Origin of the sequence: Agromyces aerolatus, assembly GCF_031432255.1 — a bacterium.
Lineage (GTDB): Bacteria > Actinomycetota > Actinomycetes > Actinomycetales > Microbacteriaceae > Agromyces.
The window spans coordinates 1-52423 of record NZ_JAVKGQ010000020.1 but is presented as its reverse complement, the minus strand read 5'-3'; the positions used below and the strand labels follow the sequence as shown (position 1 = coordinate 52423).

The following is a 52423-nucleotide window of genomic DNA, read 5'->3' as shown; positions in this document are numbered from 1 at the left end:
GTGCGGCGGCGTCGAGGTCACCGCCTCGGCCTGCTCCGCCAAGAACGCAGCGATCCGTGGATCGACCGTTCCGCTCGGCTGTCGGTTCGTCATGTTGGAGACCCTAGCCACCCCTTCGTAGCGATTTCTGCAATTTCAGAAACCTTGTTGCATAGAATTTACAAACACCGAACGCAGTTTCGCCACTTTCAGCGGAAAATTGGTACGCCGGTGAACGCCCGGTACCCACTACCGTTGGAGTACTTCGATGGAGGAGAGCTGTGCCGACACTTGACGACGTGGACCGCCGCATCATCACCGGACTGCAGTTCGAGGGCCGGCGCTCCTTCACCGCACTCGCCCAGGACCTCGGCATCAGCGTGAGCGCCGTGCGCTACCGGGTGCAGAAGCTCGAGCAGTCGGGCGTGCTGCAGGTCGTCGGCATCGCCGATCCGCTCAAGATCGGGTTCGACGTCATGGCGCTCATCGGCGCACGCATCCACGCTGGCCGAAGCGACGAGGTCGTGGAGGTGTTCACGAGCCTCCCCGAGACGAGCTACGTCGCCGAGACCGCCGGATCGTTCGACGCGTTCATCGAGGTCGTCTGCCGCGACACGGCCCACTTCCGCGACCTGCTCAAGCGCGTCAACCGCATCGACGGCGTCGCCTCGACCGACACGTTCTTCATCACCGAGATCCACAAGATGGCCTACGGCTGGGGCGTCGGCAACCGCGCCGACTTCCAGGCCGCTCCGTTGGCCGAAGAGGCCTAGCCGCGCCGACGAGGCCTATCGGCCCCGACGGCCCTCTCAGCGAGCCCGGTTCGGCTCCGACGCGGCCGATGCGGCTGGGCGCGGCTTGCGGTAGCCGAGCACGAGGGCGGATGCTCCGCCGAGGGCGAGCAGTGCGGCCCAGACGACGCCGGTCGGGTCCCACCCCGTCGACGGCAGGCGGCCCGAGCCGCCTCCCGCGGCCGGGGCCGGCGTGGTGAAGGTGGGCACGGCCGTGGTCGGCACGGGGGCGGTGGTCGTGGGCGGCGCGGTGGTCGGCTCGCTCGTCGTGGTCGTCGGCGGTGCCGAGGTGGTCGGCGGGGTCGTCGTCGGCTCCACGGTCGTGGTGGTCGGCCCGGGGCCGGGGCGTTCGATGCACGACAGCTCCGCGGCGAACGGGAATCCGTGCACCTCGCGGCGCTCCCACGGGGCCGGAAGCCGGCATGCCGTGGATGAACTCCGCGGCGATCACGTTGCCTTCGATGTTCTGCGTGATCTGCCAGTTCAGCAGTGCGTTCGGTGCGTACAGGGTGCCCTCGATCGAGTCGCCCCCCGTGACGGTCACCGTCGTCGCCTCCGGGAAGTTCCAGAGGACGTACGGCGCGTTCGCGCTCGAGAGGCCGGCGAGGTTCGGCGTCGTGCCGACGAACGTCTCACCCGTCACGTTGACCAGCAGGGGCGTGTCGGGTGAAGGCCCGCCCTCCGGGAACGAGATCTCGCCGAGTCGCGCGAGATCGTCGGCCGCGATCTCGAAGACGTTCGTCTGCCCGGGCACGAGCCGCAACGCACCCGAGCTCCCCTCGGGATAGGGCGGCGCGATGGGCTCGGCGGCCTGATCCGTGAGGTCGATCGTGGGCGTGCAGAGGGCCAGCTGCGCCGTCGTGTCGCGGTAGAGCCCGAACGCCCCGGAGATGTCGAGCAGCTCGGTGGGCACCGGCGTGGCGATCGACTCGGGGGTCTGCGGGATCGTGCCCTCGATGCGGGGCTGGCTCTCGTACGAGGCATCCGGCTCGAACACATGCCACGCGCCGGTCGCGCCGTTCTGGTCGACGGTCGCGGCGCCGTACGTGGTCGTGTCCGCGATCTTCGCGAAGCCGTTGTTCAGCACCCGCAGGATGAGCCCGTCGTCGTCGGGCCAGGTCACCCCTCCGCCGACGTACAGGTACACGGGCGACGTGTCGGGCGCCACCGTGATCGTCGCGGGCGGCACGGCGCCGGCCGCGATGTTGTAGGCGCTGTTGAAGGCGAGATCGCCGCCCAGCGCGATCGTGCCCTCGGCCTCGTCGGCGTTCAGCTGCACGTCGCCCTCGACGAACACCAGGAATCCGCTGTTCGCCGGATGCCCGTTCAGGTCCTGCGCGACCGGGTTGATCGGCCCGATCGGATCGCCGGGCGCCGCCAGCGCCTGGACCGACAGCAGCGCGCCCGCTCCCGTGAAGGCGAGCATGGCGACGCCCGTCGCCGTCCCCTTCCGGATGATGTCCCCCCGATTAGCCCCCATGCGGGCAAGCCTTACAGAACACGTCCGGCTTGCCAAGGGTTGCGGGTTGCGACGAGGCCGGCCGCGACGAGGCGCCGGCCGCGCGGGCCGGCGCCTCGCCGAGGCATCCGCTCAGCTCATTCCGCGCGGGGCGGAGTGATCCTGATCTGCGCCGTGGTGTTGTGCTTGCCCGCCTTCTTGACCTCGACCACGGTGCCGTAGCCCACGCCCGCATCGGCCGGGTTGCCAGTGCCGAGCGTCGTGAAGCCGAGGTCCGTCCCGTACAGGTCGGTCGCCGGCGTGCCGTCGGCGTTCACGATGCGCGTCGAATACGGCGCATTGCCGAGCGACGGGACCACGACCGAGCCGTCGACGTACCGGTAGAACAGGTCGCTGCCCGTCGCCTCGAGCAGGTCGGGGCGGTACTCGAAGCCCGGCACCCAGCCCTGATCGTCGGTGAACGTGCGCACCGGCTTCTGCGACTTCACCTTCGTGCAGAACTCGGTGTACGCGTCGTCGACGTAGCACTCGCGGAAGTCGTACGACTTCTGCAGACCGAAGGCCGCGTCCGACGACTGCGCCCGCGACGGCAGGTTCTTCAGCGCCGACGGATCGTTCGCCGCCGCGTCGCCCGTGCGGCGCAGCGGGTCGAAGTGGCTGTCGACGATGAGCAGGCCCCCCTTGGCGCCCGCGCTCGGCAGCGCGGTCAGGTTGTTGCGGACCATGTTCGCGTCGCCGTACGTCGTGTCCCGGTACCAGACGAGCGCGCCGGGCGCGTTATAGGCGATCTTGTCGACCTTCCACGCCGTGTCGCTGTACACCGTGTCGTAGGCGTACTTCAGGCCCTCGTCGAAGCCGTCGAAGTTGCGCCACTCGACCAGGTAGTACTGCGCCTTCGTCGACGTGCCGGTGTCGATGCGCCAGCCCGGGCCGGTCGTGTTCGCCCACGACGCGACCTCGTTGACCCAGCCGTTGTCGCCGCTCTCGACATCGTCGCTCCACGCCACGGTGCCGTCGCCGCCGATGAGCTCAAAGTCGTCCGCGAACCATCCGCGCTCCTGGAACGCCGCGTCGGTCGCGAGCCGCAGGCGAACGCCCACCGACTGCCCGGCGTACGCGGAAAGGTCGACGTACTGGTGCGCCCAGCCCTCGGTCGACCCGGTCAAGCCGTGCGTGCGCTGGAACCAGCCGCGCAGGTTGCCGTTCGGGTCGGGATAGTCCTCAGGTGTCGTCGCGGTCGAGCCGTCCTCGTTGAAGACCGGCACATCGGTCCAGGTCGTGCCGCCGTCGGTCGTGACCTCGACGAAGCCGAAGTCCCAGTCCTGCTCGATGACGTAGTCGTTCCACATCCAGAACTTGGCCCCCACTGGCACGGACTCGAGCGTGCGGCTCAGCCGGATGTCGCCGTAGTCCTGATCGGAGCCGGTGTACCACATGTTCTCGCCGCTGTGCGGCTCGGCGAGCGTGATCACCTTGTCGGGCAGATTGACGATGACGCCGTCCTCGGTGTCCTTCAGTGGCCGCGAGTTCTGGCTCACGGTCACGTCGAGCGGGGCGTCGCCGGGATTCACCTCGAGCGGATCGGCCCAGCCCAGCACCCACTTGTCCCAGAGGCCCATATGGGTCGGCATCGACTGGAAGATCGGCCCCGCGTGCGAGCCCGAGCTCATGAGATCCCAGAAGTCGATGTCGGAGTTCCCGGCCCCCGAGGTGTCGTACAGGTCGGGCAGGCCGAGGTCATGACCGTACTCGTGCGCGAACACGCCGACGCCCGAGTCCTCGGGCTGCACGATGTAGTTCGACAGCTTGAGGTCGGTGCCGGGGATGTCCGCACCGCCGGGGACGGCCGACGAGTGCGCCCAGATCGCGTACGTGCCCTGCGCGCCGCCGTTGCCGGACTTGTCCTCGCCCGCGTGCACGAGCACGACGTGATCGATCACGCCGTCGGGCTCGAAGAAGTCCCCGTCGCCGTCACGGTCGCCCTGGTCCTCGATGTCGTAGTCGGCCCAGGGGAAGTCGGGCTGCGCGGCCGCGAGCGCGGCCACCGCGTCGATCGGCAGCTGGCCGGGCCCGAGCGGGTTGTCGGGGTGGCCCTGCATGTCCTGCATGGGGCCCGCCTCGTAGACGCCCTCGTCGTTCAGGTGGCAGGTCGTGGCGCCGTAGTACGCCTCGGAGTGCGGCACCGTGATCCACGGCGTCGCCTCGCCGGTCACCGTGTAGGCGCCCTGCGACATCTCCTCGTACATGTTCTTCATGGTGTAGCCCGAGATGTCGATGCCCCGTCGGCCGTCGGGGCCGCGCAGGTCGGGCCGCACGCGCTCGGTGATGCCCTCCTCGGTGAAGAGCATCGTGTTGAAGTGCTCGGACGAGAAGTCCTCGACCCACATCGTGTTGTTGTCGGGACGCTCGGCCTCGGCGGGGTTCGGGATCTGATTGTGCAGCGGGCCGTTCTGCACATCGCCCGGCTTGCACTCGGTCGCGCCGAACTCGGTCGGCACGTACTCGCCCGTGAAGTCGTCGTTCGCCTCGGGGTTGAACTCGACGAGGATCGTGAGGAGCTTGGCCTCCTGGGTCTCGTCGGCCTGCTTGTATTCGGGCTTCTTCGGGCCCTTTCCGTGCCCGTGGCCGTGGCCGTGGCCGTGCCCGCGACCGCGTTCGCGCTTGAGCTCCTTCGGGCTCTTCCCGGTCTCGATCGACTGCGACTCGAGCTCGGCGAGGCCCTTCGCGGCGAGCGGATTTCCCTCGGCGTACTTCTGGTTGACCGCTTCAGCGGTCTCGAGTGCCGTCGCCTGGCGTGCGCTGCGCTGCGCATCCTCGGTGCCGACCGCGACATCGTCGACGAAGGCCTCTTGGGCCCGCGGCTCGACGTAGTTGATGTAGTACTCGTCGTCCGAGATCACTGGCGGCTGCGCCGGTGCAGCCGCCGCCGCGGTCACGCTGAAGGTCGTCAGACCTGCGGCCGCGAGTGCGATGATCGGGATCGACGCCAGCACGCGCCTGCCGGCGCGAGTGGGGTGTCCTGACATGGTTCTCCCTCCGAATCCGCCGGGTGGGCGGACATAGAGGGCATCCTGCTCCCTACCCCCCGTTCGGGGGAATACCCTTCTGGGGATTTCCTCGTCGAAACGGTGGATATGTGCGACGCTCGCAACGATCGTGCGTCTTCTGGTGGGGCGAACGGATGTCTCGGGCGTGCGCCCCGATACGCTGACCCCGACCCCGACCGTTCGAAAGGAATCCTCGATGCCGAGAACACTGCGCGCCGGAGCATCCGTCGCCGTCCTGATCGCCGCGGGCGCGCTCGCGCTCGCCGGATGCACGAGCTCGTCGGGCAGCCATGAGACCCACCCGGCCACCGCGAGCGCGGAGGTCGTCGCGCCGGTGATCGCGGATCTGAACGACATCGACGGAACGACCGTCGAGGTTGAGGTCGGCAACGTCATCGACCTCACGGGCGACGACGAGACCTACGCCGACTGGGGCGCGGAGATCGAGGACGAGAGCATCGTGTCGTTCACGCCCGGCCGCGACGACGGCAGCGCGCAGTTCAACCCGGGCCTCACCGCGCTCGCGGTGGGCGAGACCCAGGTCGCGCTCGACAACACGTCGACCGACCAGACCGTGACGTTCACGGTCAAGGTCGTCGACAACGGCTGATCCGACGCGGCGCGAGCGGGCCGGTCGAGCCCGCTCGCGCCGGCCCGTTCAGGGCCGGGTGAGCGCGTCACTGATGCGCGATCACACGCCTCGCGTGCGCCTCAGGGTCGAGGTAGCCGGCCCCGACCTGCACGTCCACCTTGCGGATGCCGCAACGTTCGAGCTCGCCCCACGGCGTCGCGTAGTCCTCCACGACGGGCGTGCCGAGGTCGATCCCGACGTCCATGGTCTCGTGACTTGAGAACAGGAAGGGCGTCGTGCGTTCGAGGGCCAGCTCGGCGACCTCGTCGCCGTCGACGAACATTCGCACGTGCGCGGCGCCTCCGAGCTCGGGACCGAGATACCTGGACTCGAACGACACGACGTGCGCGCCCGGGCGGAGTCGATCGGGGCCCATCGCGCGGCTCCGCTCGAGGTCGAATCGGTTGTAGCTGTACGCCGGACGCCCGTCGATCAGGTGGAACACCCAGCCACCGAAGCGCCCGCCCTGCGCGAGGAGCACGCCGTCCGGCCCATCCTCGAACACCTCGAGGTCGGCCCGCACCACGTGGTCGCGGTTCTTCACGTTCGGCGCGATCTCCTCGCCGAGTCGGCGGGTCGACGCGTGGAACGTGAACGCACTGCGGCCGCCGAGCAACTCCCGCCGCCCCGCGAGGTCGGGACTGTAGCGCTCGGTCGCTCGGTCGTCCATCGGGAACACCTTGTTGCGCACGGCCTCGGCGAAGAAGAGCTTCGTCAGGTACGCGACCTTCTCCGGATGCTCCGCGGCGATGTTCCTCGATTGGGTCCAGTCGTTCCGCAGGTCGTAGAGCTCCCACTCCTCCTCGTCGAACGGCACGAGTGTGGTGCCGACCTGCTCCCATGGCGTGCGGTGCTTGATCGACGCGATCCAGCCGTCGTCGTAGATGGCGCGGTTGCCGAGTGCCTCGAAGTACTGGGTCGTACGCCGCGACGGGGCATCCTGCGCACCGAAGGCGTATGCCATGCTGACGCCGTCCATCGCCTCCTGCTGGACGCCGTTCACCGACCTCGGCGCCGGCAGGCCGGCGAGCTCGAGGATCGTCGGAGCGATGTCGATGACGTGGTGCCACTGATCCCGAACCTCGCCTCGAGCCGCGATGCCCTTGGGCCAGTGGGCGATGAGCCCGTCGCGAGTGCCGCCGAAATGCGAGGCGATCTGCTTCGTCCACTGGTACGGCGTGCTCATCGCGACGGCCCAGCCACTCGGGTGCAGCGGGTAGGACAGCGGCCCGCCGAGCTCGTCGAGGTGCTCGGCGAGGAAGGACGGCGAGTCCTCGATGCCGCTGTAGGAGCGCTCGACGTTGAGGGTGCCGTGAAGGCCGCCCTCCGCGGACGCCCCGTTGTCACCGAGGAGGTAGAGCACGAGCGTGTCGTCCAGCCGCCCGAGCGCCTCGAGCGCATCGACGACCCGGCCGATCTGGGCGTCGACGTGCGCAGCGACGGCCGCGTACGTCTCCATGAACGCCGTGCTCGCGCGCTGCTCCTCCTCGGAGAGGGACTCCCACTCGACGATCCCCGGCGGCTTGGGTGCGAGCTCGGCGTCGTCCGGGATGACGCCGATGGCCTTCTGCCGTTCGAGCGTGATCTCGCGCTGGCGATCCCACCCGTGGTCGAACCGGCCGCGCTGCGCCTCCTGCCACTCGCGCCCGACGTGGAGCGGTCCGTGGCACGCCGCCATCGGGAGATACATGAAGAAGGGCTTCTCGGGCGTGAGCACGCTCAGATCGGTGAGCCAGTCGATCGCGCGATCGGCGAGGTCCTCGCTGAGGTGATACTCGCCCTCGGCGTGCCTCGCAGGTTCGACGGGGGTCGTCCCGTCGAAGAGGAGAGGATCCCAGTGGTTCATCTCGGGTCCGATGAAGCCGTAGAACCGCTCGAATCCTTCGCCGGTCGGCCAGCGGTCGAACGGCCCGGCGGTGCTGACCTCCCACTGGGGCGTCTGATGCATCTTGCCGAACGCGCCAGTGCTGTAGCCGTTCTCGACCAGGATCTGTGCGATCGTCGCGGCCGTCGTCGGGCGGATCGAGGTGTACCCCGGGGCCGAGGTGCCGAGCTCGGTCGTCGCGCCCATGCCGACGGCGTGGCTGTTCCTCCCGGTCAGCAACGACTGTCGTGTCGGCGAACAGATGGCGTTCACGTGGAAGCGAGAGAATCGCAGGCCGCCGTTCGCGAGCCGCTCGGCCGTCGGCATCTCGCACGGCCCACCGAACGCGCTCGAGCTGCCGAAGCCCATGTCGTCGAGAACCACGAGCACGATGTTGGGTGCTCCCTCGGGTGGTTCGACTGCGAGGGGGGTGGTGAACGGCCACTCGCCTTCGTTCGCGTCGAACAGGTGCCGCGGGTTGGCATCCACGCGATGGATCGGCAGGGCGTCCCGGTTCGGACCGGTCATCACTCGCACGCGCCTTCGTCGACCGCGATCGCGAAGCTCGGGTCGAAGAGGTTCTCCACGTCCTCGACGGTGGGCGCGTACGGGATGCGGTCCTGGCTGGCGAGCCAGTCGCCGATCGCGGCGATGTCGGCGGCGTACTTCGAGGGCGAAGTGCCGTCGCCGAGGTCGTCGGCGTTCGCCTGGCTCGGCTCGAGCACGCTCGCGGAGGGCATCGCCGCGGCGATGCCCTCTGCGGGCTGCCCGAGCTGCTCGCCGATGGCCTCGTACGCCGCGTCGGGGTCCTCGAGGAACCGCTCGGCGCTCGCGGCGACGCTGCACACGACGGCCTGCACGTTCTCGGGATACTGCTCGACGTAGTCTGCGCCGAACACCACGAGCCCGCGGTCGCTGTCCTCGGCGATCGACGTGCCGCCGCTCTCGACCATCTGCGAGCTGAACGGCTCCCACACGAAGGCACCGTCGATCTGGCCGGTCGACAGCGCCGCCGGCATCGAGGGCGGCGGGAGATCGACCTTCTTGACCGTCGCCGGGTCGACGCCGTGCTCTTCGAGGTACTTGTCGAGCACGTACTCGAGGATCGAGCCGGGCACGATGGCGATGTTCTTGCCGACGAGATCCTCGGCCGAGGTGATGTCGGGGGACACGACGAGGTCGTAGGTCGCGCCGCTCGTCATCCACACGATCTTGAGCGGGATCTCGCTCGTCTCGCCGACCATGAGCGGCGTCGCGCTGAGGTCGACGATGCCCGCCATATCGCCGCGCTTCACGAGCGGGAGGGCCGCGGGCCCCGAGTCGATGACGGTCATCTCCATCGGCAGGTCGTCGAAGAGTCCCCACGCGAGGCCGGCCTGCAAGACGGTCGGCGCCGTGAAGATCCCGAGGGTGGCGGTGCTCGGCTCGGGCTCCGCCGAGGAGCCGCCCTCCGCGGCTCCCGAGGCGCACGCGGTGAGCATGACCGCGCTCGCGAGACCGAGCGCGGCAAGAGGTGTGGCCTTTCGCATGGGTATTCCTTTCAGCTGGCGTTGATGATCGGAACTGCTGGGCGGCCGTGCGGCCGGTGCGCGGGAGGTGCTCAGTGGGCGTGGAAGAGCTCGCGCACGCGCTTGCGGAGCTCGACGAACTGTTCGCTCATGACGACGTCGTACGACCGCGGACGCGGTGCGTCGACCCCGACGACCTCGACGACCGAGGAGGGCGACCCGCCGAGCACGACGACGCGGTCGGCGAGGAGCAACCCCTCCTCGATGTCGTGCGTCACGAACATCACGGACGAGCGATGCAGCTCGCGGATGTTGAGCACGAGCTCCTGCATCTCGGCGCGGGTTTGCGCGTCGAGCGCCGCGAACGGCTCGTCCATGAGGAGCAGCCGTGGCTCGTTCACGAGCGTCCGTGCGAGGGCGACGCGGCTCTGCATGCCACCCGAGAGCTCGTACGGCTTGTGCTTCTCGTAGCCTTCGAGCCCGACCTCGGCGATCATCGCCCGGGCGCGCGACGCGAGGTCGCCGCGCACGTGCCGTGCCCGCAGCCCGAACGTCACGTTGTCGAGCACGTCGAGCCACGGATAGAGGGCGGGCCGCTGGAAGACGACGCCGCGGTCGGCGCCCGGCCGGGTCACGGGCCGGCCCATGCAATGCATGCTGCCCGAGCTCGGCGACGCGAACCCCGCCACGAGGTTCAGCAGCGTCGACTTGCCGCACCCCGATGGCCCCATGACCGCGACGAACTCGCCGTCAGCGATCTGCAGGTTGATGTCGCTCAAGATGTCGGGCGTGCCTTCGCGCTGCGTGTCGTAGCGGTAGTGCAGGTGCTCGACGTCGAGCGCGAGCGCCTGCGCTGCCGGGTCGGCGGGCGGCATCGCGGCAGCTCCGGTCGCGGTCGTCTCCACTACGCCTTCCCCTTCCACGGCACGAGCCGTCGTTGCAGCACCTGCAGGATCGCGTCGGTCGCGCTCGCGAGCACGCCGATGAGGAGGATCCCCACGAAGATCGTGCTCGTGTCGAGGTAGCGGCCGGCCTGCATGATCCGGTAGCCGATGCCCTCGGTCGACGCAATCAGCTCGGCAGCGACCAGGCAGCTCCAGGAGAGCCCCTGCGAGATGCGCATCGCGGTCAGCAGCTCAGGCAGGCTGCCCGGCAGGATGACTCGCCGCAAGAGGTACGCGGGGCTCGCGCCGAGCGTGAGCGCCGCCCGGCGTAGCGAGAGGTCGACGCCGCTGATGCCCGCCGCCGTGCCGATCGCGATGATGGGGAGGGTCGCGACGAAGATGAGGAACACCTTCGAGAGCTCGCCGATGCCGAGCCACACGATGAGGAGCGGGGTCCACGCGAGCGGCGGGATGGATCGCGCGCCCTGCATGATCGGGTCGATGGCGGAGTAGAGCGTCTTGCTCGAAGCCAGGGCGACGCCGAGCACCACGCCCGCGACGATGCCGAGAGACCAGCCGATCAGCACGCGTGCGAGGGACGCACCGATGTCGGGCCACATGTTGCCGCTGCCGGTTCCGAGCAGCTCGACCGCCCTCATCGCGACCTCTGGCGGTGAGGGCAGGACCACCGGGTCGTCGATGGCGACCGCGGCCAGCCACCACAGGCCGATCAGGATCGCGATCGCCACGAGGCTGATGCCGGCTCTCGGCATCCGTCGCGCTGGTGACGCCGCGCGCGTGCTCGGGGACTGCGTGCGTACGGGTGTGGTCGTGGTCATCGCATTCCTCGGCATGCTCAGGCGCCGGTGAGCGCGCGGGCCGGATTCTGGACCGTGATCCGGTCGATGTCGTCGTCGCTCACGCCGTGATCTCGCAGCGCGGGCAGGAAGGTGCTCGTCAGGTATCCGAACCCGCCGCCGCCGTAGACGGAGAGATGGTCGGTGACGCAGACATCGTGGGAGAGGAGCAAACGGTCGACGTGCCCGGCGTCCAGCATCCGGAGCACGTACTCGATGCGCTTGTCGAGCTCGAAGGGCTGACGCATGGCGATGCACAGCGTGTCGAACTGCACGAACGCGCCGCGGCGGGCGAGCTCGAGGTGGTAGTCGCTGCTCGGCACGGTGTCGGCGTGTCCGATGATGACCCTGCCTGGATCGACGCCGAGCGAGTCGAGCAGGTCGAGCTGGGGGAGACCGTTAGGCCACCTGGCTGCATGCGTGGAGATGGTGAGGCCCGTCGCGAGCTGCGCGAGCCCCGCCGCGCGGAACGTCCGCTCCTCCATGGCGGTCATGACCGGCCCGTCCTGTCCCACCTCGCCGATGATGCCGGGCCGGATACCGGTGCCATCCGCACCTTCGCGGATGTCGAGCTCGAGCCACTCCGCGATCGCGGACGCGTCCTTGCGGTTCACGAATCCGGGGTCGAGGTAGGGCTCGCGATAGAACCCGGTGCCCATGACGATATTGAGGCCCGTGCGCCGTGCGATCTCCGCGAGGCCCTGTGGATCCCGGCCGATGCCCATCGACGTGAGCTCGACGACGGTGCGGCCGCCGGCCGCTGCGAACGGTTCGAGCTCGGCGCTCATGAGCTGGATGTCTGCGAGGAGGCCGTTGAGCCGGTTCTCCTTCATCCAGTTCATGAGGAGGTGCTCGTGGGTCAGCGTCATCCCCAGCTCGGTGGCGGGGATGGTGCCCAGGACGGTTACGACCTCGTGGTCGTCGAGGCGTGCGGTGACGTGCTCATCAGGCATACGTGTCTCCCAGCTGCGGTGCCCGGAACGAATTGCGGCAATGGTACAAGACATGTACCTTTCGGGCAATAAATTCTCCGTGGGCTCTCGAACCGCGGAGGCGCCCGGGAACCGAGCACGCAGCAAGAACGGCTCCCGGCGAATCGCCGGGAGCCGTTTCGGAACGTCGATCGCTCAGCCGAGCAGCAGGTTCCGCAGCTGGTCGGCCGAGTGCACGACCGCGAAGGCGTCGCCGGCCTCGGCCGGCGAGCCGTAGCCCCACTCGACCATGATCGTCGGAACGCCGTTCGCGAGCGCACCCAGGGTGTCGTACCCTCGGTCGCCGACCATGACCGCCTCGGTCGTGTCGACGCCCTGCGCGTCGAGCCGGGCGAGCGCCTCGCGGACGACGTCGGCCTTGGTGCTGCGCTCCTCGTCTTCGCTCGCGCCCGCGATGACCGTGAAGTACTTCGCGAGGTCGTTGTGCTCGAGCACGTCGCGCGCCATGGACTCCGGCTTGCTCGTCGCGAGCGCGACCGGGACCCCAGCGGCGTGCAGGCGCTCGAGCACGCCGGCGACGCCCGGGAACACGGGCGAGTTCAGCAGGTGCACGTCGTAGTGGTCGCGATAGACGTTCAGGGCCTCCCACGCGTCGGCGTCGGTGAAGCCCGCGGTCATGCGCAGGCTGTCGAGCAGCGGCGGGCCGACGTAGGACCGCAGCGTCTCTGCGTCTGGCACGGGAACGCCCATCGAGGAGAACGTGTGGGCGAGGGAACGGGTGATCTCCGCCTCGGAGTCGACGATCGTGCCGTCGAGGTCGAACAGCACGGCCGACCAGGTGCGCGGGGGCGCAGCCACGGGGCGGGTGGGGAGGGTCGAGGTCACCCCGACATACTAGGGCGGGCAGATATGAGCTTCCCTCGACCACTCACAGCGAGCGGTCAGAAGAGTCGGGCATGCCCGCTCTCGATGCCCCGCATCGCATCGTAGTCGAGCACCACGCAGCGAATGCCGCGGTCTTCGGCGAGGGTGCGCGCCTGCGGCTTGATCTCCTGCGCCGCGAACACGCCCGAGACCGGCGCGAGCCGCGGGTCGCGGTTCATGAGCTCGAGGTAGCGCGTGAGCTGCTCGACGCCGTCGATGTCGCCGCGTCGCTTGAGCTCGACGGCCACGCTCGCACCCGCGTGATCCGTCGCGAGGATGTCGACCGGGCCGATCGCCGTCATGTACTCGCGGCGCACAAGGCGGTACCCGTCCCCGAGCAGCTCGATCTGCTCGGCGAGCAGCTGCTGCAGATGCGCCTCGACGCCGTCCTTCACGAGACCGGGGTCGACGCCGAGGTCGTGCGCCGAGTCGTGCAGTACCTCGTAGATCGAGACCACGAGCCGGTCGGCGGTCTTCTTGTGCGTCACCGTCCAGATCTCGGAGATGCCGGCCTCGGCCTGCTCGTCGTCGGGCTCGCTCGTCGCGAGCGTGCACGGCGGGCTCATCCAGTTGAGCGGCTTATAGCTGCCGCCGTCGGAGTGCACGAGCAGGCTGCCGTCGCCCTTGACCATGAGCAGGCGGGTCGCGAGCGGCAGATGCGCGGAGAGGCGGCCGGCGTAGTCGACTGAGCAACGGGCGATGACGAGACGCACCCCGAGAGTCTACGTCGCCAGCGTGCGCCGGTATCGCGCCGGTTCCTGCGGAGTGCGCCAGGGCCGACCGTCCTGCCTGGCGCACTCGGTCGCGGGTGGCGCGGATGGGGGTGGCGCGGGTGCGGGTGGCGCGGATGCGGGCGGGCGGGGGGTCACGCGCGGTCGGCCGGCCGCGCCTCGTGGTGCCGAAGGCCGACGGTGCGCTCGCGTTCCTTCATCTCGGCCTCGTAGAGGTGGCGGCGGCCGGCGACGAGCTCGTCGCGCCCGGCGCGGTCGGCATCCTTGAGCGCGGCGTAGTACCCGTCGTCGTACTCCTCGACGATCTGGAACGTCCAGCGGCCCTCGAGCACGTTGCGGCCCAGGATCTCGCGTTCGATGCGGTCGGCGATCTCGTCGTGCCCGGCCTTCCTGAACAGCTCGATCGCCTCGCCGACGGCGAGGTCGGCGGTGCCGGTGAGCCGGTGGAACCGGTAGAGCGATCCGCGCGCGTCCTCGATGACCTCGAGCGCCTCCGAGAGCTTGCCGAGCGCCTCGATGGTCGCGTCGTCGACGCCTTCGGGTCGGGTGTGCTCGGGCAGCGGGCGGTCGGCTTCGGTTGCGCTCATGCCCGCATTCTGGGGCGAAACGGATGCCTCGCGCCAGCCCTTGCCCGCGACCGGTCGTGTCGCGCACGACGAGGCGGGCGCGTCGTGCGAGCGGGTGCGGGATCTCGATACGCGTGCGACTTCGTCGTCCGCTACTCGGTCAACGGGTCAACGGGTACCCGCTATTCGACCGACGAAGATGCGCGCTGGGTCCGCTCACGCGCTGCAGGCGCGAGCAACCCCGCGAGGACGAAGAGGCCCATGAGCACGAGCAGCGCGTTCAGGAGCCCGAAGTGCTCGCCGAGGAATCCGAGCAGCGGCGGGCCCGCGAGGAACGCGCAGTACCCGATGATCGCGACAGCCGAGACGCGCGCGGCCGACTTCGTCGGGTGGTCGGCCGCGGCCGACATGCCGACCGGGAACCCGAGCGAGCAGCCGGCGGCCCAGAGCACGGTGCCGACGACGAGCATCCAGGGCTCGGTGCCGAAGATGAACAGCGCGAGGCCGACGACGCCCGTCGCGGAGAGCACGCGCAGCACGGCGACGCGCCCGAACCGGTCGAGCACGGGCCCGCCGAGCACGCGCGAGACGGTCATCGACACCGTGAACACGCCGAACACGAGGGCGCCGATGGTCGGGTCGAAGCCGTGGCCGTCGACGACCGCGAGCGCGATCCAGTCGTTCGCGCTGCCCTCGGCGAACGACATGCTGAGCATGATCACGCCGATCAAGAGGAGGCCGCCGTCGCGCCAGACGGAGAGGCTCGCGCTGAGCCGCGCGCGCCACGGCGCCCTGGCGGCACCGCGCGAACCCGCCTCGCCCGAGGCATCCGTGCCGCCCGAGGCATCCGTGCCGCCCGAGGCATCCGCCCCATCTGACGCTTCCGCCGAGTCGCGCGGCACGAATCGCACCGCGATGACCACCGCGACCGCGATGAGCACGGCGACTCCGCCGAGATGCCACATCACCGAGAGGTCGATGGCCGACGCGCCGGCCGCGAGCAGCGCGCCCGCGACGGTGCCGAAGCTGAAGAACGCGTGCATGAGCGGCATGAGCGTCTTGCCGATGTGCCGCTCGGCCATGGCTCCGTCGACGTTCATCATGACGTCGACCGCACCGTTGCCGAACCCGAACAGCACGAGCCCCGTGACCACGAGTGGCACCGACGGCACCGCCGAGCCGCCGACGCCCACGGCGATCAGGCCGACCGAGACGGTCACGAGCGACGCGACCTCGCCGCGCCGCGTGCCGAGGCGGGCGAGGATCAGGGGTGCGGCCACGAGGCCCGCGACCGATCCGGCCGAGGCGCCGAGGATGACGAGCCCGACGCCCTGCGTGGTGAGGTCGGTGGCGTCGCGAACCGCGGGGATCCGGGCGACCCAGCTGGCCATGCTGAGCCCGCTGAGGAAGAACACCGCGAAGACCGCGTTGCGCCACGCGCGCAGCCCGTGGGGTGCGATGGCGGTGCGGGCGCGGGTCACGTCGCCAACGCTATCGGCGGAGGTCTCGTGCGCCATGGTGAGGCTCCAGTCGGATGGGCGGGCGGGCCGCGATGCGGTGTAAGGTCGAATCGATTCGAGTCGAATCGATTCGATGCTAGGTTCCATCCGTAATTCCCACAAGTAGGATCAGGGCATGCCCAGTCACCCGACGCTCGCCGACGTGGCCGAGAAGGCCGGTGTGTCCGCGTCGACGGCGTCGATCGCGTTCAGCGGGTCGGGTCCCGTGTCGGATGCCACGAAGGAACGCGTGCTCGCCGCAGCAGCCGCACTCGGCTACGCCGGGCCCGATCCGCGAGCCCGGTCGCTCAGGCGCGGCCGCTCCGGCATCGTCGGCGTGGTGCTCGAGGAGCGCGTGCGCGCGGCCTTCCTCGACCCCGTGAAGATCCGCACGCTCGACGGCATCGCCGAGGGCATCGCGCCGCTCGGCGCTGGGCTGCTGCTGCTCACCGACACCGGCGACGACGCCCAGGTCTCGGTCGAGAGCGCGCCCGTCGATGCGGTCGTGCTCGTCGGCTGCAGCCCACGCCTCGCGGACACGGTCGCGGTGTTCCGCCGGCGCGGCATCCCGGCCGTCGCGATCGAGGGCGCGGCCGACGAGGACATCCTCGAGATCGTGATCGACAACCGCGCCGCGACCCGCCGCGGTGCCGAGTACCTGCAGAAGCTCGGGCACTCGCACGTCGCCGTCGTCACGCTGCCGGTCGACGCCCAGCGGACACGCGGCCCCATCACGCCCGAGCTCGAGGCACGCGCGACCAACTCGACCACTCGCGACCGGCTGCTCGGCGCGCGAGAGGTCTTCCCCGATGCACCGGCCTTCGCGACCGCGGCGAGCTCGGTCGAAGAGGGCCGGATCGCGGCGCTCGCACTGCTCGCCGACCCGGCCGGCACGGGTGGGGCGGATGGTGCCGGCGGGGCGGCGGCGGACGGTACGGATGGTGCGGGCGGTGCGACCGGCGCTGCCGTCGGGGGCGGTAGTGCCGGCGGGGGCGGGACCGCTGATGCCGTCGGCCGCCCGACGGCGATCATCGCGCAGAGCGATCTGCTCGCGGCGGGCGTCATCCGCGCCGCCGAAGAGCTCGGGCTGCGCGTGCCCGAAGACCTCAGCGTGCTCGGATTCGACGGCATCCGGGTCGATGGGCTGCAGCACGACCTGACCACGCTCGACCAGCCCTCGGTCGACAAGGGCCGCGCGGCGGGCGAGGCGATCGTGCGCCTGCTCGCGGGCGATCTGCCCGAGCCGGCCGCGTTCACGTGCACGCTGCACATCGGCGACACCACGGCTCCACCGCGCGGCTGACGCCGCGCCCGGCGCCCTGCCGTGGCGCACTTGGTGCGACGTGGCGCGGGTGGCCGCGGGGGACACGCTCGGGGGACACGCTCGGGGCGAGCGCCGGTGGGCAGTGGGCGGCTGTCTCAGCCCTCTGGGGCCGTTCCACCGCGACCAAGAGCTACCCGCGCCACGTGCGACCGTCTGCGCCACGTGCGACCGGCCTACCGGGCGCAGTGGGCCGCATGCGGCGCGGTCGGCGGAAAGGGGCCCGCCGCTCAGACGGTGCCCGTCACCATCCAGCGGGCGCCGCGGGCGCGGAGCGACAGCGTGACGGCGCGCGCCACGAGATATCCGATCGCGAACGCGGCGGTGACGAGCGCCAGCGCAACGGATGCCGGAAGCGTTCCCGACCACCACACCACGCCGAGCGCGAGTGGCACGTAGGCGGCGAGGTTCACGAGCCCGGTCCACGCGAGATAGCGGGCATCGCCCGCGCCGATCAGCACGCCGTCGAGCACGAACACCAGGCCGGCGAGCGGAGCCGAGATCCCGAGCGCGACGAGCGCGGGCGGCAGCAGCGCCGCGACCTCGGCCGACGACGTGAACACGCCGGGCAGCACCCACGCCGACGCGGCGATCGCGGCTCCGAGGACTGCGCCCGATCCGACGCCCCACAGCACGCACCGCTTCAGCACGGCGCGCACGGTCGCGACATCGCCGGCGCCGAGACTGCGCCCGACGAGCGCCTGCGCGGCGATCGCGAGCGCATCGAGGGCGAAGGCCAGCGTGAAGAACAGCGTGATCGCGACCTGGTAAGCGGCGAGTTCGTCGGGACCGAGGGCGGTGGCCGACCACGTCGCGAGCAGGAGCGCCGCGCGCAGACTGACCGTGCGCAGGAACAGCCAGCCGCCGGAGGCGGCCCCCCTCCGCAGACCGGCTCGATGCGGGCGCGGGTTCGCTCCGACCCGCGCGGCGTGCCGCGCGACGACGATGAGGTACACGAGCACCATCGCCCACTGCGCGATCACGGTGCCTGTGGCCGACCCCGCGAGGCCGAGCCCCACGACATAGATGAAGACGAAGTTGAGCACGATGTTCGCGCCGAACCCGAGCCCCGCGACCCAGAGCGGCGTGCGCGTGTCCTGCAGCCCGCGCAGCAGGCCGGTCGCCGCGAACACGATGAGCATGGCCGGGAGCCCGGCCATCGAGATCGACAGGTAGGCGGATGCCTCGGCGGTGACCTCTTCGGACGCGCCGAAGGCGCCCACGAGCCAGGGCGCCGCCCCCCACCCCGCGAGCGCGAGCACCGCACCGAGCCCGAGAGCGAGCCACAGCCCGTCGATGCCGGCCTCGACCGCGCCGCGCTCGTCGCCCGCGCCGAGCCGTCGCGCGACCGCGGGCGTCGTCGCGTACGCGAGGAACACCATGAGGCCGATGATCGTCTGCAGGATCGCGGAGGCGAGCCCCAGACCGGCGAGCGGCTCGGCCCCGAGATGACCGACCATGGCGGTGTCGGTGAGCAGGAACAACGGCTCGGCGATGAGCGCGCCGAGCGCGGGCACGGCGAGCCGCAGGATGTCGCGGTCGACCGTGCGCCTCGCGGTCGTGGAGGGAGGTGCGGGGGTGTCGATGTCCCGAGCCTACGTGCCTCGCCGGCCCCGCTGTCCCCGCTGGTCGAGTAGCGAAGCGTATCGAGACCCGGCGCCACGGTCTCGATACGCGTGAGGCTCCGATGGGAATTGCTTCGCTACTCGACCTGCGACGAGGTCGGCTTAGGCTTGAGCGCATGACCGACGTCACGCTCTCGTCCGGCATCACCCTCGACGAGCTGGATCCAGGGGTCCGGCCACAAGACGACCTCTTCCAGCACGTCAACGGCCGGTGGATCGATCGCACCGAGATCCCCGCCGACAAGGCCAGGTACGGCTCGTTCATCCTCCTGCACGAGGAGGCCGAGCAGGCGGTCCGCGAGATCATCGAGGAGTCGCAGCTCGCCGAGCCGGGCACCGAAGCACGCAAGGTCGGCGACCTCTACGCGAGCTTCCTCAACGAGGACAAGGCCGACATGCTCGGCACCACCCCGATCGCCGCGCAGCTGCTCGAGGCGTCGCTGATCCGCACGGTCGACGACCTGCTCGCGACCGTCGGACAGTTCGAACGTCAGGGCGTCTCGGGCTTCGTGCAGCTGTTCGTCGACAACGACCCCGGCGACCCCGAGCGGTACCTCGTGTTCGTCGAGCAGGGCGGCATCGGCCTCCCCGACGAGAGCTACTTCCGCGAGGAACGTTTCGCCGGGGTGCGCGACGCGTATCGCGCCCACCTCGAGCGGATGTTCCGGCTCGCCGGGCTGGACGCCGCCGACGAGCGCGCGGCGCGCGTCTACGACCTCGAGACCCGCATCGCGGCCGTGCACTGGTCGAACGTCGACTCACGTGACAGCGAGAAGACCTACAACCTGCGTGCATGGGCCGACGTCGTGGCATCCGCCCCCCTGCAGGTGTGGCGCGACGCGACCGGCGCGCCCGATGCGGCCTTCGACGAGCTCGTCGTGCGCCAGCCGTCGTTCCTCGAAGGGCTCGGCGCGCTGCTCACCGATGAGCGGCTGCCCGCCTGGAAGGACTGGCTCGCCTGGCAGGTCATCCGCTCGAGCGCCGCCTACCTGTCGAGCGAGTTCGTCGAGGCGAACTTCGACTTCTACGGCCGCACGCTGACCGGCACCCCGCAGATGCGCGAACGCTGGAAGCGCGGCGTCTCGCTCGTCGAGGGCGCCATGGGCGAGGCGGTCGGCCGCATCTACGTCGAACGGCACTTCCCGCCGGCCGCGAAGGAGGCGATGGACGACCTCGTCGCGAACCTCGTCGAGGCGTACCGCCGGTCGATCGCCGGGCTCGACTGGATGGGCGAGGAGACGCGCCGGCGTGCGCTCGACAAGCTCGAGAAGTTCACGCCCAAGATCGGATACCCCGTGAAATGGCGCGACTACTCGGCGCTCGAGATCGACGCCGGCGACCTCGTCGGCAACGTGCGCGCGACCGCCGAGTTCGAGTTCAACCGCGAGCTGGGCAAGATCGGCAGACCGATCGACCGCGACGAATGGTTCATGACGCCGCAGACCATCAACGCGTACTACAACCCCGGCTTCAACGAGATTGTGTTCCCCGCGGCCATCCTGCAGTTCCCGTTCTTCGACCCCGAGCGCGACGCCGCCGCGAACTACGGGGCGATCGGCGCCGTCATCGGCCACGAGATCGGGCACGGCTTCGACGACCAGGGCTCGAAGTACGACGGCGACGGCCGGCTCACCGACTGGTGGACCGCCGATGACCGCGCCGCGTTCGAGGATCGCACGAAGGCGCTCATCGCGCAGTACGACGCACTCGTGCCCGCCCAGCTCGCGGGCACCGACGAGGCCGCCGAGCAGCACGTGAACGGCGCACTCACGATCGGCGAGAACATCGGCGACCTCGGGGGGCTCGCGATCGCGTGGAAGGCGTACCTGATCTCGCTCGACGGCGCCGAGCCGCCCGTGCTCGACGGGCTGTCCGGCGCCGAGCGGTTCTTCCTCTCCTGGGCGCAGTCGTGGCAGCTGAAGGCCCGGGACGAGGAGGTCGTGCGGTTGCTCGCGATCGACCCGCACGCGCCGAACGAGTTCCGCTGCAACCAGATCGTTCGGAACATCGACGAGTTCTACGCGGGCTTCGGCGTGACCGCCGACGACGCGCTGTGGCTCGATCCCGGCGACCGGGTCACGATCTGGTAGACATGCCCGATCAGCAGTGCAGTCCAGCCATGAGAGCGCGCCGCGGTCAGCGGTGGGGGAGCGCCGAGTGAGAGAAGAGGAGCTCGCCACCGTGGTGACCCCGTCCCAGGGTTCCGAACGGCGTTCCCGTCACGCCGCGCTGCGGCATGGGCGTCATCTCTCCGAGGGCGCCTACGAGGACTTCAGCCGTGGCTTCAGCGCGCTCGGCGACCTCGCGCTCGCGGGCGTGCAGGTCTCGGCGCGGGCGACCGACCTCGCCACCGGCCGTGTGCTGTTCTCGGTCGATGACCATGTCGTCATGCCGACCGCCTCGATCGGCAAGGTGCTGTTGCTCGTCGAGGTCGCCGCGCGGCTCGACGGCGCGAGCACCGAGGCGCTGACCGTGCTCGACCGGTCGCCACGCGACGCCGTCGGCGACTCGGGCATCTGGCAGCACCTGCAGTCGCCGAGTCTGCCCGTCGCCGACCTCGCGGCGCTCATCGGCGCGTCGAGCGACAACCTCGCCACGAACGTGTTGCTGCGCTACACCGGGCTCGAAGCGGTGCGCGCGCGCACCGAGGCGCTCGGGCTCACCCGAACCGCGCTGCTCGACCTCGTGCGCGACCACCGCGGACCCGACGACGCCCCGCAGCTCTCGATCGGCTCGGCCAAAGAGCTCACGTGGCTGTTCGCGTCGCTCGCGCGCGGCGAGATCGTGAGCCCCGAGGTGTCGCAGCGCGTCGTCGGCTGGCTGTCGCTCAACGCCGACCTGTCGATGGTGGCGTCGGCGTTCGGCCTCGACCCGCTCGCGCACCGCATGCCCGACCACGGCGTGCTGCTCATGAACAAGACCGGCACCGACGGCGGCGTGCGCAGCGAGGCCGGCGTGCTGCGGGGGCCCCGCGCGAGCGTGGCGTACGCGGTGTCGACGTACTTCGCCGACACGCAGCTCTCGAGCCGCCTCGCGGTGCTCGACGGCATGCACCAGGTCGGCCTCGACCTGCTCGAGTACGTGCACTAGCCTCCCCGCCGCCGCCGCACCCGCCGGACCGCGCCCGCCCGAGCCGGCCGTAACTTCAGCGCTTCAGCGCCCAGCGCGACGATTTGCGCCAGACACGACCGTGTTTCCTGGCGCACATCGTCGCGGGTGGCGCCGACGCAGCAGGTGGCGCGGGTTGCACGAGTTGGCGCATTCGACTGGAGCGCCATCTGTGACCGACCGCGCCAAGGCCGACCGTCGTGCCTGGCGCGATTGGTAGGAGGTGGTGCGGGTGGCGTGTGGTGGCGCGGGGGCACGTGGGTGGCGCGGGGGGCATGTGGTGGCGCCGGGGCACGTGGGTGGCGCTGGGACAGGGGATGGCGCGCGGGGCACGGGGTGGCGCGCGGGGCAAGTGGGTGGCGCGGGGGGCACGTGGTGGCGCGCAGGTGGGGGCGCAGATCGTGTCAGGTGAGCGTGCGTGTCCGGGCGAGCAGCTCGAGCGCCTCGAGCACGGCGTCGGCCGTCTCCGGGGCGGCGAGCACCCGGAAGTGGCCGGCGATCGGCACGCGCACGTTCGTCGCGCCCTCGAGTGTGCTGCCGTCGGGCACGTGCGGGTCGTAGGTGCCGAAGATCGAGACGATCCGCGCGTTCACGGACGATGCCTCGCCGAGCATGATGATCGTCGCGTCGGTCGGCAGCAGCGCGCGCACGCTCGGATCGCGGAACAGGCGTGCCCGGCTCGACCCGCCGAACGGCGTGCAGACCGCAACGACGCCGAGCACGCCGAGCGCGTCGGCGTCCTGACGGATGAGCAGATGCTTGCCGATGAGCCCGCCCTTGCTGTGCCCCACGACGACGCGTCCGGCAGCGGGCAGCGGCAGCTTCTCGAGCGCCCGGGCGAGCTTGTCGCTCGTGTCGACGATCGGAGCCCGGTTCACGCCCATGCCGTGCACCGTGCGGACCCGGTACCCGGCGCGGTGCAGTCGCTCGCCGAGGGGGCGGAGGAACGACCAGTGCTCGTAGACGCCGGGCAGCAGCACGACCTCGGGCAGCGCATCGTCGCCGCGAAGCCAGTGCCGCGGCGAGCGACCCGCGCCGAGCACCGCGAGCTGGCGTCGCCCCGCGTACGCATAGTCGCGGGCCCACCACCAGGCCGCCTTCAGGGGCGGCGCGTCGAGTCCTGCGGCGGTGCCCGCGAGCGAGGCGCCGCCCGGAGCATCCGCCTCGTGCTGAGCCGCGTCGAACGGTCGCGGATGGCGGGTGGCGCGCGAGCACACCCGCCATCCGCGACCGTTCGGTGCGTCGGATGGCGTTGCGATAGCGGATGCCTCGGGCACCACGTGACCCACCGGCTCGCCGCGCGCGTGGCGCGCGATGAGATCGGCGACCTGCGCGCCGGCCGTCACCATGGTCTCGTGGCCACGGCCCGGCACCTCGATGAGGCGGCCCGCCGGCAGGAGGCGCGCGATCTCGTTCGCCCAGTCGCGGGGCACGATCGCGTCGTGCTCGGCGCGCACCACGAGGGTGGGTGCCTGCACGCGCGGCAGCGCGAGCTCCATCCGATGGTCGATCATCGGCCGCAGGTTCGCGGCGTACCAGGCGGGCCCGGCCTCGGCGTAGAGCTTCAGCCCGACCGCGAGCACCTTGGGGTTCGTGAGCGAGATGTCCTGCAGGAAGCGCATGGTCTGCTTCGCGACAGTGCGCTCGCGCGGGTTCACGGTCGGGCCGATCAGCACGACCGCGCCGACGAGCTCGGGTCGTTGCCCGGCGGTCTCGGTGACGACCTGCGCCCCCGTCGAGTGCCCGACGAGCACCGCGCGGCTCACCCCCTCGGCCCTGAGCAGCTCGCCGACGAGCGCGCCGGCCTCGCTCATCGACAGCGGCTCGTCGGGCTTCGGCGAATCGCCGAACCCCGGCAGGTCGAGCGCGAGGACCCGCCCGGTCTTCTCGAGTGCCTCGGCGAGCCCGTTCCAGTACTCGTGCGCCATGCCGAGCCCGTGCACGAGCACGTACACGGGCCGGCTCGCGCCGCCCGACTCCGCGATGCGCACGACCCGGTCGCCACTGCGGAACCAACGCGTCAGGGCCATGCCGGGAGTCTAGGGAAGCGCCCGCTCGTCCGCCGCCGCTTGACGGTGCCCGGAGGGAGAGATTCGCCCAGACCGCCTGTGCTGTGGAGAGCAATGGCGAGTCCTCATGATGAGTCCGCCGAATCGGTCGGCGGTGAACGCCGCGACATCGCGACTCGGGTCGACGATCTCGCCCTCACCATCGCCGATCACCTTGCGAATCGGCTCATGGAACGCACCGATGTAGAGGTCGGCGACGGCCGGTTCGCTGGGCGTGGCCAACGCCGCCGAGGGCAGCGCCGCCGCCGCCACGGAGAGCGCCACGGCGCCCGCGATCTGGCTGAGCATCGAATCAGCCTTTCGGGTAGACGATCTCGCCGTTGCGGGTGATCTGGATCACACTCCCCGGCTTGTCCTGATTCCACGTGAAGCCCGTGACGGTGTCGCCGGACGGCGTCGTGGAGACGATCCGGCTGAACAGGCCGGGGAGCGCGGAGAAGGCCGACGTCCCGGTGGGCGTCGTGAGCTTCGTCAGCCGGCCGAATGAGGATTCCAGGGTCGTGGATTGCCCGTCGGGTGCGGTGACGGTGATCACGTCGGGCGAATAGGAGATTTTCGTGATCGCGCCGGCAGGGTCGACGATGCGCTCGAGCCGGCTGCCGTACGGACCCGGCGTGAACTCCCAGTCGGTTCGGTCGCCGGCCGCGTCGATCGACGCGATCACGTCGCCGTTCGGTGCGAAGTGGTCGACCGCGCCGGTGTCCAGGTGGTGGAGGGTGAACACGTACTCCTGAGCGGGGATGTCTCCCCGCGCGGGCAGGGTCCCCCAGTCCTGGGAGAAGTTGAGGTCGTCGCCGGGGTAACCCCTCAGTCCGGACCGCTCGGCTGGGTCGGGTGCATACACACCCATGCCCGGCACGTACACGGAGGTCCCGCCCCGGATGTCCGCGGACGCGGTGCCCCACGTCCCGCCCGGACCGAGGCCGTAGCGGTCCATCTCGTGAATCGCGGTGTCCCAGGTGGCGCCGGCCGCGGACGTCTCGAGCTGGACGACGCCCGTCGCCGGGTTCACGTTCGCGGTGATCCCGTTCCCGGCGTCGACCAGCACGGGCGATGCCGCATGACCGACCTGCCACTCGGCGGCGATCGCCGGGGCTGCCGTTGCCCCGATCAGAGGCGCGAGCGCCCCCGTCGCGAGCGTGCCGGCCAGGGCGATGAGTCCGAGCGATCGAGCGCGGGACGAGTGCTTCAGCATGACACAGACCTTTCGATGGCAACCACACTAATATATCAGCTATTGGTGCTGATCGCCACGGCACACCGGAACGACGGTCTCGGCAGCTCGTGCGCGCAGCGCGGTCAGTCGATGAGACCGGATGCCTCGAGCCGGGCGAGGACCTCGCGGCCCGCCGGCGGGCAGCGGTGGGCGTCGGCGGTGGTCACCCAGTGCAGGGCGCCGACCTCGGCCGAGGCCGCGGGTGAGGCATCCGTCTCGGCCTGGAAGACGGCCATGCGCACGTGGCGACCGTCGGGCTCGCCGTGCGCGAGCGTGCGCACCTCGAAGAGGTGCTCTAGCGCGCCCGGGTCGAGCTGAAGCGCGACCTCCTCGTAGGCCTCGCGGGCCGCCGCCTCGACGGGCGTCTCGCCCGGGTCGATCTTGCCGCCCGGCATGTAGTACACGTCGCGCTCCCGTGCGGTGACCATGAGCACGCGCCGATCGCGCACGAGCGCGATGGCGGCGACGAGCAGGTCGGGCAGCTGAGACATCCGTCTCAGGCTACGCGGTCATCGCGGGCCAGGCGGATGCCTCAGGCGACGCGGATGCCTCACGACGCGATCCAGCTCGCTGAGCGGTCGCAGATGGCGGGTTCTGGTCGCGAACACCCGCCATCTGCGCCCGTTCGATGTCCGTTTCGATGCTCGCGCGAAGTTCGTTCGACGCGCATGCGGCGCCGGGTACGGGAGACTTCGGCGAACGGTCGCAGATGGCGGGTCGTCGGCGCGAACACCCGCCATCCGCGCCCGTTCGGTGCCCGTTCGGTGCTCGTTCGGTGCTCGTTCGGCGTTCGTTCGGCGTTCGGCGCCCGATCGACGACCGCTCGGCGATCGAATCGGGGTCGGCGCGCGTCGGCCGGCGCTACTCGGCGCGCGTGAGCGTGCGGACCAGCGCGACGGCCTCCTTGGGCGAGACCTCCGGCAGGTACGCCTTGCCGACCGCGAGGCCGATCGCGGGGAGCGCGAGCGGGTCGGGGTAGGCCATCGAGATGGTCTCGTACTCGGGGTTGAACTTCGCCTTGAAGCGGAACAGCGACGAGAACCCGTACGCGGGCTCGAGGGTCTGGCCGAGCCAGTCGAGCAGGCGCGTCATCGGGGTCGGCGCGGGCGGCTCCTCGCCCGGTGCGAGCGGCTTGGTCGCGAGCGGTGCGCCCGACAGGCTCAGCACCTCGGCGCCCGTCTCCTTCATGTGCAGCGCGGCCGACGCGATGAGGAACTCCATGATGCCGTTCATCGACCCGTCGGCGCGCCGCATGAAGTCGATGGTCCAGCCGACGACCGCGCCGTCGCGGTAGACCGGCAGCCAGCTCGTCACGGCCTGCAGGCTGCCGTCGGGCGCGACCGCGAGCATGAGCCGCACGTCGTCGTCCTTCAACTCCTCCATGCCGCCGAGCGTGAAGCCCATCTCGGGCAGCTCCTTCTCGGCCACCCACTCCTCGGAGATCGCGCTGATCTCGGCCGACGTCGCGAGCGGCAGCTCGCGCCAGCTCGTCCAGACCGTCGTCATGCCCTCCTTGATGCCGCGGTTCAGCGCCTGGCGCACCTTCTGCCACGGCTTGCCCGTGAGCTCGAGACCGGTCGTGCGCACGATCGTCTCCTCACCCACCGACATGTGCTGCCAGCCGAGCGACTCGAAGATCGGGAGGTACTGCGGGTGCGTGCTGTAGAACACGGGCGTCCAGCCGTTCGCGTCGCAGTGCACGGCGAACTCGCGGATCGTCCGCTCGGCGCGCGCCGGCGCGCAGATCGGGTCGGACATCGTGATCGCGACACCGTTGATCACGCGGTACGCGACGACCGCCTCGCCGTCCTCGCTGAACCACGGCGTGTTCCCGGGCCAGGTCGCCATGAAGCCCAGCGTGCCGCCACCGTGCCGGCGCAGCAGCGTGCGCAGCCGGTCGTCGTCCGCGGCCTGCGCGCGTCGGGCGCGCGTGGTCGACATGAGCATGACCGCGGCGACGATGAACACGGCCCAGAACACCGGGCCCACCCACTGCGCGGCCGCGCTCGTCAGATCGTGACCGGGCAGCACGATCGGATCGACCGCGGCGAGGAAGTGCGGCGGCACGAACCGTTTGAGCGTGTCGACGACAAGATCGGCGGGCGCCGCGGGTGGCCAGTACTCGTCGATCGTCGCGAGCCCGATCACGAAGTACGCGCTCGCGAGCACCACGAACGTGCCGCCCACGATCAGCCAGAACCGGCCGAGCGCGCCGCGCGCCGCGCGCACCCGGAAGTCGCGCCTGGTCAGCACGAGCATCACGACGATCCCGATCGGCAGCAGCGCCGCGGCGAGCACCCAGACGAGCAGCTCGCCGATGTCGAACGCCGACCAGTCGGCCGGGTCGAGGTCGTTGAGCGCGTTCGACACGTCGTACGACGACCGCGCGAACAGCAGGATCGCGGCGTTGACCGCGATCGCGAGCCACCACGCGAACCGGCGACCGCTGCGCAGGCCCCACGCGGCGAGCAGCAGGAGCAGCACGGGCACGAACGACAGCACGAACATGCCGACACCCTGCGAGCTCAGGATCGCGAGCTCGCGCAGGCACTCGTCGCCCGCCGGGTCGGCGCCGCACTGCGCGACGACCGTGTCGTACGACAGCGGGTCGTCGGCGAAGAGGTACGAGCTGAACGCGAACGGTGTGAGGTCGCTGCGGGTCGCGAAGGCGACGATCGGTCCGAAGGCGGTCACCGCGACGACGGATGCCACGAGCGTGCGGGTCTCGCGGTGCGAGCTCCGGCGCAGCCGGAGCGTCGAGGCGTCACGCGCGAGCAGCGCCCCGAGCGGCACCGCCACGAGGATCGCGAAGAGCCGGTACACATTCGACGGGTCGCCGTCGTAGAGCACGAACACGAGCACGAACGCGAAGACCACGACGCGGATCCGGCGGCGCCACAGGGCGCCCATGAACGCGGTCGCGGCGATCAGGGCGCCGGCGACCCCGGTCAGCGGGTCGAGCGTGAGGTCGGCCGAGGTGCCGGTCGCCCACCACTCGCCGAACAGCGAGCCGAACCACTGCAGCGTCGTGCCGAGCAGGATGCCGAGCACGCCCGTGACCGCGAACGCGACGATCGTGCGCCAGGTGCCCATGCGTCGCTCCGCGACGCCGAGGAGCAGCACCGCGGCGAGCACGCCCGCCACCAGCTGGAACGGATCCCACGGGATCACGAGCGCGGTCGCGACGGTCCACCACGCGCCCGCGTCGAAGGTCGTGCGCACCCCGGCGGCCCAGGCGTTCGCCGTGGCATCCGTCGGGGCGCCCGTGATGGTGCCGGTGAGGATCGCGGTCGCGATCAGCGCCGCGCCGAGCACGAGGCTGAACGGGATGCGGCGTGCGAACGCCGCGGCCACCTCACCGCCCGTGCGGAGGCGGCCGGCGGGTTCGGAGTCGGTCACGGTCGTGGTCATGGGGCCGCCAATCCGAGTCGGGGGTACAGGATCCGGAAACCTTCGTCGAGCCCGCCGGAGAGCGCGGCGGCGTCGTGCGCGGCGTCGGGCACCGCGTAGAACGTGGCCTGCATGCCCGCCGCTGCCGCGGCCTCCGCGAGCCGCTCGGTGCCGGGCGCGAACGCGGCGTCGTCGTCGCCGACGGCGAAGATCGCGACACTGTCGGGATACGGGGCCTTCGCGGCCATGATGTTCGCGGGCTTCACGGCGTCGTACGCGGCCTGTATGCCGCCGAACACGTCGCGCAGCGTCTCGGCGTTCCGCTCGGCCCCCGGCCACTCGACTGGCGCGACCGACACGATGTTCCCGAACACCTCGGGGTACTTCGCCCCGAAGTACGCCGCGCACTCGCCGCCGTTGGAGTAGCCGGCGACGATTGTCGACCCCGGAGCATCCTGCACGTGCAGATTCGCGCGCGCCCAGGGCACGACGTCCTGCATGACGTACGTCTCGACATTGCCGCGCGCGGTGTCGAGGCAGAGCGGGTCCTCGCTCGGGTCGCCGAGCTGGTCGACCACGAGCGCGATGGGCGCGAGCCCCGCGTGGTCGGCGGCGAACGCGTCGAGCGTCTGCGCGATGAAGTACGGGTCGGGCTCGCCGGGCTGGCCCATCATCATGATCACGAGGGGGAGCGCGGGCGGGTTCTCGACGAGCGCCGCGGGCGGCAGGTAGATCTGGGCGGGCCGCGCGTCGAACCCGGACGCGGTCGCCGGGATGCCGCCGGGCACGAGGCCCGTCTCGCCCCGGTCGGGCAGGTCGGCGGGCGGCTGCCAGGTCAGGTACAGCGGCTCAGCCGGGTCGGATGCCTCGGGCGGCACCGGGCTCGGCACGGGAGCGGGGCCCGCGGTCTCGATGTCGAGCAGGTCGCCGAGGGTCCGGTCGATGCCGTACGCGGCGTTCACGCCCAGGACGCCCGCGAACGCGAACAGCGGGATGGCGAGGAGCGCGATGAGCTTGCGCCACCAGCGGGATCGCCAGAGGTTCCAGACGGCGAGCAGGATCCCGGCGAAGACCGCCGGCACCCAGAACCACGCGGACTCCGACACCGGGCCGCCGAACGCGTCCAGCATCATGACCGCGACCCAGAGCACGGCGATGCCGAGCAGCGCCCCGACCACGAGCAGCGCGATGACCTGGAAGACCCACGACGCCGTGCGGGAGCGGCCCAGCAGGTAGACGAACGCGGCCGCCGCCAGCACGTACACGGTGATCAGGAACGGGCCCTCGACCACGGTGACGTCGAGCAGCACATTCCACACGGCGCGCCCCAATCCTCAAGGTCCGGCTCCCAGGCCTCGCGTCACAGGCCTCGTCTGGGTCACAGGCTAGCGAGGCGGGCCGGGCGGGCGTCTGCACCGCGCGGGGGCGCCCGTAGGATGGAGGCACCGCACTCACCAGGGCAACGCCCGATCAGCACGACCATTGGAGCCACCGTGGCCGCACCCAGCCGTCTCGATTCTGTCATCACGCTCGCCCAGCACCGGGGCTTCGTCTTCCAAGCGGGTGAGATCTACGGCGGATCCAGGTCGGCATGGGACTACGGCCCCCTCGGCGTCGCGCTGAAGGAGAACATCAAGCGGCAGTGGTGGAAGTCGGTCGTGCAGGGCCGCGACGACGTCGTCGGGCTCGACTCGAGCGTCATCCTGCCGCGGCAGGTGTGGGAGGCATCCGGGCACGTCGAGGTGTTCAGCGACCCGCTCGTCGAGTGCCTGCACTGCCACAAGCGCTACCGGGCCGACCACCTCATCGAGGAGTTCGAGGAGAAGAAGGGCCGCACCCCGAAGGACGGCCTCGCCGAGATCGTGTGCGCCAACTGCGGCACGCGCGGCCAGTGGACCGAGCCGCGCGCGTTCTCGGGCCTGCTCAAGACCTATCTCGGCGTCGTCGACGACGAGTCGGGGCTGCACTACCTGCGCCCCGAGACCGCCCAGGGCATCTTCGTGAACTTCGCCAACGTGCTGCAGACGGCGCGCATGAAGCCGCCGTTCGGCATCGGCCAGATCGGCAAGTCGTTCCGCAACGAGATCACGCCCGGCAACTTCATCTTCCGCACGCGCGAGTTCGAGCAGATGGAGATGGAGTTCTTCGTCGAGCCCGGCACCGACGAGGAATGGCACCAGTACTGGATCGACCAGCGCTGGGACTGGTACATCGACCTCGGCATCGACCCCGAGAACCTGCGGCTCTTCGAGCACCCGAAGGAGAAGCTCAGCCACTACTCCAAGCGCACCGTCGACATCGAGTACAAGTTCGGCTTCGCGGGCGGCGACTGGGGCGAGCTCGAGGGCGTCGCGAACCGCACCGACTTCGACCTGTCGACGCACACGAAGCACTCGGGCAAAGACCTGTCGTACTTCGACCAGTCGAAGAACGAGCGCTGGGTGCCGTACGTCATCGAGCCCGCGGCGGGCCTCACCCGCTCGCTCATGGCGTTCCTCGTCGACGCGTACCACGTCGAGGAGGTGCCGAACGCGAAGGGTGGCACCGACACCCGCACGGTGCTCAAGCTCGATCCGCGCCTCGCGCCGGTCAAGGCCGCCGTGCTGCCGCTCAGCCGCAACGAGAAGCTGTCGCCGCTCGCGCGCGAGCTCGCCGCGAAGCTGCGCAAGAACTGGAACGTCGACTTCGACGACGCCGGCGCGATCGGCCGGCGGTACCGCCGTCAGGACGAGATCGGCACGCCGTACGCGATCACGGTCGACTTCGACTCGCTCGAAGACCAGGCGGTCACGGTGCGCGATCGCGACACCATGCAGCAGGAGCGCATCCCGCTCGCCGAGATCGAGACCTACCTCGCCACGCGTCTGGTCGGTGCCTGATCGGTCGTTCGAATCCTTTACACTACAAAACGGTGGGGGCCGGCTCCGAGTCGGGTGAGTAGTTTCACGGCGCCCCGTGGTGGGAGGGTATGGCGCGCATGAGTCCGGTCCGCGTGGCGATCGTGGAAGATCAGCCGCTGTACCGGCAGATGCTGCAGAACCTCCTGCAGACCGTCCCCGGGTTCGACGTCCGCGGCGCCGCGGGAGGCCTCGCCGAAGCTCGCGAGACGATCGACCCGCAGGGCGTCGACGTCGCGCTCCTCGACCTGCATCTGCCCGACGGCAACGGCCTCGACCTCGGACGTGAGCTGCAGGCTGCGAACCCCGCGCTCGGGGTGCTGCTGCTGTCCTCCGACGACCACATGCATGTGCTGCTCGACCTGCCGGAGGCGCAGCAGCAGCGGTGGAGCTACCTGTCGAAGACGTCGTCGCTGTCCGCGCAGGCGCTCGTCGCGGGCGTCCGCTCGACCGCGCAGGGCCGCGCGGTCCTCGATCGCGCGCTCGTCGAGCGGCGGAACGCCCGCAAGAACGGCCGGCTCGAGGTCCTGAGCTCGCGCCAGCTGCAGATCCTCGGGCTCCTCGCGGAGGGCCTCACCAATGCGGCCATCGCGCAGCGGCTCGAGCTCGCGCACCGCTCGGTCGAGAACCACGTCAACGCGGTGTACGCCGCCCTCGGACTGGCGGGCAGCAGCGACCACAACCCGAGGGTGCGTGCGGTGCGCCTGTTCCTCGCGGAATCACGGTGAGGCCGGCCGTGCACGACGAGCCAGACGGGGTCATCGCCGCCGACCGCGCCGCCGATGCACGGACCATGCTGATCACGGTCACGCTGGCGGGGGGCGTGCTCGCGATCGCCACGAGCGTGCAGGCCGTGCTCGTGCTGGGTGCGCACTCGACCGCGTACCGCGGCATGGACCCGTCGCCGATCGGCGACCTCGCCATCCGGATCGGGATCAACCTGGTCACCGTCCTCACGGCCGTGTTCCTGGCATCGCGGCTGCGCATCCAGGAGCGTCGTCCGATCGCGTGGGCGTGGCAGGTGGCGTTGGCGGCCGCGATCGCCGCGGTGCTGCGCTGCGTGCTGCAGCTGGCCACCGGCGTCTACCCGGTGCAGGATGCCTCCGCCTACCTCTCCGACGCGGCGGTCGCGTTCGTGATGATCTCCGCGGTCTACGCCGTGGCGCTCGCCGTCACCGAAGCGCTCTCGAACGCCCGGCTCGCCGAGCGCCGGCGGCTCATGCACGCCGCGCAGGCGAGCGACGCGCTGGCCTCACTCCAGCAGGAGGAGCTCCGGGTGCGCCGCTCGATCGCCGAGCAGCTGCACGGCACGCTGCAGAACCGGTTCGTGCTGCTCGCGGCCGAGCTCGCCGACGTCTCGCGCGGCGTCGACGCCTCGTCGCGCGAACGGATTCACGCGGTTCGCGGCGAGCTGGACGAGCTCCGGGAACGCGAGCTCCGGGCGCTCAGCTCCTCGTTGTACCCCGAACAGCTCGACCGCGGGCTGGTGCCCGCACTGCGCGCGCTCATGGCGCGGGTCCCCGCGTCGATCGGCGTGGACGTCGATTTCGCCGATCACGTCGACGCGCTCGAGGACGCCGACGAGTCCCTCGACGTCGGCCGCCGTCTGGCCCTCGTCCGGGTCGCCGAGGAGGGGCTGTCGAACGCCCTGCGGCACGGCAACGCGACGAGCGTCGGCCTGACCCTCGCACTCGAGGGCGAGCGGCTCACCCTCACCTTCGCCGACGACGGCGACGGGGTGCCACCCGCCCCGGGCCTGAGCGGCCTCGCGCGCCTGCGCGACCGGCTCGCGGGGTTCGGCGGCACGCTCGATCTCACCCCGTCGTCCGACGGCGGCGCGGTGCTGCGGGCCACGTTGCCCGTGGGCTGACGCCGGTTCGCCATCCCGGCCCACGGAGGTGCGGCCGCGGGCTGCGGCCGCGGGCTCACGCCATGCGGCTCGCGATCACCGCGAGCTGGAGACCGACGAACGCGTCAGGATCGCCGAGCGAGACGCCGAGCAGCTTCTCGATGCGAGCCAGACGGTCGTACAGCGACGGGCGTTCGATGTGCAGGGCACGTGCGGTCTCCGCCTTGCTGCCCCCGCTCTTGCAGAACGCGACGAGCGTCGGCAGGAGCTTCGACGGCCGGTGTGCGTCGTGCTCGACGATCGGCGCGAGTCGCGCGGTCACGAACTCCTGCACCTCTGCCCGTTCGCGCAGCGACCACACGAGCCGTTCGAGGTCGGGCACGGTGGTGTCGTAGGCGGCGTCGAGCGGCCGCAGCATGGCGTACGGCGTCGCCGCGGCCACCTCGCGGAGGCCGTTCGCGAGCGTTCGCCAGGTGCGCGCCCGCGGACCGCTGATGACATTGACGCTCGCGGCCCTCGAGCGTGCCGCGCTCGTCGCGACGGCACGACGGAGCCCCTCGACGGCGGATTCGTGATGCGCGGGCTCGTCGACGCCGAGGACGCCGTACGAGATCCCCGTCCGGAGCGTGGCGAAGATCGCGGCGCCGGCACGGTGCACGGCCGCGTCGACCGAGCGCACGAGCTCCTGCCAGTCGGTGGGTTCCAGGACGGGCGCGTCGGCGAGCTCGACCTGCGCGAGCGCGACCGGGATGAAATGCCGGGCGTCGAAGCCGACCTTCGCGGCGTGCAGTGCGGCGGTCGCCGAAGGGGCGCGTTCGTCGAGCAACTCGAGCAGGAACCCGTGCGGCTCGCGCCGGACCTTGCCCTCGCTGAATCGACCGCTCGTCAGCGTGAGGGCGATCGCCCGCGCCGCTTCCTTCGCCGCCAGCCGGTCATGGTCGCCGATCCTCGACAGCAGCGGCAGCACGTGCACGTGCCACCCCGAGTTCCCCTTTCCGGGCAGGGGTTCTCGGATCCAGCGCGTGGCATCCATCGACCGCTCGGCGAGCACGAGCTCGTTCTCGGAGACCCCGCGGGCCGCGGCCGCGACGAGCGCGCCCGCATGGTCGCGCAGGATCGCGGGATTGCCGGTCTGGTCGGAGAGGACGTCCACGAGCTTGCCGAGCGAGGCGCCGTCGAGCAGCGCTTCGGCATAGACCTCGGCGAGGCGGTTCCGCTGGGTGAGCGTCGAGATGCTCTCGTCGACGAGCGCCGAGTGCGCCTCCTGCGACGCCTCGACGAACGCGACCGGGCGGTCCAGCGTGATCAACGGGATGCCCAGCCGATCGCACTCCTCGACCACATCGTGCGGAGCAGCCTCGTACACCGTCTTGAGCTCGAGGATCAGCGCCGCGACGTCGCAGTCGGCGAGGCTCCTGAGGTACTCGCGCCGCTCCTCCGGGGTGGTGCCGAAGCCCTGCCCGGACGTGAGCAGGGCCTCGCCACCCTTCAGGTAGTGCGAGATGTTCCGCATCTCGCCGACGTGCAGCCACCGCACGGGCGTCGCGAGCCGGTCGGCGCCGGACACGACGTGCGGGATCCCGCGCCTGATGGCGGGAAGGGTCAGCAGCCACGCGACATCGAGCACGGCTCCTCCTCAGAAGTGCAGGGCAGCGAGGAAGTCCTTCAAGCTCTGCGTCTGGGGTGCTGCAATCGCCTGTGCCGCCGTGGTGTTCTCGATGATCTCACCGTCCTCGAAGAAGATGAACCGATCCGCCGCGCGTGACGCGAACGCCACGTCGTGCGTCACCAGCAGGCAGGCGATCCCCTCATCCCGTTTGAGGCGCGACAGCACCCCGAGCACCTCGGCGGAGACGGGCGGATCCAGCGCGGACGTGATCTCATCGCAGAGCAGCACCGTCGGCCGCATCATGAGCGCGCGGGCGATGGCGACCCGCTGACGCTCGCCCCCGGAGAGCTGGGTGCTCTTCGAGTACATGTGGTGCTCCATGCCGACCTCGGACAGCGCGCGTGCCGCGCGTTCCTTGATCTGCGCCGCGGGCTCGCGCAGGACGCGCCGCGGCGCGAGCGCGAGGTTCTCGTACACGTTCATGTGCGGCCAGAGCGTGTAGTTCTGGAAGATCATGCCGATCTTGCTCGCGACGTCGTCCCACTCGTCGGTTCGCTCACCGTCTCGGACGGCCGGTACCCCGCACACGTCCAACTCGCCCTCGTCGGGCTCGTCGAGCCCGGCGATGAGGCGGAGCAGGGTGCTCTTGCCCGAGCCGCTGCGTCCCATGAGCACGCTGATGGTTCCGAGCTCGAGGTCGAGGTCGACGCCGTTCAGGACCTTGCGGCCGTCGAACGACTTCCGGATGCCTCGCGCCCTCAGCAGCAACTGCGAGTCGGGCTCGACCGGGTCTGCGACGTCAGGCCCGCCGTTGGCCAAGTGATCGCTCACGCGCACTCCGATTCTCTTCGATGTCCATTGGACCAGACCGCGGGTGCGGTCAGGCGAACTCGGGGATCACGTCGCGCGCGAGAATGCGCAGCGACCGCTCGACGGCCTCGTGCTCGATGCCCCCGAAGCGGATGAAGCACGAGATGTGCTGAAGGTCGAACTCGTCGCGCATGCGTGCGATCGCCGCCTTCGCGTACTCGGCGTCGCCGATGATGGCGATTCCCGAACGGTTCAGCGAGTCGATCGAGAGCCGGCCGTCGCCGGATCCGCCCGCGGTCGGCGAGGTGCTGAGCGGGCCGTAGGACTTGTACGACTCGTACCCCTTCGCGATCTTCGTGCCGCCCGCGCCCGGCGCGAGCGACTGCAGCGTCTCGAAGTGCCACTTCAGCGGCGTCTCCGCCTGCAGCCGGGCCTGATCGGTCGTCTCGGCGAGGTGGATGATGATGTTGACGGGGATGTCGACCGCCGCGCGATCGTACCCGCGGTCCAGGTAGGCGTCGATGGCGCTGTTCATGTTGGTGCGCATCTCCTCCATCGTCTGCCGGAGGCTCGGCTGTGTGAAGACCTGGACGCCGAGGTCGGCTGCAGCGGCGAAGCTCTCCGGGCTCGCCGCGGCCACCCACATCGGCACCCGGTCCTGTGCGGGCCGGGGGTGCAGCGACGTGGGCGGGAGGCGGTAGTACTCGCCCGCGAACTCGAAGGTGTCGTTCTCCCACAGGCCGCGGATGATCTGCACGCTCTCCGCGTACATCTGGCGGCTCTTTTCGGCATCGAGTCCGAAGGTGTCGAACTCGCGCGGCTGGTATCCGCGTCCGGTGCCGAACGCGAGACGCCCGCCGCTCAACCGGTCGACCATCGCGTACTGCGCCGCGGTGTGCACCGGGTGCGTGAACGGCAGGATGGAGACTCCGGGCCCGAGCTTGATGCGCGAGGTCCGGGTCGCGGCGGCCGCGAGCAGCACGGCCGGCTCCGGCGCGCTGCCGTAGCGGGAGCCGTGGTGCTCGGCGAGCCACGCGCCATTGAAGCCGAGCTCGTCGGCGAGGACGATCTGATCGAGGACCTCGCGGTACGCCCGGTCGGCGTCGTCGTGGGGATCCTCGCAGACGAAGAAGACATCGAATTTCACAGTGGGTTCCTCCCTGGCGAGCCTGGTCGCCTACGGTCGAGCTGGGGTCGGGGTTTCGAGGTTCCAGGCGCCGCCGCCGTCGACGACGACGATCTCGGAGCTGATCATGCTGGCCATGTCGGAGACCAGGAACAGTGCGACGCGAGCGACGTCGTCGGCATCCATCTGGCGCCCGAGCGCGGGGATCGACGCGGGATTGCCGATCCGTGCGCTCACCCCCGGGGTTCGCGTCACGCCGGGCGTCACCACGAAACCCGGCGCCAGGCCGACGACGCGGATGCCGAGCGGTCCGAGCTCGACGCCGAGGTTGCGGGTCAGCATCGCGACGCCGGCCTTGGCGGCGGCGTAGTCGATCGGATTCGCCGGGGCGAGACGCACTCCGGCGATCGACGACATGTTCAGGATCACGCCGGGCAGACCGGCGTCGGACATCATGCGGGCCGCGAGCTGCGCGCCGAGGAACGTCGAGCGCACGTTGATGTCCAGCATGCGATCCCACTCGTCGACGGTCAGGTCGAGTGCGCTCCGCTTGGGGTAGGCGCCGGCATTGTTGACCCAGACGGTGGGGACGCGGCCTGCCTCGCGGAGGACGCTCGCGAGGTCGTCGAACGAGGCGGGTTCGAGCACGTCGAGCCCGATCGCTTCGGCGCTTCCGCCCGCGGCTCGCAGCTCCGCGGCCGTGGCCTCGGCGCCGTCGAGGTTCCGGTCGGCGATGACGACATGCGCGCCGGCCTCGGCCAGGCGGCGGGCGATGCCGGCGCCGATGCCCTCGGCCGAACCGGTGACGACCGCGGTGCGGTCCCGGAGCGAGAGGAGGTCGCCGAGGGGGAGGGGTTCGGTCAGCGTCAAGGTGTGCGCCTTTCTCGGAAGTGGTCCGCGCGGTGTGCGCGGTCCGGCATGGACTGATCGCGGACGGTGAGGATGGAGGGCGGGCCTCAGCCGAGGTGGAGGCCGCCGTCGATCAGGAGATCGATCCCGGTGACATACGAGGCGTCATCCGAGAGGAGGAAGGCCACCGCGCCGGACATCTCGTCGATCTCGGCGAGCCGGCCGAGCGGGATGCGCGGCAGGGCCGCCTCGACCGTGGGGTCGGGGATGCCCCGCATCAGGTGGTTGAGGTACCCCGGCGAGATCGAGTTCACCCGGATGCCGAACCGGCCCAGGTCGAGCGACGCGTTCCGGGTCATCCCCAGCACGGCGGCCTTGGTCGCGACGTAGCCGATATTGCCCCCACCCACCCCGCCGGTGTGTGCCCAGATGGACGAGACGTTGACGATCGACCCGCCGCCGAGGCGCTTCATCTGCGGCAGCACGGCGTGCATGCCGAGCGCGATGCCCGTCTGATTGATCGCGACGACGCGGTCCCAGTCGCTCGCCGACCAGTCCTGCACCCCGGGTCGGGACGAGATCCCGGCGTTGTTGACGAGCCCGGACACCGGGCCGAAGCGCTGCTCCGCGGTCGCGACGGCGCGCTCCCAGTGCCCGCCGTCGGCGACGTCGAGCTCGACGAACTCGGCGGTCAGACCCTCGGCGCGGATCTCCGCGGCGACCGCCTCACCCGGTTCGCCCAGCACATCGCCGAGGAGCACGGCGGCTCCTTCGCGGGCCAGCCGCCAGGCGTGTGCTTTCCCCTGGCCCTGTGCTGCGCCGGTCACGAGGACGGTGCGGTCCTGCAGTCTGTTCACGGTGTTCCTCTCGCGGTGTCACGATTCGTTCGATGCTGCGCCGGTCGTCAGCCGGGTGCTGCGCCGGTGGTCAGTAGGTGACGTAGACCTTCCGGAGCGTCTCGTGGACGTCCCAGCGTCCGGACCATCCCTCGGGCAGGACGAGCAGGTCGCCGGCTCGCAGCTCGAAGGTCTGCCCGGTGGCGAGATCCGTGACGGTCCCCGATCCCGACTGGATGTAGCAGACCTCGGTGTCGGCTCGGTCGAGCACCGGCCATCCGCCGGGTTCGCTCTCCCAGATCCCCGCGGCGCCGTCGCCGGAGGCGACCGCGGTCGACCGGACGAGCGGCGTTCCGCGATCGGCGCCGGGCCGGATGCCCCTCGGTTGCAGGATGGACTCGACGGAGGTGCCGGTCAGGTGGATCGGTGCGGTCATGACGTTCCTTTTCGGGTGAACACGAGCGGATTGCCGGAGGCATCCAGACTGATGAGTCGCTGCTCGTGATCCAGGACGAGCGACTCGAGCGGGCGGACGCCCGGGAGGGTGCCGACGAGGGCGGCGAGCTCGTGCTCCGACCGGTAGCCGATGGCGATCCGTCCCGGCACGGGCTGGTCGACCGGCGCGGTGAGCGCGAGCCGGATGGGACGTCGCTCGAACGCCGCGTACCGGTCGCCGTCGCGGAAGGCGAGCTCGAGGCCGAGCGCCGAGTACAGGGCGATCGCGGCATCCAGGTCGTCGACCGGGAGGTACACCGAGTCGATGCCGGCCGAGGTCACGACCTGACCTCCTGGATCACGCGGATGTGCTCCGTCTCGGTCGGACTGCCCGGTTCCCGGTCCGGTCGCCGGTTCGGCCTTCGCGCGCCGGCGCGCGGCGGGCCGCCGAGGCCGCGGCGTTCGAGCCAGCTCACGATGAGCGAGGCCGGGAACGCGATGGCGAAGTACATGAGGCCGAGCATCGTGAACACCTCGAGCGGCCGGTACGTCGCGCTGGCGAGCACGTTCGCCTGGAAGGTCATCTCGGTGACGCCGATGACCGACACCAGCGACGAGTCCTTGAAGAGCTGGATGTCGAGGCTGAGGATGTTCGGCACCTGCTGCCGGAGCGCCTGCGGCACCATGATCCGGACGAGGATGTCGAAGCGGGAGAGCCCGAGCATCCTCGCGGCCTCGATCTGCTCCTTCGGGACCGCCTGCAGCCCGGCGCGATATGCCTCAGCGAGGTACGCCGTCATGTTCAGGCACAGCGCGAGGATGCCCGAGGCGAGCGCCGAGAGGGAGAACCCGGTGAGCGCCGGCAATGCGAAGAAGAACCAGAGCAGCTGGACGAGCAGCGGGGTGCAGCGGAAGAGCTCGATGTACAACTGGGCCGGCACCCGGAGCACCGGCGAGGTCGACATGCGAGCCGCGGCCACGGCCAGGGCGAGCACGCTGGGGACGATGATCGCCACCGCCGCGATGAGGAGCGTCAGCCCGAGTCCCTGCAAGAGCGCAGGGAAGGCCTCGGCAAGGACTGACCAGTCGAATTCATACCCACCGAACATGAGTGCTCACCTCTTTCCGTGGCCGCAGCCGTCAGCAGGACATCGAGCCGAGGTTGTCCTCGGCGATGTAGCCGGACTCGGTCATCGCGGCCGCGAAACGGCCCTGGTTGACCGAGTCCTCGATGGCGAAGTTGACCGTCTGCAGCGAGTGCTCGTCGATGTTGGGCGAGACGCCGTTCACGACGCTGTTCGTGACGATGACGGGGTCGGGCACGACGATGCAGAGGTCCGGGTCGCTCGCGACGTACGTCGTCGCGGTCCCGATGTCGGTGAAGAGCGACGAGGCCCGCCCGGCCTTCATCGCCTGCGCGGCATCCTGATAGGTCTGGAGGAGGACCGGTTCCTGCAGCAGGTCGCGGAGCGCGAGCGCCTGGTCGAACGAGGTCCCCTGGGCGGTCGCGACCGGAGCGTCGGCGATGAGGATCGACTCCGCGGTCGGGTAGGTCTCCGCAGCGGAACGCGGGATCACGAACACGCCCTCGTAGGTCCAGCCGGGAACCGTGAAACGAACCGCGAGCGTGCGTGCCATCGTCGCGTCGATGTTCGCGGCGATGTCGTACTTGCCGGCCTGCAGGCCCGCGATGATCGACTGGTACGTCGTGCCCACGTTGACGAACTCGACGTCGAGTGCCTCCGCGAGCTCCTTGAACGGGAGCAGGACCGGGCCATCGCACGAGCCGTCGGCCTCGACCTTGCTGGTCGGCGGCGAATCCGCGCACGCGACGCGCAGCTCGCCGTTCTTCTTGATCTCAGCGATCCAGGCGCCGGGCGAAGCGCCACCGGACGATGCGGTGCTCGCACCGCTCGGCGCGAGCATCGCCGCACCGAAGCCCGCGAGTGCACCGAGGACGATGACGCCGAGGGCGGCGAGGACGGGGGAGGGTTTCTTGGATCGTGCCATGGTGAAGGGCCTGCTTTCTGAGGGTTGGATGGTGCGGTGCGGTGGGTCCTCGTTCGTGCGTGCGTTCCGTCGGCGGTCAGGCCGCGGCGTGGTTGTGGCTTCGGGTGAGCGCGCGGAGCTCGCGCTCGAAGTAGATGAGCGGGACGCCCGAGTCGATCTCGAGCTCCTCGAGCTCGACGAACAGAATCGTGTGGTCGAGGAAGTCGAAGGTCCGGGAGACTCGGCCCGACATCGCGACGAGGCTGCCGTGGATGTACGGCACACCCGCGCGCCAGGACCAGTCGAGCGCGGCGAACTTGTCGGCGGTCTTGCTGGCGAGGACCCCCGCGACCGGCGACTGCGCCCCCGCGAGGAGGTGTACACCGATGCGCGAGGAGCTCGTGAGGTGCGCATGCGAGCGCGAGGAGTGCGCGATCGACACGGCGAGCGTGGGTGGTTCGGCGCTGTACGAGAAGACCGCGGTGGCTACCAGCCCTCGCGGCGACCCGCTCTGGTCACGGACGGTCACCGCCGTCACGGAGGCGGCGAGCATGGACATCGCCCGCCGGAACTGCTCGAGGTCTAACATGCAGCCCAGTCTGTGAGAGGGCCGCGCCGCGAAACATCCTCATTGCGTCGGTACGTCACGAGGAAGTCGACGGATCGTCGGGCGGTGTTCACCGCGGGGATGGTATGCGAGGGTGGGTCGCATGAGCGATCCGGACGATGAGTTCTCGTTCCTGGCCGAGCAGGCGGTCGAAGCCGGTCTCGGCGGCCGGCTTCCACGCGCCGAGCGGGTGAGCCTCGACCTTCCCGACGGGCGCACGCTGAGTGCCCTGCGGTACGAGCCGGCAGACGGCAGCGGGGCGGATGCCCCGGTGGCGACGTTCCTCCACGGCGCCGGATTGAACGCGCATACGTGGGACGTCACCATCCTCGCGCTCGGCCTGCCCGCGCTGGCGATCGACCTGCCGGGGCACGGCGACTCCTCGTGGCGCTCGGATGCCGCCTATGTCGGACGTGTGCTCGCGCCGGACGTCGCGGCCGGACTCGACGCGTGGACCGACCGGCCGCAGCTGCTCGTGGGCCACTCGCTCGGCGGGCTCACCGCGGCCGCGGTCGCGGCGACCCGTCCCGAGCTCGTCGCCGAGGTCGTCGTGATCGACATCACCCCCGGCCTCGACCTGAACGGCGGCGCCGCGCAGCTGCGCGAGTTCTTCGCGGGCGCGACGGACTGGGCGAGTCGCGACGAGCTCGTCGAGCGCGCGCTCGCATTCGGGCTCGGCGGCACCCGGCGGGCCACCGAGCGCGGCGTGTTCTTCAACTCCCGCCTGCGTGCCGACGGGCGCGTCGAATGGAAGCACCACTTCGCGCACCTGGCCGCGGCCGCCGCGAACGCGGACCCCGCCCACGCGGACCCCGCCCACGCGGACCCCGCCCACGCGGACCCCGCCCACGCGGCTCGCGCTGCCAGCGCCGAGCCGGATGCGCTCGCGGCGATCCTGGGCGAGGCAGGCTGGGAGGACCTCGCCGCGATCGACGCGTCGATCACGCTCATCCGCGGCGAGCGCGGCTTCCTGACCGATCGGGATGTCGCCGAGTTCCGCGACCGCGTCCCGGATGCCACCGTCGAGACGATGCCCACCGGGCACAGCGTCCACGAGGAGCAGCCGCTGCAGCTCGCCGCGCGACTGCGCGCGCTCGCCCAGGCCGGCACCTCGCGCGCACCGCGCTCGACCTGAGCCGTACGCGCCGTGCACGCCGTGCACGCCGTGCACGCCGTGCACGCCGTGCGCGGTGTCTCCGGCGACGTCCTGCCCGAAGCATCCGGAAGCCGGTGACCCGGCCCGCGCCATCGTGGTACCCGTCGCCGCGGAGAAACGAGGCGGGCGGCCGCACCTTCCGGTGCGACCGCCCGCCGTGGGGTTCGGGCCGGCTCAGCCCTGCGAGCGCGTGCGCAGGCGCGACGCGGCCAGCAGGCCGCCCGCGAGCACGAGCAGGAGCGCGGCTGCGGCGCCCCACGCGGGCACGTCGGTGCCGGTGTGCGCGAGCTTCTGCTTGCCCGCGGGGCTGCTCGGCGCGTCGTTCGAGCCCGAGCCCGAGCCATCCGGCTGGTTGCCGGAGCCGTCGGGATCCGGCACGACCGCGGCGGCGGTCACGGTGACCTCGGCCGACGCGACCATCGCCGGGGCGACGGCGTACACGCGGTACTCGCCCGCCGCGGTGCCGGCCGGAACCGTCACGCTGCCGGTGAACGTGCCGTCCTCGGCCACGACGCCCTCGCTGACGTGCACCGAGTCGGTGCCGCTGTAGAGGCGCAGCTCAGCTTCGTCGCCGGCGATGAAGCCGCGCGCGCTGAACGAGATCGCCGAGCCCGACTGCACCGTGGCGGCGCTCAGCTCGAGCGAGGCGCCCTCGCTGTCCTCGGGGACGGTCGTGGGGTCGAGCGGGTCGGTGCCCTCACGCGAGAGCTCGCCATCAGCGTCGGCGACGTAGACGCCGGGCTGGTCCTCGACCGGGTGGCCGGGCGTCTCGTCGCACTCGTCGCCGATGCCGTCGCCGTCGAGGTCGCTCTGAGCGGGGTTGGCGTGGTCCGGGCAGTTGTCGAGCTCGGCCGGGACGTCGTCGCCGTCCGCGGTGATGGCCACGTGCGTCGAGGCGGTCGCGGTCAGGCCGTTGGACTGGGTGACCTGCACCGTGACCTCGCCCGTGAAGAGCTCGGAGAAGGTGTGGTTGAACACCGGCTCGGCCGAGAACGCGTCGAACTCGAGGTCGCCGTCGACGTCCCAGGCGTACTCGGTGATCTCGTCGTCACCCGCGCCGGGCACCGAACCGCGCGCGTCGAACGTGATCGACGTGCCGACCTGCTGCACGTACGGGCCGTGCAGCCACGCCGACGGCGCCTCGCCGTCGACGTCGAGGGCCGTGAGCTCGTCGTCCGCGATCTCGTCCCCGGCCTCGGCGTCGTCAGTGGCGAACGCGGCGACCCGGGGCGCCACGACGGACGCGTTGTGGTTCTGCACGGCCTTGGCGCCCGCCGTCATGCCCAGGTCGCGCTTGATGACCTCGGCGACCTGCGCGTGGCCCGTGATGTTCGGGTGGTACCAGTTCATCATGTCCTTGCTGAAGTCCGCGTCGGTGCGCGAGCCCAGCGGGTTCTGGATGCCCTCGGTCTGCCAGAACTCGTTGACCCAGGTGTACGGGTTGGTCTTGCCCACGTGCGGCTCGGGCTCTTTGCCCTGGAACGCCGCCGACACGTTGCCGGCGTGGTAGACCTTCGCGACGCCCGACTGCTGGTTCCACTCGGAGACGAGCGACGCCTGCATCGCGTTGGCCGCGTTGCCGAGGTCGCGCACGCCCTTCGCCGCGTTGTACGAGTAGCTGCCCCAGCAGAGCACCGCGTACTCGCACAGCTCGAAGGTCGTGTTGGTGCTCAGGTGCGGGTACCCGACGAGGATGATCTCGGCCTGCGGTCCGAGCTTGTCGGACAGCGCCTTGATGATCTTCTGGGTCTCCTGCTTGACGAAGGGGATCGCCTTGGTGGCGCCGTCCACGTAGCCGCGGCAGTCGGAGGAGGCGCGCGAGCCGACCACGAAGCAGTAGCGGACGATGTTCTGGAAGTTGACGTCGTTGCCGCCGATGGTCAGCATGACGAGGTCGGTGCCGACGGGCACCTGGGAGATCTGGTTGGCGAGGACGTCCTTCGTCTCGTTGCCGCTCCACGCGTACGAGTTGTAGCGCACGAACATGTTCGGCTGGGTGTTCAGCCAGTCGACGTACTTCGACGCGTAGTTGTTGTGGCTGCGCCGCGCGTCGCCGGGGCCGTAGTACGCTCCGGCGCCGTTGCCGGCGGTGTACGAGTCGCCGATCGCGACGACGTCGTACGTCTGCTTTCCGGCGGGCGCCTCGCCCGCCGCGGCGGGAAGCGCAGTCGAGGTGGCGAGCAGGGCGGCGACCGCGACGGCGGCAGCACCCAGGAGTCGTTTCTTCAGCATGCGTGACCTTTCGGTGGGCGGGGGTGCTCCGGGGGCACGCGCGGCGACTCAGCCGGACTTCCCCCCAGGCGCCCTCAGCGAATCGCACGCTCAGAAGACTCGCAACTCAGGTGAGTAGAACCCTCCCGGTCAGCTCACCGGTCGACGGCGGGGGCCGGGCCGCGGGTCGCGTAGACCGCGGTGTCGGTCCACTCGCCGCGCATCCACCAGTCCTGGATGAAGGTCGCCTCGAGCCGCATGCCCAGTCGTTCGCAGAGCCGGGCGGATGCCTCGTTGCGGGCGTCGAGCGTCGCCTGGACGCGGTGCGCACCGAGCTCGTCGAACGCGAACGACAGCACCGCGCCCGCGGCTTCGCGGGCGAGCCCGAGACCGTGGAACGCGGGGTGCACGACCCAGCCGATCTCGAGGCCGGCGTGCTCGGCCCGGTCGACGCGGAGCATCACGTCGCCGATCACGCGGCCGGGCTCGGTCGAGCCCTCCGGGAGCTGCACCGCGAAGATGACCGCGTCGCCGTCGGCGGCGAGCCGACGCCATGAGGCGCGCTTGCGTGTGTGTGCGACGCCCTCGTGCTTCGACCACTCGGGCCACGGGATGTAGCGCAGCACCTCGGGCAGCTGCTGGTACCGCCAGACGTCCTCGGCGTCCTCGTCGCGCAACGGGCGCAGGATCAGCCGCTCGGTCGTGATCGGGGCGGTGTCGAGGGGCGTGGCGTCGTAGGGGAGCTTGAGCGCGGGCGGGGTCGGGTGGGTCGACACGATGTTCAGCCGAAGCGATGGTGCGAGGCATCCGCCTCACGCGAAGCATCCGTCACCGTGGCCGCACCCGGGGACTCGGCCGTGACGCCGAACAGCATCTCGACCGCGTCGATGAAGGCGCGCTGCTCGCCGGCGCGCGCCGCGTCGCGCGAGCGCACCATGGGCGTGTGCAGCAGCACGCCGGCCATGTGGCGCAGCGCCGCCTCGGTGGCGCCGTCGTCGCCGCGGCCGCGAGCGCGCGCGATCTCGGCGTCGAGCACGTCGTACACGTGCTTGCGCAGCGCGACCACCGTCGGGGCGAGGTCGAGCTCTTCGCCCGCGTCGCCGAAGTCGCGTGCGGCGTTCCGGATGAGGTCGCGTGCGGCATCGGTCGCCGCGAACTCCTCCATGGGCGCGTGGATCTTGATGGTCTCGAGGTCGAGCAGCTCGACGCCCGTGACCTCGGTCACGTCGGGGTTGACATTGCGCGGCAGCCCGAGGTCGATCACGAGCTGGCGGCGCTCGGAGCCGGGCTCGGGCACGATCGCGCTGTCGAGCGTGCGCACGGGCGCGGTCTCGGCCGCGGTCGCGGCCGCGAGGTGTTCGCGGCCGTCGGCGAGCAGCGCCCGATCGACCACGAAGTGCTCGGCGAGCGTGCAGGTGACGATGACGTCGGCCTCTGCGGCGGCGCGGGCGTAGTCGCCGCGGCCGATCGCGGGCACGTCGTGCGAGGCCGCGAACTTGGCGCCGCGGTTCGACGGCGAGTACACCGCGATGTCGGATGCGCCGCGCTCGCGGAGCGCGGCGAGCGACGCGCCCGCGTAGCGGCCGGTGCCCACCAGCAGAACGCGCGTGCCGGCCCAGTCGGTGAGGCGGCTCTCCGCGAGATCGAGCGCGAGCCGGACGAGTGAGCGGCCCTCGCTGCCGAGCCCCGTGCGGTTCTTGACCGCGCGGGAGGTCTGCGAGGCCCGCTGGAAGAGGCGCTCGAGCTCGGGCGAGGTGGTGCCCTCGCTGCGTGCGCGTTCGAGTGAACGGCGCACCTGGCCGGCGATCTCGCCCTCGCCGACGACCACGGACTCGAGACCCGAGGCGACCGCGAACAGGTGGGCGGCCACGGCGTTGCCGTGCGTGAACTCGAAGGTGCTCCGCAGCTCGTCGGGCTCGAGCCCGGCGACCTCGCCGACCGAGCGGATGGCGCCGTGCACGGCGTCGACGGGCGACTCGCCGTCGGGCGTGCCGAGGTCGAGGTACGCCTCGAAGCGGTTGCACGTCGACACGACCACGGCGCCCTGGACTGCCTCGTGACCGCCGAGGAGTCGACGGCCGGCGCCGCCCGCGGACGCCGAGAGACGTTCGAGCATGTCGAAGCCGGCGTTTCGGTGGCTCGCAGTAAGGCAGATGAGCACGCATCGATTCTACCCGGGGTCGAAAGCGGGTCCAGCCAGGCTTACCTCACTTGCGGGCCCCGGCGCCTGGAGACGCCCCGCTGCGCGACTGAGAGAATGGGCCGGTGATCCTTCCTCCGCAGCATCCGCTCTCGGCCGGCCTCACCAGCGACTCCCGACTCGTGCGGGCCTACCGCGCCGAACGGAGCGACACGACCCCCGTCTGGTTCATGCGTCAGGCCGGGCGGTCGCTGCCCGAGTACCGCGAGCTGCGCGTCGGGACGCGCATGCTCGACGCGTGCCTCGAACCGGCGATGGCGGCCGAGATCACGTTGCAGCCCGTGCGCCGGCACGGCGTCGACGCGGGCATCTTCTTCAGCGACATCGTGGTGCCGCTCAAGCTCGTGGGCGTCGACGTCGAGATCCAGGCCGGCCGCGGGCCGGTCTTCGGCAAGGCGTACGCGGATGCCGCGGCGGTCGCCGAGCTCACAGCGATCGACCCCGCGACGCTCGACGAACGGGCGGCGCCGATCACCGAAGCCGTGCAGCGCACCGTCGCCGAGCTCACCACGATCGACAACGGGTCGGGCACGGCCACGCCGCTCATCGGCTTCGCGGGTGCGCCGTTCACGCTCGCGGCCTATCTCACGGAGGGCGGACCGTCGAAGGACCACCTCGCGGCCCGGACGCTCATGCACGCCGATCCGGGCGCGTGGCGGGCGCTCATGCACTGGACCGCCGAGGTCACCGGCCGGTTCCTGCGGACGCAGGTCCTCGCGGGGGCATCCGCCGCGCAGCTGTTCGACTCCTGGGCCGGCGCGCTCTCGCTCGCCGACTACGAGGAGCAGGTCGCACCGGCGTCCGCCAGAGCGTTGTCCTTCGTGCACGACCTCGCGTTCGAGACGAACACCGCCGAGCCTGTCGAGGCGTCGGCTGGGGCGGATGCCTCGCCCGGGGCCGGCCGGTCCACGCGGTCGGTGCCCGTCGTGCACTTCGGCGTCGGCACGGGCGAGCTGCTCGGCGCGATGCGCGGCGTGGGAGCCGACACGGTGGGAGTCGACTACCGCGTGCCGCTCGATGTCGCGGCCGAGCGCGTCGGCGCGGGCGTTCCGCTGCAGGGCAACCTCGACCCGGCGCTGCTGGCCGCCCCGTGGCCGGTGCTCGAGCGCGCGGTGCGCGACGTCCTGTCCCGCGCCGAGGCGGCTCCCGCGCACGTGTTCAACCTCGGGCACGGGGTGCCGCCCGCCACCGACCCGACCGTGCTCACCCGGGTCGTCGAGCTCGTGCACGAGGTCGCGGCGTGACCGAGCTGCGCTCCGAGGTCGTCGTCGTGGGCGGCGGGGTCGCCGGGCTCGTCGCGGCGCTCGAGTGCGCGCGGCTCGGGCTCTCGGTGACGGTGCTCGAACGGGCCGCGACGGCAGGCGGATGCGTCGGGCGGATCGAGCTCGCCGGGCTGACCCTCGACTCCGGGGCCGAGTCGTTCGCCACCCGCGGCGGCGGGGTGGCCGAGCTCATCGAGCACGTGGGCCTCGAGGGCGACATCGTGAAGCCGAACCCGGCGGGTGCGTGGCTCGCCATGCCCGGCCCGAAGGGCGGCGTCGTGGCGGCGCCGCTGCCGAAGACCGGCATGCTCGGCATCCCGGCGAACCCGCTCGGCGACGATGTGCGCGCCATCATCGGCTGGGGCGGCGCCGTGCGCGCCTACGCCGACCGGCTCACGCCCATCCTGCGGATCGGACGCGCACGGAGCCTCGGCGACCTCGTGCGCACGCGCATGGGACGGAAGGTGCTCGACCGGCTCGTGACGCCGATCAGCTCGGGCGTGTACTCGGCGAACCCCGACGACCTCGACCTCGATGTCGTCGCGCCCGGACTCAACGAGGCCATGACGCGCGCGGGATCGCTCTCGGGCGGGGTGGCCGAGCTGGTCGAGACACGGCGGGCGGGCAGCGCCGTGCTCGGGCTGCGCGGGGGCATGCACCGGCTCGTCGACGCGCTGCTCGCGGAGCTCGACCGCTTCGGCGCGACCGTGATCACGTCGGCGGAGGTCGTGGGCCTCGAGCGGCGCGCGGGTTCGCCGGGTTCGCCGGAGACGCGGGGCGCGTCGGGTGCTGCGGGTGTGTCGGAGACGCGGGGTGCGTCGGGGACACCGGGTCCGTCGGGATCTCCGGGCTGGCGTGCGCGCGCCCTGGTCCGCGCCGCCGCCACCGGAAGCGCCGCGGACGGTGCGCACGCGGGGGCGCGGGCGGGTACTGGCGCGGGTGCCGCCGAGGGTGCTGCCGCGCGGACTGCCGCAGACGGTGCTGCCGGCGGCGCGGCGGAGGCCGACGTCGAGCTCGTCGTCGAAGCGGCGTACGCGATCGTCGCCACGCCCGCGCACGCGGCGCGGCCGCTCCTGGCGACGAGCGTCGACGGCTGGGCCGATGTGCCGGATGCCCCGGACGCGGCATCCGTCGAGCTCGTGACGCTCGTGCTCGACGCGCCCGCGCTCGCCGCCGCGCCGCGCGGCACGGGCGTGCTCGTCGCGGCCGACACGCCGGGTGTGGCGGCCAAGGCGCTCACGCACTCCAGCGCGAAGTGGGCCTGGGTCGCCGAGACCGCGGCGCCGCATCAGGTCGTCCGGCTCTCTTACGGGCGCCTGGGCGGTGCGAACCCGCTCGACGGCCGCAGCGACGCCGACGTCGCGGAGCTGGCCGTCGCGGATGCGTCGGCGCTCACCGGCGTGCCGCTCGACCGCTCGATGCTCGTCGATTCCGGCCGCACACCGTGGCGGGACGCGCTGTCGCACGCGGCACTCGGCCAGCGCGATCGGGTGCGCGCCGTCGAGGAGGCGGTCGCCGCGGTGCCCGGTCTCGAGGTCACCGGGTCGTGGCTGTCCGGGACTGGACTCGCGTCGGTCGTCCCGCATGCGAAGGAGGCCGCGTCGCGTGTGCGTCATCTCGCGGTGCGTGCCAGGGCGGGCGGCGAGACGGGCACCAGCGCATAAGAACGCATAGCCCGAGCGGAATACTTCGGCGCAACCCCCTTGCACGGACTTGGCCGGGGTCTACTCTGGATGAAGTCGCGCCCCGGCGCGCGGCAGGATTGGGGAGGACATGAAGGGCAAGCTTCTCTTCGTCGTCGGACTCGGCGTCGGCTACGTGCTCGGCACGCGCGCGGGTCGCGAACGCTACGAGCAGATCGCACGTGCGGCCGACCGCGTCTGGAACCAGCCGGCGGTGCAGCAGGGGGTGGGCGCGGTCAAGGAGTTCGCGGCCGACAAGCTCGGCGACGTCTCCGAGGTCGTGCTCGACAAGGCCAAGGAGCTCATCGGCAACACGACCTCGAAGGGCTCGTCGCCCGCGCGGTCGTCCGCCTCGAGCTCATCGAGCTCCGCGAACGCGTCGTCGTCGAGGGCCGCGACCGGCTCGTCGGCGAAGCCGAAGCCGAAGTCGAGCTCGAAGTCGTCGTCGACGCGCTCGAGCACATCCGCCGCATCCGATTCCTGACCTCGAAGGGAGGCGATCGGTCATGGCCGATCCCACGAACGACGAACGCTCCCTCTTCACGCTGATCGGCGAACTGCCCGACCGGGTCTCGACGCTCGTGAAGGCCGAGATCGACCAGATCAAGGCCGAGATCTCCTACAAGGTCAAGCACTTCGGCATCGGCGCGGGCCTCATCGCGGCCGCGGCGTTCGTCGGCGTGTTCTTGCTCGGCACCCTCATCGCGACGGGCATCCTCGCGCTGTCGCTGGTGATGCCGGGCTGGGCGGCCGCGCTCACGGTGTCGGGCGTGCTGCTGCTCATCATCGCGATCATGGTGGGGATCGCGATCCTCAACTTCAAGCGCGGCGCGGCACCGCTCGAGTCGATCGACAGCCTGCGCAAAGACCTCGACGTCGTGAAGGGAACCGGCGACTATGACCGCGACTGACGCACCGACCCCGGTCGCCGAGAGGTCGAAGCGCGACCAGAAGACGCACGAGCGCAATTTGTCGCGCGTCCAGGCTCGCGTCAACGTCGAGCATGCGCGGGCCGACTTCGCGGCCACGCTGAACGCGCTCGAGGACAAGCTCAACGTGCCCAAGCAGGTCTCGCGTGCGAGTGCGCGCACGAAGGTGAAGCTGCGCCGGTTCGCCAAGGAGCAGCCGGCCGCGGCCGTGGCGGCTGCCGCGGGCGTCGCGGTCGCGGTGGGCGGCGTCGTGTGGCTGATCGTCCGGAATGTGACCAGGCCGTAGGGCGGGGACCACACGCATGGCCCAGACGACGCCGTTGATCCGGATGACCGTCGTCGATCGGGTCGTGGAGGTGTTGCGCGACGAGGTGCTGAGCGGTCGCCTGCCGCTCGGAGAGCCGTTGCGCGAGGAACAGGTCGCCGACCGGGTGGGTGCGTCGCGCCATACGGTGCGCACGGCGTTCCACCGGCTCGCGGCCGAGCGGGTCCTCGTGGCGCTGCCGTATCGCGGTGTGCGGGTCGCGGAGCTCGAACCGGGTGCGATCGTCGAGCTGCAGCAGCTCCGCGCGGCGCTCGAGGGCGAGGCGGTCCGCATCGCGAACGAGCGGTTCGGTTCGACGTGGCCCGCTGACGTCACAGCACCCGCGGAGGCGGCGCTCGCGCGTCTCGCCGAGCTCGGGGCGGCCGGGTCTGAGGACTGGCTCGCGGTCGAGCGGGCGCACGCCGACTTTCACCGCGCACTCGTCGGGGCTTCCGGGAGCTCGCGCATCGTCCAGGCGCACGCGGCGCTCGAGAGCGAGCTGATGCTGTTCCTGCTGCACATGCGGCCGCATTACGGTCTCGGCGACCTCGTCGACGAGCACCGGTCGTTCCTCGCGGACGTGCAGCACCGCGGGTCGGTCGCGGTGCACGAGCATCTCGCCCATTCGACTCGGCTGCTGCTCGGCGACTGACGCGCGCCGAGGGCTTTCGGCGTGGCCGCGACGGGCATCTCGTCGCGGGTGCCGCCGGCGGAGCCCCCGGCCGTCGCCATCCGATCAAGGACTTCGCGACCCGTGCGCTCACCACCCTCACCTGACGGCGGGTGGGGGGCGGAGGGCTGAAGAGGTGGTGATCCGGGTCGCGGTGTCGGTGCGCTCCTTCGGCCGTGGTCGCGAACGTGGCATCGGCGGCCGCCACCAGTCGCTCCCGAACGGATCACGAACCGGAGCGTCCCGTGGATGGGAGGCGTGGTCATCGAGCGGGATGACGGCCGAGGCTCCCGCGCGACTGCGCGCGCCATCGCACGATCAGGTTCGGTTGCCCCCACCCGAAGCAGCCCCGGAAGCGCGGGCCGATCCGGTTGGCGGTCGGATACGAGCGCTGTCGTATCGCCCACCAGAAAGTCGGCGTGACCGATGTCGTGTTGGTGTTGGTGCTGGTGCTGGTGGTGGTGGTGGCGGCTCCGATTCTGCCTCCGCCGCGGGTCGGGGTTGTGGGGTGAATCGGGCTGTGCCGCCGAGTCGTGGGGTTTGGTCGGGGTCGAGGTGTGGGGGTGGGATGAACCACACCTGGCCGCGGCGGTCTGTCCTG

The 52423-nt window shown here is 71.0% G+C and carries 46 protein-coding genes; 15 read left to right on the top strand and 31 right to left on the bottom strand.

Features of this window, described 5'->3' with window-relative positions:
- Window positions 1-278 precede the first annotated feature (278 nt).
- Window positions 279-752 (top strand): Lrp/AsnC family transcriptional regulator, encoded by a 474-nt coding sequence (locus RH864_RS17670; RefSeq protein ID WP_310518899.1) that lies wholly within the window; start codon window positions 279-281, stop codon window positions 750-752.
- Here RH864_RS17670 and RH864_RS17665 read toward each other — a convergent pair.
- Both RH864_RS17665 and RH864_RS17660 read right to left on the bottom strand, forming a co-directional pair.
- The gene (locus tag RH864_RS17665; protein WP_310518898.1) at window positions 667-2250 is read right to left on the bottom strand and encodes a collagen-binding domain-containing protein; all 1584 of its coding nucleotides are present in this window, start codon (window positions 2248-2250) and stop codon (window positions 667-669) included. The two genes, RH864_RS17670 and RH864_RS17665, sit on opposite strands and share 86 nt — an antisense overlap.
- 116 nt (window positions 2251-2366) lie before the next feature.
- On the bottom strand, window positions 2367-5255 hold the full coding sequence (locus RH864_RS17660; RefSeq protein WP_310518897.1) for an immune inhibitor A domain-containing protein: 2889 nt from the start codon (window positions 5253-5255) through the stop codon (window positions 2367-2369).
- 217 nt (window positions 5256-5472) lie between these two features.
- Between RH864_RS17660 and RH864_RS17655 the strand changes: the two genes are divergently transcribed.
- Window positions 5473-5886: a hypothetical protein gene (locus RH864_RS17655; RefSeq protein WP_310518896.1), complete on the top strand. Its 414-nt coding sequence runs from the start codon at window positions 5473-5475 to the stop codon at window positions 5884-5886.
- 67 nt (window positions 5887-5953) lie between these two features.
- Here RH864_RS17655 and RH864_RS17650 read toward each other — a convergent pair whose 3' ends face one another.
- The 9 genes from RH864_RS17650 to RH864_RS17610 form a co-directional block, all read right to left on the bottom strand.
- Entirely contained in the window at window positions 5954-8299 is a 2346-nt protein-coding gene (locus tag RH864_RS17650; protein ID WP_310518895.1) for an arylsulfatase, read from the bottom strand.
- Complete coding sequence (locus RH864_RS17645; RefSeq protein ID WP_310518894.1) at window positions 8299-9300, bottom strand: ABC transporter substrate-binding protein; 1002 nt, start codon at window positions 9298-9300, stop codon at window positions 8299-8301. Before RH864_RS17645 ends, RH864_RS17650 begins: the two co-directional genes overlap by 1 nt.
- A gap of 71 nt (window positions 9301-9371) precedes the next feature.
- Window positions 9372-10184, bottom strand: a complete 813-nt coding sequence (locus tag RH864_RS17640; RefSeq protein WP_310518893.1) for an ABC transporter ATP-binding protein — start codon at window positions 10182-10184, stop codon at window positions 9372-9374.
- Window positions 10184-11002, bottom strand: coding sequence for an ABC transporter permease (locus RH864_RS17635; protein WP_310518892.1), 819 nt, complete (start codon window positions 11000-11002; stop codon window positions 10184-10186). Before RH864_RS17635 ends, RH864_RS17640 begins: the two co-directional genes overlap by 1 nt.
- Window positions 11003-11019: 17 nt before the next feature.
- Window positions 11020-11973: a phosphotriesterase family protein gene (locus RH864_RS17630; protein WP_310518891.1), complete on the bottom strand. Its 954-nt coding sequence runs from the start codon at window positions 11971-11973 to the stop codon at window positions 11020-11022.
- A 174-nt stretch (window positions 11974-12147) separates the two neighbouring features.
- Window positions 12148-12837 carry an HAD hydrolase-like protein gene (locus RH864_RS17625; protein WP_310518890.1) on the bottom strand — a complete coding sequence of 230 codons (690 nt, stop codon included), beginning with the start codon at window positions 12835-12837 and terminating at the stop codon, window positions 12148-12150.
- Between the two features lie 56 nt (window positions 12838-12893).
- Window positions 12894-13589, bottom strand: a complete 696-nt coding sequence (gene nucS, locus RH864_RS17620) for an endonuclease NucS (RefSeq protein WP_310518889.1) — start codon at window positions 13587-13589, stop codon at window positions 12894-12896.
- Window positions 13590-13741: 152 nt separating this feature from the next.
- Window positions 13742-14194 carry a hypothetical protein gene (locus tag RH864_RS17615; RefSeq protein WP_310518888.1) on the bottom strand — a complete coding sequence of 151 codons (453 nt, stop codon included), beginning with the start codon at window positions 14192-14194 and terminating at the stop codon, window positions 13742-13744.
- Window positions 14195-14355: 161 nt separating this feature from the next.
- Window positions 14356-15654: an MFS transporter gene (locus RH864_RS17610; RefSeq protein ID WP_310518887.1), complete on the bottom strand. Its 1299-nt coding sequence runs from the start codon at window positions 15652-15654 to the stop codon at window positions 14356-14358.
- A gap of 154 nt (window positions 15655-15808) precedes the next feature.
- Here RH864_RS17610 and RH864_RS17605 point away from each other — a divergent pair, with 154 nt between their 5' ends.
- Window positions 15809-16975 (top strand): substrate-binding domain-containing protein, encoded by a 1167-nt coding sequence (locus tag RH864_RS17605; RefSeq protein ID WP_310518886.1) that lies wholly within the window; start codon window positions 15809-15811, stop codon window positions 16973-16975.
- A gap of 248 nt (window positions 16976-17223) precedes the next feature.
- Here RH864_RS17605 and RH864_RS17600 read toward each other — a convergent pair whose 3' ends face one another.
- The gene (locus RH864_RS17600; RefSeq protein ID WP_310518885.1) at window positions 17224-18510 is read right to left on the bottom strand and encodes an MATE family efflux transporter; all 1287 of its coding nucleotides are present in this window, start codon (window positions 18508-18510) and stop codon (window positions 17224-17226) included.
- 224 nt (window positions 18511-18734) lie between these two features.
- Here RH864_RS17600 and RH864_RS17595 point away from each other — a divergent pair, with 224 nt between their 5' ends.
- Complete coding sequence (locus tag RH864_RS17595) at window positions 18735-20708, top strand: M13 family metallopeptidase (RefSeq protein ID WP_310518884.1); 1974 nt, start codon at window positions 18735-18737, stop codon at window positions 20706-20708.
- A gap of 91 nt (window positions 20709-20799) precedes the next feature.
- Window positions 20800-21708, top strand: coding sequence for a serine hydrolase (locus RH864_RS17590; RefSeq protein ID WP_310518883.1), 909 nt, complete (start codon window positions 20800-20802; stop codon window positions 21706-21708).
- Window positions 21709-22130: 422 nt separating this feature from the next.
- Here the strand turns inward: RH864_RS17590 and RH864_RS17585 are convergent, their stop codons facing one another.
- From RH864_RS17585 to RH864_RS17560, 6 genes are all read right to left on the bottom strand, one after another.
- The gene (locus RH864_RS17585; protein ID WP_310518882.1) at window positions 22131-23756 is read right to left on the bottom strand and encodes an alpha/beta fold hydrolase; all 1626 of its coding nucleotides are present in this window, start codon (window positions 23754-23756) and stop codon (window positions 22131-22133) included.
- A 9-nt stretch (window positions 23757-23765) separates the two neighbouring features.
- Window positions 23766-24083, bottom strand: a complete 318-nt coding sequence (locus RH864_RS17580; protein ID WP_310518881.1) for a hypothetical protein — start codon at window positions 24081-24083, stop codon at window positions 23766-23768.
- A 4-nt stretch (window positions 24084-24087) separates the two neighbouring features.
- On the bottom strand, window positions 24088-24990 hold the full coding sequence (locus RH864_RS17575; protein WP_310518880.1) for a hypothetical protein: 903 nt from the start codon (window positions 24988-24990) through the stop codon (window positions 24088-24090).
- A 104-nt stretch (window positions 24991-25094) separates the two neighbouring features.
- Window positions 25095-25502 carry an NUDIX hydrolase gene (locus tag RH864_RS17570; RefSeq protein WP_310518879.1) on the bottom strand — a complete coding sequence of 136 codons (408 nt, stop codon included), beginning with the start codon at window positions 25500-25502 and terminating at the stop codon, window positions 25095-25097.
- 370 nt (window positions 25503-25872) lie between these two features.
- A complete protein-coding gene (locus tag RH864_RS17565; RefSeq protein ID WP_310518878.1) occupies window positions 25873-28422 on the bottom strand; it encodes a bifunctional lysylphosphatidylglycerol flippase/synthetase MprF in 2550 nt (849 codons plus the stop codon).
- A complete protein-coding gene (locus RH864_RS17560; RefSeq protein WP_310518877.1) occupies window positions 28419-29720 on the bottom strand; it encodes an alpha/beta hydrolase in 1302 nt (433 codons plus the stop codon). The genes RH864_RS17565 and RH864_RS17560 overlap by 4 nt, the downstream gene beginning before the upstream one ends.
- Window positions 29721-29894: 174 nt before the next feature.
- Between RH864_RS17560 and RH864_RS17555 the strand changes: the two genes are divergently transcribed.
- The 3 genes from RH864_RS17555 (at window position 29895) to RH864_RS17545 (ending at window position 33168) form a co-directional block, all read left to right on the top strand.
- Window positions 29895-31280, top strand: a complete 1386-nt coding sequence (locus RH864_RS17555) for a glycine--tRNA ligase (RefSeq protein ID WP_310518876.1) — start codon at window positions 29895-29897, stop codon at window positions 31278-31280.
- A gap of 98 nt (window positions 31281-31378) precedes the next feature.
- Window positions 31379-32026 (top strand): response regulator transcription factor, encoded by a 648-nt coding sequence (locus tag RH864_RS17550; RefSeq protein ID WP_310518875.1) that lies wholly within the window; start codon window positions 31379-31381, stop codon window positions 32024-32026.
- Between the two features lie 8 nt (window positions 32027-32034).
- A complete protein-coding gene (locus RH864_RS17545) occupies window positions 32035-33168 on the top strand; it encodes a sensor histidine kinase (RefSeq protein ID WP_310518874.1) in 1134 nt (377 codons plus the stop codon).
- A 55-nt stretch (window positions 33169-33223) separates the two neighbouring features.
- On the opposite strand, the gene RH864_RS17540 is transcribed toward RH864_RS17545, so the two are convergent.
- The 10 genes from RH864_RS17540 to RH864_RS17495 all read right to left on the bottom strand — a co-directional run bounded on the left by RH864_RS17540 (window position 33224) and on the right by RH864_RS17495 (window position 41390).
- The gene (locus RH864_RS17540) at window positions 33224-34774 is read right to left on the bottom strand and encodes a PucR family transcriptional regulator (protein ID WP_310518873.1); all 1551 of its coding nucleotides are present in this window, start codon (window positions 34772-34774) and stop codon (window positions 33224-33226) included.
- Window positions 34775-34783: 9 nt separating this feature from the next.
- Window positions 34784-35587 carry an amino acid ABC transporter ATP-binding protein gene (locus tag RH864_RS17535; RefSeq protein WP_310518872.1) on the bottom strand — a complete coding sequence of 268 codons (804 nt, stop codon included), beginning with the start codon at window positions 35585-35587 and terminating at the stop codon, window positions 34784-34786.
- A gap of 49 nt (window positions 35588-35636) precedes the next feature.
- Window positions 35637-36713, bottom strand: a complete 1077-nt coding sequence (locus RH864_RS17530) for an LLM class flavin-dependent oxidoreductase (protein WP_310518871.1) — start codon at window positions 36711-36713, stop codon at window positions 35637-35639.
- A 30-nt stretch (window positions 36714-36743) separates the two neighbouring features.
- Window positions 36744-37562 (bottom strand): SDR family NAD(P)-dependent oxidoreductase, encoded by an 819-nt coding sequence (locus RH864_RS17525; RefSeq protein WP_310518870.1) that lies wholly within the window; start codon window positions 37560-37562, stop codon window positions 36744-36746.
- 86 nt (window positions 37563-37648) lie between these two features.
- Window positions 37649-38398 (bottom strand): SDR family NAD(P)-dependent oxidoreductase, encoded by a 750-nt coding sequence (locus RH864_RS17520; protein ID WP_310518869.1) that lies wholly within the window; start codon window positions 38396-38398, stop codon window positions 37649-37651.
- A 70-nt stretch (window positions 38399-38468) separates the two neighbouring features.
- Window positions 38469-38813, bottom strand: a complete 345-nt coding sequence (locus RH864_RS17515; RefSeq protein WP_310518868.1) for a cupin domain-containing protein — start codon at window positions 38811-38813, stop codon at window positions 38469-38471.
- Complete coding sequence (locus RH864_RS17510) at window positions 38810-39154, bottom strand: VOC family protein (protein ID WP_310518867.1); 345 nt, start codon at window positions 39152-39154, stop codon at window positions 38810-38812. The genes RH864_RS17515 and RH864_RS17510 overlap by 4 nt, the downstream gene beginning before the upstream one ends.
- Complete coding sequence (locus RH864_RS17505; RefSeq protein ID WP_310518866.1) at window positions 39151-39921, bottom strand: amino acid ABC transporter permease; 771 nt, start codon at window positions 39919-39921, stop codon at window positions 39151-39153. The genes RH864_RS17510 and RH864_RS17505 overlap by 4 nt, the downstream gene beginning before the upstream one ends.
- Window positions 39922-39952: 31 nt before the next feature.
- On the bottom strand, window positions 39953-40822 hold the full coding sequence (locus RH864_RS17500; RefSeq protein ID WP_310518865.1) for a substrate-binding periplasmic protein: 870 nt from the start codon (window positions 40820-40822) through the stop codon (window positions 39953-39955).
- Between the two features lie 76 nt (window positions 40823-40898).
- Entirely contained in the window at window positions 40899-41390 is a 492-nt protein-coding gene (locus tag RH864_RS17495) for a flavin reductase family protein (RefSeq protein WP_310518864.1), read from the bottom strand.
- A 121-nt stretch (window positions 41391-41511) separates the two neighbouring features.
- Here RH864_RS17495 and RH864_RS17490 point away from each other — a divergent pair, with 121 nt between their 5' ends.
- Window positions 41512-42543: an alpha/beta fold hydrolase gene (locus tag RH864_RS17490; protein WP_310518863.1), complete on the top strand. Its 1032-nt coding sequence runs from the start codon at window positions 41512-41514 to the stop codon at window positions 42541-42543.
- A gap of 195 nt (window positions 42544-42738) precedes the next feature.
- Here the strand turns inward: RH864_RS17490 and RH864_RS17485 are convergent, their stop codons facing one another.
- From RH864_RS17485 to RH864_RS17475, 3 genes are all read right to left on the bottom strand, one after another.
- Window positions 42739-44796, bottom strand: coding sequence for an SGNH/GDSL hydrolase family protein (locus RH864_RS17485; protein WP_310518862.1), 2058 nt, complete (start codon window positions 44794-44796; stop codon window positions 42739-42741).
- 134 nt (window positions 44797-44930) lie between these two features.
- Window positions 44931-45551, bottom strand: a complete 621-nt coding sequence (locus tag RH864_RS17480; protein WP_310518861.1) for a GNAT family N-acetyltransferase — start codon at window positions 45549-45551, stop codon at window positions 44931-44933.
- Window positions 45552-45556: 5 nt separating this feature from the next.
- Entirely contained in the window at window positions 45557-46936 is a 1380-nt protein-coding gene (locus RH864_RS17475; RefSeq protein ID WP_310518860.1) for a glutamyl-tRNA reductase, read from the bottom strand.
- A 104-nt stretch (window positions 46937-47040) separates the two neighbouring features.
- Here RH864_RS17475 and hemE point away from each other — a divergent pair, with 104 nt between their 5' ends.
- The 6 genes from hemE to RH864_RS17445 all read left to right on the top strand — a co-directional run bounded on the left by hemE (window position 47041) and on the right by RH864_RS17445 (window position 51804).
- Window positions 47041-48219: a uroporphyrinogen decarboxylase gene (hemE, locus tag RH864_RS17470; protein WP_310518859.1), complete on the top strand. Its 1179-nt coding sequence runs from the start codon at window positions 47041-47043 to the stop codon at window positions 48217-48219.
- Window positions 48216-49901, top strand: coding sequence for a protoporphyrinogen/coproporphyrinogen oxidase (locus RH864_RS17465; protein WP_310518858.1), 1686 nt, complete (start codon window positions 48216-48218; stop codon window positions 49899-49901). The genes hemE and RH864_RS17465 overlap by 4 nt, the downstream gene beginning before the upstream one ends.
- 109 nt (window positions 49902-50010) lie before the next feature.
- A complete protein-coding gene (locus RH864_RS17460; RefSeq protein WP_310518857.1) occupies window positions 50011-50403 on the top strand; it encodes a YtxH domain-containing protein in 393 nt (130 codons plus the stop codon).
- A 22-nt stretch (window positions 50404-50425) separates the two neighbouring features.
- Window positions 50426-50830, top strand: coding sequence for a phage holin family protein (locus RH864_RS17455; RefSeq protein WP_310518856.1), 405 nt, complete (start codon window positions 50426-50428; stop codon window positions 50828-50830).
- Entirely contained in the window at window positions 50817-51134 is a 318-nt protein-coding gene (locus RH864_RS17450; protein ID WP_310518855.1) for a DUF3618 domain-containing protein, read from the top strand. Before RH864_RS17455 ends, RH864_RS17450 begins: the two co-directional genes overlap by 14 nt.
- Before the next feature lie 16 nt (window positions 51135-51150).
- Window positions 51151-51804, top strand: coding sequence for a GntR family transcriptional regulator (locus tag RH864_RS17445; RefSeq protein ID WP_310518854.1), 654 nt, complete (start codon window positions 51151-51153; stop codon window positions 51802-51804).
- Window positions 51805-52423 lie beyond the last annotated feature (619 nt).

Bases quoted from the DNA above. Each gene is read 5' to 3' on its own strand.
- RH864_RS17665 (WP_310518898.1), bottom strand. From the start codon at position 2,250: ATGGGGGCTAATCGGGGGGACATCATCCGGAAGGGGACGGCGACGGGC.
- RH864_RS17660 (WP_310518897.1), bottom strand. From the start codon at position 5,255: ATGTCAGGACACCCCACTCGCGCCGGCAGGCGCGTGCTGGCGTCGATC.
- RH864_RS17655 (WP_310518896.1), top strand. From the start codon at position 5,473: ATGCCGAGAACACTGCGCGCCGGAGCATCCGTCGCCGTCCTGATCGCC.
- RH864_RS17650 (WP_310518895.1), bottom strand. From the start codon at position 8,299: ATGACCGGTCCGAACCGGGACGCCCTGCCGATCCATCGCGTGGATGCC.
- RH864_RS17645 (WP_310518894.1), bottom strand. From the start codon at position 9,300: ATGCGAAAGGCCACACCTCTTGCCGCGCTCGGTCTCGCGAGCGCGGTC.
- RH864_RS17635 (WP_310518892.1), bottom strand. From the start codon at position 11,002: ATGACCACGACCACACCCGTACGCACGCAGTCCCCGAGCACGCGCGCG.
- RH864_RS17630 (WP_310518891.1), bottom strand. From the start codon at position 11,973: ATGCCTGATGAGCACGTCACCGCACGCCTCGACGACCACGAGGTCGTA.
- RH864_RS17615 (WP_310518888.1), bottom strand. From the start codon at position 14,194: ATGAGCGCAACCGAAGCCGACCGCCCGCTGCCCGAGCACACCCGACCC.
- RH864_RS17605 (WP_310518886.1), top strand. From the start codon at position 15,809: ATGCCCAGTCACCCGACGCTCGCCGACGTGGCCGAGAAGGCCGGTGTG.
- RH864_RS17595 (WP_310518884.1), top strand. From the start codon at position 18,735: ATGACCGACGTCACGCTCTCGTCCGGCATCACCCTCGACGAGCTGGAT.
- RH864_RS17585 (WP_310518882.1), bottom strand. From the start codon at position 23,756: ATGGCCCTGACGCGTTGGTTCCGCAGTGGCGACCGGGTCGTGCGCATC.
- RH864_RS17580 (WP_310518881.1), bottom strand. From the start codon at position 24,083: ATGCTCAGCCAGATCGCGGGCGCCGTGGCGCTCTCCGTGGCGGCGGCG.
- RH864_RS17575 (WP_310518880.1), bottom strand. From the start codon at position 24,990: ATGCTGAAGCACTCGTCCCGCGCTCGATCGCTCGGACTCATCGCCCTG.
- RH864_RS17570 (WP_310518879.1), bottom strand. From the start codon at position 25,502: ATGTCTCAGCTGCCCGACCTGCTCGTCGCCGCCATCGCGCTCGTGCGC.
- RH864_RS17565 (WP_310518878.1), bottom strand. From the start codon at position 28,422: ATGACCACGACCGTGACCGACTCCGAACCCGCCGGCCGCCTCCGCACG.
- RH864_RS17550 (WP_310518875.1), top strand. From the start codon at position 31,379: ATGAGTCCGGTCCGCGTGGCGATCGTGGAAGATCAGCCGCTGTACCGG.
- RH864_RS17515 (WP_310518868.1), bottom strand. From the start codon at position 38,813: ATGACCGCACCGATCCACCTGACCGGCACCTCCGTCGAGTCCATCCTG.
- RH864_RS17505 (WP_310518866.1), bottom strand. From the start codon at position 39,921: ATGTTCGGTGGGTATGAATTCGACTGGTCAGTCCTTGCCGAGGCCTTC.
- RH864_RS17500 (WP_310518865.1), bottom strand. From the start codon at position 40,822: ATGGCACGATCCAAGAAACCCTCCCCCGTCCTCGCCGCCCTCGGCGTC.
- RH864_RS17495 (WP_310518864.1), bottom strand. From the start codon at position 41,390: ATGTTAGACCTCGAGCAGTTCCGGCGGGCGATGTCCATGCTCGCCGCC.
- RH864_RS17490 (WP_310518863.1), top strand. From the start codon at position 41,512: ATGAGCGATCCGGACGATGAGTTCTCGTTCCTGGCCGAGCAGGCGGTC.
- RH864_RS17485 (WP_310518862.1), bottom strand. From the start codon at position 44,796: ATGCTGAAGAAACGACTCCTGGGTGCTGCCGCCGTCGCGGTCGCCGCC.
- RH864_RS17460 (WP_310518857.1), top strand. From the start codon at position 50,011: ATGAAGGGCAAGCTTCTCTTCGTCGTCGGACTCGGCGTCGGCTACGTG.
- RH864_RS17455 (WP_310518856.1), top strand. From the start codon at position 50,426: ATGGCCGATCCCACGAACGACGAACGCTCCCTCTTCACGCTGATCGGC.
- RH864_RS17450 (WP_310518855.1), top strand. From the start codon at position 50,817: ATGACCGCGACTGACGCACCGACCCCGGTCGCCGAGAGGTCGAAGCGC.
- RH864_RS17445 (WP_310518854.1), top strand. From the start codon at position 51,151: ATGGCCCAGACGACGCCGTTGATCCGGATGACCGTCGTCGATCGGGTC.